At 73.5% G+C, this 56499-nt stretch carries 53 protein-coding genes and 2 pseudogenes (1 of these 55 only partly in view); 22 read left to right on the forward strand and 33 right to left on the reverse strand.

Annotation, left to right across the window (positions count from 1 at the left end; genetic code table 11):
• Positions 1-176, reverse strand: a pseudogene (locus ESG85_RS36045) (prepilin peptidase); the annotation flags it as partial.
• Positions 177-359: 183 nt separating this feature from the next.
• Between ESG85_RS36045 and ESG85_RS20115 the strand changes: the two are divergent.
• Positions 360-683 carry a DUF192 domain-containing protein gene (locus tag ESG85_RS20115; RefSeq protein ID WP_246095177.1) on the forward strand — a complete coding sequence of 108 codons (324 nt, stop codon included), beginning with the start codon at positions 360-362 and terminating at the stop codon, positions 681-683.
• A 134-nt stretch (positions 684-817) separates the two neighbouring features.
• On the opposite strand, the gene ESG85_RS20120 is transcribed toward ESG85_RS20115, so the two are convergent.
• Complete coding sequence (locus tag ESG85_RS20120; RefSeq protein WP_246095178.1) at positions 818-2143, reverse strand: hypothetical protein; 1326 nt, start codon at positions 2141-2143, stop codon at positions 818-820.
• A 34-nt stretch (positions 2144-2177) separates the two neighbouring features.
• A complete protein-coding gene (locus ESG85_RS20125; protein ID WP_246095179.1) occupies positions 2178-2609 on the reverse strand; it encodes a hypothetical protein in 432 nt (143 codons plus the stop codon).
• 306 nt (positions 2610-2915) lie between these two features.
• Here ESG85_RS20125 and ESG85_RS20135 point away from each other — a divergent pair, with 306 nt between their 5' ends.
• Entirely contained in the window at positions 2916-3878 is a 963-nt protein-coding gene (locus ESG85_RS20135; protein WP_128981207.1) for a hypothetical protein, read from the forward strand.
• Between the two features lie 116 nt (positions 3879-3994).
• Here the strand turns inward: ESG85_RS20135 and ESG85_RS20140 are convergent, their stop codons facing one another.
• The 13 genes from ESG85_RS20140 to ESG85_RS20200 all read right to left on the reverse strand — a co-directional run bounded on the left by ESG85_RS20140 (position 3995) and on the right by ESG85_RS20200 (position 15081).
• Positions 3995-5437 carry a hypothetical protein gene (locus ESG85_RS20140; RefSeq protein ID WP_128981209.1) on the reverse strand — a complete coding sequence of 481 codons (1443 nt, stop codon included), beginning with the start codon at positions 5435-5437 and terminating at the stop codon, positions 3995-3997.
• 7 nt (positions 5438-5444) lie between these two features.
• On the reverse strand, positions 5445-6068 hold the full coding sequence (locus tag ESG85_RS20145) for an OmpA family protein (RefSeq protein ID WP_128981211.1): 624 nt from the start codon (positions 6066-6068) through the stop codon (positions 5445-5447).
• A 9-nt stretch (positions 6069-6077) separates the two neighbouring features.
• The gene (locus ESG85_RS20150) at positions 6078-6656 is read right to left on the reverse strand and encodes a hypothetical protein (RefSeq protein ID WP_128981213.1); all 579 of its coding nucleotides are present in this window, start codon (positions 6654-6656) and stop codon (positions 6078-6080) included.
• A gap of 22 nt (positions 6657-6678) precedes the next feature.
• A complete protein-coding gene (locus tag ESG85_RS20155) occupies positions 6679-7305 on the reverse strand; it encodes a hypothetical protein (protein ID WP_246095180.1) in 627 nt (208 codons plus the stop codon).
• A 53-nt stretch (positions 7306-7358) separates the two neighbouring features.
• On the reverse strand, positions 7359-7628 hold the full coding sequence (locus ESG85_RS20160) for a Flp family type IVb pilin (RefSeq protein WP_128981314.1): 270 nt from the start codon (positions 7626-7628) through the stop codon (positions 7359-7361).
• Between the two features lie 349 nt (positions 7629-7977).
• Positions 7978-8865, reverse strand: coding sequence for a DUF5936 domain-containing protein (locus ESG85_RS20165; protein WP_128981316.1), 888 nt, complete (start codon positions 8863-8865; stop codon positions 7978-7980).
• 14 nt (positions 8866-8879) lie between these two features.
• Positions 8880-9824 carry a type II secretion system F family protein gene (locus tag ESG85_RS20170; RefSeq protein WP_128981215.1) on the reverse strand — a complete coding sequence of 315 codons (945 nt, stop codon included), beginning with the start codon at positions 9822-9824 and terminating at the stop codon, positions 8880-8882.
• A 16-nt stretch (positions 9825-9840) separates the two neighbouring features.
• A complete protein-coding gene (locus ESG85_RS20175) occupies positions 9841-11184 on the reverse strand; it encodes a TadA family conjugal transfer-associated ATPase (protein ID WP_128981217.1) in 1344 nt (447 codons plus the stop codon).
• A complete protein-coding gene (locus tag ESG85_RS36050) occupies positions 11181-11519 on the reverse strand; it encodes a TadE/TadG family type IV pilus assembly protein (protein ID WP_246095186.1) in 339 nt (112 codons plus the stop codon). Before ESG85_RS36050 ends, ESG85_RS20175 begins: the two co-directional genes overlap by 4 nt.
• 215 nt (positions 11520-11734) lie before the next feature.
• The gene (locus ESG85_RS36670; protein WP_281288062.1) at positions 11735-12073 is read right to left on the reverse strand and encodes a TadE/TadG family type IV pilus assembly protein; all 339 of its coding nucleotides are present in this window, start codon (positions 12071-12073) and stop codon (positions 11735-11737) included.
• 68 nt (positions 12074-12141) lie between these two features.
• Positions 12142-13413, reverse strand: coding sequence for a CpaE/TadZ family protein (locus ESG85_RS20190; protein ID WP_128981221.1), 1272 nt, complete (start codon positions 13411-13413; stop codon positions 12142-12144).
• A gap of 6 nt (positions 13414-13419) precedes the next feature.
• A complete protein-coding gene (gene cpaB, locus ESG85_RS20195) occupies positions 13420-14124 on the reverse strand; it encodes a Flp pilus assembly protein CpaB (protein WP_128981223.1) in 705 nt (234 codons plus the stop codon).
• Between the two features lie 93 nt (positions 14125-14217).
• Positions 14218-15081 (reverse strand): hypothetical protein, encoded by an 864-nt coding sequence (locus ESG85_RS20200; protein ID WP_128981225.1) that lies wholly within the window; start codon positions 15079-15081, stop codon positions 14218-14220.
• A 441-nt stretch (positions 15082-15522) separates the two neighbouring features.
• Here ESG85_RS20200 and ESG85_RS20205 point away from each other — a divergent pair, with 441 nt between their 5' ends.
• Both ESG85_RS20205 and ESG85_RS20210 read left to right on the forward strand, forming a co-directional pair.
• Positions 15523-17169 (forward strand): chitinase, encoded by a 1647-nt coding sequence (locus tag ESG85_RS20205; protein WP_246095187.1) that lies wholly within the window; start codon positions 15523-15525, stop codon positions 17167-17169.
• 429 nt (positions 17170-17598) lie between these two features.
• Complete coding sequence (locus ESG85_RS20210; RefSeq protein ID WP_128981229.1) at positions 17599-18945, forward strand: M14 family metallopeptidase; 1347 nt, start codon at positions 17599-17601, stop codon at positions 18943-18945.
• 108 nt (positions 18946-19053) lie between these two features.
• Here ESG85_RS20210 and ESG85_RS20215 read toward each other — a convergent pair whose 3' ends face one another.
• From ESG85_RS20215 to ESG85_RS20230, 4 genes are all read right to left on the reverse strand, one after another.
• Entirely contained in the window at positions 19054-19683 is a 630-nt protein-coding gene (locus ESG85_RS20215) for a hypothetical protein (protein ID WP_128981231.1), read from the reverse strand.
• A gap of 168 nt (positions 19684-19851) precedes the next feature.
• The gene (locus ESG85_RS20220) at positions 19852-20259 is read right to left on the reverse strand and encodes a RidA family protein (protein ID WP_128981233.1); all 408 of its coding nucleotides are present in this window, start codon (positions 20257-20259) and stop codon (positions 19852-19854) included.
• Positions 20256-21041 (reverse strand): IclR family transcriptional regulator, encoded by a 786-nt coding sequence (locus ESG85_RS20225; RefSeq protein ID WP_128981234.1) that lies wholly within the window; start codon positions 21039-21041, stop codon positions 20256-20258. The genes ESG85_RS20220 and ESG85_RS20225 overlap by 4 nt, the downstream gene beginning before the upstream one ends.
• Positions 21038-22057, reverse strand: a complete 1020-nt coding sequence (locus tag ESG85_RS20230; RefSeq protein WP_246095188.1) for a sugar kinase — start codon at positions 22055-22057, stop codon at positions 21038-21040. The genes ESG85_RS20225 and ESG85_RS20230 overlap by 4 nt, the downstream gene beginning before the upstream one ends.
• Positions 22058-22203: 146 nt before the next feature.
• On the opposite strand from ESG85_RS20230, the gene ESG85_RS20235 reads away from it, so the two are divergent.
• Positions 22204-23511 carry an alanine racemase gene (locus ESG85_RS20235; RefSeq protein ID WP_425471257.1) on the forward strand — a complete coding sequence of 436 codons (1308 nt, stop codon included), beginning with the start codon at positions 22204-22206 and terminating at the stop codon, positions 23509-23511.
• Positions 23512-23623: 112 nt separating this feature from the next.
• Positions 23624-25222: an N-acyl-D-amino-acid deacylase family protein gene (locus ESG85_RS20240; RefSeq protein ID WP_128981322.1), complete on the forward strand. Its 1599-nt coding sequence runs from the start codon at positions 23624-23626 to the stop codon at positions 25220-25222.
• 81 nt (positions 25223-25303) lie between these two features.
• Here ESG85_RS20240 and mptB read toward each other — a convergent pair whose 3' ends face one another.
• Together mptB and ESG85_RS35055 are read right to left on the reverse strand one after the other, a co-directional pair.
• Positions 25304-26926, reverse strand: coding sequence for a polyprenol phosphomannose-dependent alpha 1,6 mannosyltransferase MptB (gene mptB / locus ESG85_RS20245; protein WP_128981238.1), 1623 nt, complete (start codon positions 26924-26926; stop codon positions 25304-25306).
• A gap of 101 nt (positions 26927-27027) precedes the next feature.
• Positions 27028-27504 (reverse strand): hypothetical protein, encoded by a 477-nt coding sequence (locus tag ESG85_RS35055; RefSeq protein WP_164986282.1) that lies wholly within the window; start codon positions 27502-27504, stop codon positions 27028-27030.
• Positions 27505-27735: 231 nt separating this feature from the next.
• On the opposite strand from ESG85_RS35055, the gene ESG85_RS20255 reads away from it, so the two are divergent.
• Both ESG85_RS20255 and ESG85_RS20260 read left to right on the forward strand, forming a co-directional pair.
• Entirely contained in the window at positions 27736-28947 is a 1212-nt protein-coding gene (locus ESG85_RS20255) for a pyridoxal phosphate-dependent aminotransferase (protein WP_128981240.1), read from the forward strand.
• Between the two features lie 125 nt (positions 28948-29072).
• Entirely contained in the window at positions 29073-29465 is a 393-nt protein-coding gene (locus tag ESG85_RS20260; protein ID WP_128981242.1) for an SCO4983 family protein, read from the forward strand.
• 367 nt (positions 29466-29832) lie between these two features.
• On the opposite strand, the gene ESG85_RS20265 is transcribed toward ESG85_RS20260, so the two are convergent.
• On the reverse strand, positions 29833-31656 hold the full coding sequence (locus ESG85_RS20265; RefSeq protein ID WP_128981244.1) for a phosphoenolpyruvate carboxykinase (GTP): 1824 nt from the start codon (positions 31654-31656) through the stop codon (positions 29833-29835).
• Positions 31657-31852: 196 nt separating this feature from the next.
• On the opposite strand from ESG85_RS20265, the gene trhA reads away from it, so the two are divergent.
• Positions 31853-32545, forward strand: a complete 693-nt coding sequence (gene trhA, locus ESG85_RS20270; RefSeq protein WP_128981246.1) for a PAQR family membrane homeostasis protein TrhA — start codon at positions 31853-31855, stop codon at positions 32543-32545.
• 95 nt (positions 32546-32640) lie between these two features.
• Positions 32641-33264 carry an acyl-CoA-like ligand-binding transcription factor gene (locus tag ESG85_RS20275; RefSeq protein WP_128981248.1) on the forward strand — a complete coding sequence of 208 codons (624 nt, stop codon included), beginning with the start codon at positions 32641-32643 and terminating at the stop codon, positions 33262-33264.
• Here ESG85_RS20275 and ESG85_RS20280 read toward each other — a convergent pair.
• The 3 genes from ESG85_RS20280 to ESG85_RS20290 are packed head-to-tail and all read right to left on the reverse strand — an operon-like array spanning position 33218 to position 35457.
• Positions 33218-34225 carry a glycoside hydrolase family 26 protein gene (locus ESG85_RS20280; protein ID WP_342781368.1) on the reverse strand — a complete coding sequence of 336 codons (1008 nt, stop codon included), beginning with the start codon at positions 34223-34225 and terminating at the stop codon, positions 33218-33220. The two genes, ESG85_RS20275 and ESG85_RS20280, sit on opposite strands and share 47 nt — an antisense overlap.
• Before the next feature lie 37 nt (positions 34226-34262).
• The gene (locus tag ESG85_RS20285) at positions 34263-34934 is read right to left on the reverse strand and encodes a vitamin K epoxide reductase family protein (RefSeq protein ID WP_128981253.1); all 672 of its coding nucleotides are present in this window, start codon (positions 34932-34934) and stop codon (positions 34263-34265) included.
• A 19-nt stretch (positions 34935-34953) separates the two neighbouring features.
• Positions 34954-35457, reverse strand: coding sequence for a DUF5949 family protein (locus ESG85_RS20290; protein WP_181019075.1), 504 nt, complete (start codon positions 35455-35457; stop codon positions 34954-34956).
• A 150-nt stretch (positions 35458-35607) separates the two neighbouring features.
• Here ESG85_RS20290 and ESG85_RS20295 point away from each other — a divergent pair, with 150 nt between their 5' ends.
• A complete protein-coding gene (locus ESG85_RS20295; protein WP_128981255.1) occupies positions 35608-36027 on the forward strand; it encodes a tyrosinase family oxidase copper chaperone in 420 nt (139 codons plus the stop codon).
• On the forward strand, positions 36011-36877 hold the full coding sequence (locus ESG85_RS20300) for a tyrosinase family protein (protein ID WP_128981257.1): 867 nt from the start codon (positions 36011-36013) through the stop codon (positions 36875-36877). The genes ESG85_RS20295 and ESG85_RS20300 overlap by 17 nt, the downstream gene beginning before the upstream one ends.
• Positions 36878-37048: 171 nt before the next feature.
• Here ESG85_RS20300 and ESG85_RS20305 read toward each other — a convergent pair whose 3' ends face one another.
• From ESG85_RS20305 to ESG85_RS20330, 6 genes are all read right to left on the reverse strand, one after another.
• Positions 37049-37336 (reverse strand): chaplin, encoded by a 288-nt coding sequence (locus ESG85_RS20305; protein WP_128981259.1) that lies wholly within the window; start codon positions 37334-37336, stop codon positions 37049-37051.
• Positions 37337-37799: 463 nt separating this feature from the next.
• Positions 37800-38297, reverse strand: a complete 498-nt coding sequence (locus tag ESG85_RS20310) for a hypothetical protein (protein ID WP_128981260.1) — start codon at positions 38295-38297, stop codon at positions 37800-37802.
• A 143-nt stretch (positions 38298-38440) separates the two neighbouring features.
• Complete coding sequence (locus ESG85_RS20315; RefSeq protein ID WP_128981262.1) at positions 38441-39349, reverse strand: LPXTG cell wall anchor domain-containing protein; 909 nt, start codon at positions 39347-39349, stop codon at positions 38441-38443.
• A 239-nt stretch (positions 39350-39588) separates the two neighbouring features.
• Positions 39589-39870 carry a hypothetical protein gene (locus tag ESG85_RS20320; RefSeq protein ID WP_128981264.1) on the reverse strand — a complete coding sequence of 94 codons (282 nt, stop codon included), beginning with the start codon at positions 39868-39870 and terminating at the stop codon, positions 39589-39591.
• Between the two features lie 276 nt (positions 39871-40146).
• Entirely contained in the window at positions 40147-40887 is a 741-nt protein-coding gene (locus ESG85_RS20325; protein WP_128981266.1) for a hypothetical protein, read from the reverse strand.
• A 278-nt stretch (positions 40888-41165) separates the two neighbouring features.
• Positions 41166-41405 carry a chaplin gene (locus ESG85_RS20330; RefSeq protein ID WP_128981268.1) on the reverse strand — a complete coding sequence of 80 codons (240 nt, stop codon included), beginning with the start codon at positions 41403-41405 and terminating at the stop codon, positions 41166-41168.
• Between the two features lie 382 nt (positions 41406-41787).
• Here ESG85_RS20330 and ESG85_RS20335 point away from each other — a divergent pair, with 382 nt between their 5' ends.
• The 9 genes from ESG85_RS20335 to ESG85_RS20375 all read left to right on the forward strand — a co-directional run bounded on the left by ESG85_RS20335 (position 41788) and on the right by ESG85_RS20375 (position 53364).
• On the forward strand, positions 41788-42927 hold the full coding sequence (locus tag ESG85_RS20335; protein ID WP_246095181.1) for a DUF3344 domain-containing protein: 1140 nt from the start codon (positions 41788-41790) through the stop codon (positions 42925-42927).
• Positions 42928-42973: 46 nt separating this feature from the next.
• The gene (locus ESG85_RS20340) at positions 42974-44071 is read left to right on the forward strand and encodes a glycosyltransferase (protein ID WP_374050279.1); all 1098 of its coding nucleotides are present in this window, start codon (positions 42974-42976) and stop codon (positions 44069-44071) included.
• Positions 44068-45519 (forward strand): exopolysaccharide biosynthesis polyprenyl glycosylphosphotransferase, encoded by a 1452-nt coding sequence (locus tag ESG85_RS20345; protein ID WP_128981272.1) that lies wholly within the window; start codon positions 44068-44070, stop codon positions 45517-45519. Before ESG85_RS20340 ends, ESG85_RS20345 begins: the two co-directional genes overlap by 4 nt.
• 2 nt (positions 45520-45521) lie before the next feature.
• Positions 45522-46889: an O-antigen ligase family protein gene (locus ESG85_RS20350; RefSeq protein ID WP_128981274.1), complete on the forward strand. Its 1368-nt coding sequence runs from the start codon at positions 45522-45524 to the stop codon at positions 46887-46889.
• A gap of 514 nt (positions 46890-47403) precedes the next feature.
• Positions 47404-49542: a lipid II flippase MurJ gene (locus ESG85_RS20355; RefSeq protein WP_246095183.1), complete on the forward strand. Its 2139-nt coding sequence runs from the start codon at positions 47404-47406 to the stop codon at positions 49540-49542.
• The gene (locus ESG85_RS20360; RefSeq protein WP_128981276.1) at positions 49454-50239 is read left to right on the forward strand and encodes a polysaccharide deacetylase family protein; all 786 of its coding nucleotides are present in this window, start codon (positions 49454-49456) and stop codon (positions 50237-50239) included. Before ESG85_RS20355 ends, ESG85_RS20360 begins: the two co-directional genes overlap by 89 nt.
• A gap of 98 nt (positions 50240-50337) precedes the next feature.
• Positions 50338-51513 (forward strand): glycosyltransferase, encoded by a 1176-nt coding sequence (locus ESG85_RS20365; protein WP_128981328.1) that lies wholly within the window; start codon positions 50338-50340, stop codon positions 51511-51513.
• A gap of 10 nt (positions 51514-51523) precedes the next feature.
• Positions 51524-52204, forward strand: coding sequence for a YveK family protein (locus ESG85_RS20370; protein ID WP_128981278.1), 681 nt, complete (start codon positions 51524-51526; stop codon positions 52202-52204).
• Positions 52201-53364 carry a GNAT family N-acetyltransferase gene (locus ESG85_RS20375; protein ID WP_128981280.1) on the forward strand — a complete coding sequence of 388 codons (1164 nt, stop codon included), beginning with the start codon at positions 52201-52203 and terminating at the stop codon, positions 53362-53364. Before ESG85_RS20370 ends, ESG85_RS20375 begins: the two co-directional genes overlap by 4 nt.
• A 708-nt stretch (positions 53365-54072) precedes the next feature.
• Here the strand turns inward: ESG85_RS20375 and ESG85_RS20380 are convergent.
• A pseudogene (locus ESG85_RS20380) lies at positions 54073-55242 on the reverse strand (glycoside hydrolase family 26 protein); the annotation flags it as partial.
• A gap of 160 nt (positions 55243-55402) precedes the next feature.
• On the opposite strand from ESG85_RS20380, the gene ESG85_RS36060 reads away from it, so the two are divergent.
• Positions 55403-56499 carry the 5' portion of a carboxylate--amine ligase gene (locus ESG85_RS36060; RefSeq protein WP_246095184.1) on the forward strand. Its footprint extends 466 nt past the window's final position, so 1097 of the gene's 1563 nt are visible here — the first part of the coding sequence; the start codon lies at positions 55403-55405; its stop codon lies beyond the right edge, outside the window.

Genomic DNA, 56499 nt, shown 5'->3' on the forward strand with positions numbered 1-56499 from the left:
CCCGGGCCGCCCAGCCAGCCGGCGGGCCCCGCGAACCGATGGCCCGCCGGGCACGCGTCCCGCCAGGGCTCGTCGGGCGCGACCGCCAGACGGTAGGCGGCGCGCGGCACGAGCAGCCCGGCCGCCCCGCCCCACAGGGCGGCGGCCACGACGAGGGCGAGCGAGAGGGCGTCCACGGGGGCGACCCTAGGGCTAGGGTCGCCCTCATGGGGAGGACTTCACAGGGGACTTCGGGACGGTGGGCTTCGGGGTGCTGGACTCCGGGGCAATGGGCTCCGGGGCGTTGGACTCCGGGGCGGTGGGCTTCGCGGCGGACCTGGCGGGACGGCCGGGGAACCCTGCGCACACCGGCCGGAGCGGTGCCGCTGGAGATCGCGGCCTCCTACGGTGCCCGGCGGCGGGGCCTGCTGGGCCGCGACGGCATCGAGGGCGCCCTGCTCATCACGCCCACGAACAGCATCCACACCTTCGGGATGCGCCTCACGATCGACGTGGCCTACCTCGACCGCTCGTGGACCGTCCTCGACGTCGTCACCATGCGCCCGGGCCGCCTCGGCATGATCCGCCTCCGCGGCCGCCACGTCCTGGAGGCGGAGGGCGGCACGATGGCGGGATGGGGCCTGCGGCGGGGGGTGAGGGTCACGGCGGAGACGGGGGAAGCGCGGGAGACAGGGGAAGCGTGACGGCGGTGGCGACGGCTGCGGTTAGGGCTACGGATACGACTACGGCTACGGCTACGGCTACGGCTACGGCGGTGACCGTCACTGCGAAGGCGCGGGCCCGCGTCGAGGCGGACGGACCGGCAGGCGGGTGACCGTCACGGCGGGCCGGAGCCGAGGAGGGTGAAGGCCCCGTAGACCGCCGAGGCGAGCGCCAGGGCGCCGAGCACCGGGGCCGCCGTACGCGTGCGGAGCCGGGCCAGTGCCACGGCGGGCGGCAGCAGCAGCCCGAAGGCCGGCATCATCAGCCGCGGCCGGGACCCGAAGTACGCGGCGCCGACCAGCGAGACGACCACGACGGCGACCGTGTACACGAGCAGCGGAAGCGGCTGCCTCTGCCGCACGCACAGCACGACGAGCCCTCCGAGAAGGACGAGCGCGGCGCACAGGCCGAGCGCCGCGGGCCACGGCAGCCCCGCGATGAAGCGGGCGAGCGCGACGCCGCCGTCGATCGAGTTGCCCCACGCCGCCTGGACGTCGAAGTAGGCGGTGGCACTGCCCTGGCGGACCCCGACGTACACGACGTACGCGAGCCAGCCCAGCGGCGCCAGCAGCACCCCGGCCACCAGCGGCGCCCGGAACCGCCGTTCGCGTACGACGGTGACGAGCGCGGTGATCCCGATCGCCGCGATCAGTGCCGCCGCCGTGGGCCGGGTCAGTCCCGCGCACACGGAAAGGACCCCGGCCAGGATCCAGCGCCCGCGCAGCACCCCCAGGAGCGACCAGGCGGCGAGGGCCGTGAACAGGGTCTCCGTGTAAGCCATCGACTGGACGAACGCCGTCGGGTACACGCCCCACAGGACCGCGAGCACCACCCCGGCGCGCCGCCCCGCCACGTGCGCGCCGACCGCGTAGATCCCCCAGGCCGCGGCGAGCGAGGCGGCCCAGGAGACGAGCAGTCCGGCGGTGGCCACGTCGACCGGGAGGAGGACGGAGACGGCCCGCTCCAGAGCCGGGAAGAGCGGAAAGAAGGCCAGGTCGGAGTGGACGTCGCCGTTCGGCAGCGTCACCTCGTGGCCGTAGCCGTGCTCGGCGATCCGCGCGTACCAGACCGCGTCCCAGCGCCCCTTGAGCCGGTGCAGCCCGTCCTTGTCCACGACCGCCGCGACGACTGCGAGCGCGACGAGCCCGAGGAGGCGGGTGGCGGCATAGCCGCCGAGGGCCGCCCAGGGCGGGGCGAATGCCTTACGGGGCGGGGCGGGAGGCGTAGGGGCAGGGCCGGAAGGCGTACGGGCAGGACCGGACGTCGGGGTGGCTACGGGCGTCGGCGGTTCCGGGCTCGGGTGCTGGATCGGGTGCTGGATCGGGTTCGGGTTCGATGCCGGATTCGGGTTCGGGTTCGATGCCGGATTCGGGTTCGGGTTCGATGCCGGATTCGGGTTCGGGTTCGGGGTGGAGGTCGGGCCGGGGGCGGGGCGGGGCATGCGTTCGATTATGGAGGCCCTCGGAGGCGCGACGTCAGCCGCCCGGGCGGAGCCGCCGGAACCTGGCCGTCATGACCGGCCCCAGTTGCCGCACGATCTCGTACCCCGGCTCGTGGGGATGCGGGAGATCACCGAGGAAGGACGTCACGATCACCTCGTCGACTCCCACCTCGCCGCGGCGGCACTGCTCCTCCAGAAAGTCGAGCGTCCGCCGCCAGTCGACGGCGCAGCCCTCCTCGCCGAGGAACGCGCGCACGGTGTCCTGCACGACGTCCCAGAAGAAGACGTGCGGCTGGACGTCGCCTTGCCGGAAGACGTGCGCGTCGAACGCGGGCCGGAACCCGGGGACCCGGGCGACGAGGTCGCGTACCCGCTGAACACGGGGAGCGTGGGCGGCGGACACGTCGGCGGTGGAGGTGGCGGAGGCGGGAGTGGCGGAGGCGGTGGAGGCGGGAGCGGCAGGCACAGGGGGGACGGGGACAGGGGCAACGAGGGCGGGGGCGACGGGGACGGGGGCGACGGGGACGGGAGTGGGGTTCGTGGAGAGGGGAGTTGGGGTCGTCATGGCTGCCCATTCCGGAAACGGTGAGGGGCCGGTCGAGGAAACCGGCGAAGGGACCGGCCAGGAGAACCGGCGAAGGAGAGCTCCACGCACCAGAGTGCTCCCGTCGAAGTGCCCTGACCCGTCGCTTTTGCGCTTTCCTGACGACGTCTTTCGACGGGTTTTCCACAGGGGGTGCGAAGTGTCGCCCTTCCGTGGATCGTTGCTCGTATGTACGAGTTGATGAACCTCGCCAGGGGCGGGGTGCTGCTCACGGTGTGGGCGCTCGCCGCGGGCCGGCCGCGGGGGCGGCTCGACCGGAGGCTGCGCACGGAGGGCTGGCAGCGGATCTGGCGGGGCGCGTGGGCGCTCCCGGGAAAGGAGGTGGACTGGCGGACGCGGGCCAGGGCGGTCCAACTGATCGGGCCGGAGCTGGTGTGCAGCCACCGCACGGCCGCGGCGGCGCATCGCATCGAACTCCTCACGGGCGGACCGACAGGCGGGCCGACGGGCGGGGCCGAGACCGAGGTCCTCGAATTCAGCGCCCGGTACGGCCGAGTCGTTCATGGCCGGATACGCGTGCACGGCACGACCCGACTCGGCGAGCGCGACTGCGCGGTCCGGCGCGGGCTGCGGGTGACGACCGCGGCGCGCACGGTCGGCGACCTGATACGGGCTGCCGACAGCCGGGAGGCGGCCGTGGTCGTCGCGGACTCGGCACTGTCCCACCGCTTCGTCACCGGTCTCCACCGCGCGCCCCTGGTCCGCGCGGAGGAACTGGCCGCCGAACTGGCCGCGCCCCGCCACCCGGGAGCCCCCGCGGCGCGCCGCTGGCTGTCACTGGCGGTGGCCGGCTCGGGCTCACCGGCGGAGACGGTCGCCCGGCTCCGGATACGCGACGCGGGACTGCGCCCCGAGACCCAGCCGGCCCTGCACACCGCCACGGGCCGTCCGCTGCACCCGGACTTCTACTTCCGCGCCGCCGGGCTCGTCGTCGAGATCGAGGGCTTCACGTTCCACGGCACCCGCAAGGCCCACGAGCGCGACGTCCGCCGCTTCAACGAACTGCAGAACTGCCCGGGCGTCCGCCGCGTCCTGCGCTTCACGGCCCGCGAGGTCTTCGACCACCCGCACCGCATGACGACGACGATCCGGGAGGCCTTGGCGTCCTTGACGGCGACCCCGGACACGTGAAGCGCCGGCGCCTGCCGGGTCCCGTGACCAGGCAAGGCGGCTGAGGGCGGACGCGCGGGAGCCGGGCCGGTGGGCAACCGGGCGGGTGGGCAACCGGGCAGCGGGGCAACGGGGCGTCACGCCCCGCGGGCGTGGCGCCCGCGGGGACGGGACCGGAGACGGGGCCGGAACCGGGAACGGGGGTGGGGGTGGGGATGGGGGCGGGGGCGGGGGGATCGGGAAGGGAAGAGGGGCCAGGCGGCGAGGAAGGCGACGAGGGCGGTGCCGGTGGAGAGCCCGGCAATGCCCACGGCGCGCAGGACCGGATCGGGGCCGGCGCCGGGGCCGGGGCCGGAACCGAAGTCGGAGTCGAGATCGGGGTCGGGGTCGGGGGCAGAGGCTGGGTCGGAGTCGGGACCTGAGGCACGGCCGCGGGTCGCGTCGGGCGCCAGGCCGGAGTGCGCGTCGGTGGCCGGGCTGCCGGTGGTCTGGCCGGGTGCCGGCTTGGCGACGTGTGCCCCGGACGGGGTGGCGAGTGCCAGGTCGAGGGCCAGCGGGACGGACGCCGGGGCACGCCGGTCCAGGGTGAGCTGAAGGTAGTAGTCACCGGCGAAGCGCATCGCGGCGACGGCCTCGGTGGCGCCCTTGGTGCGGTTGGCGTAGGCGGCGGGCGCGGTGCCGAGCAGGAGGGTGGCGGGCTCGCCGGTGTACAGGCCCTTGCGCTCGTCGACGGCCCCGCGCGCCGGGTTGTACAGCGCGAGCCGCAGCCCGTCCGGCAGGGCGGAGCCGGGCGGCGGCTCCGCGTTGCCGAACCGCGCCCGCGCGAAGAGCTGTTCCCGCCAGCGGACCGGCACCCGGTAGAACCGGCTTTCCCCCGGCCGCAGTTCGTCCCGCCAGCTGCCGGTACCGGGGAGCTGCGCGGCGTCGCCGAACCCGGTGCCGCCCCGCACCCGGCGCGCCTCGCCGTCGCGGAACGCCCCGGCGGGCGGTTCGGCGGACCACGCCGTGGGCGGAAACGGGGCCGGGGGCGGAGGCGCGGACCCGCTTCCGGGTGCCGCCTCCTCCACGTAACCGATCTCCACCGGCCAGCGCCACGGTTTCCCGTGGCCGACGGTGTCCCGCCCGACGCCCTGGACGTCGAGGACGTACTCCCCCGGCTCCTGGCAGTCCCGGCCCGGTTCGACGCGCCGGCTGACGTAGTCGGCGACGGGGCGCGCGGTGTCGCCGTAGAAGCGGACGTCGGCGCGCGGGCCGCAGGCGAGCCCGGTGGGCGTGCGTAAGGACAGCGAGATGCCGTCCACGACGTCGACGGCGGTGCCCGGTGGGGGTGCGAGGACGGCGGAGAGGTAGACGTTCGTGGTGCCGTCGAGACGGACGCGGTACGAGCGGGTCTCTCCCTCGGCGATGTCGTCGGCGTACGTGCCGGGCCCGGGGAGCAGGGCGCCGGTGCGGGTGCGCTGGACGTCGGGGTCGGTCCGGAGACCGGACGTGAGCAGAGAAGGGGGCGGAGACGGAGGGGCGGGAGCGGTGGTGGCGAGGGCTCCGAGGACGACGAGCGCGGTGGCCGCGACCCTGCGCATCGCCCCGCTACCCGCCGGAGGTGCGCGGGAAGGACACCTCGACGCGTCGGTTCTTCTTCCGTCCCTCCTCGGTGGAGTTGTCGGCGATGGGATAGTCCTCGCTGTAGCCGCGGATGTCGAAGGTCGTTCCCGGGTCGAGGTTCTTGGCGAGCTCCTGCTGGACGGCGTCGGCGCGTTCCTTGGAGAGCCTCAGGCCGTGCTCGTACGTGCCGAGGTCGTCGGTGAACCCGAAGACGCGGACGCGCCGCGAGGCCTGTTTGTTGATCTCCGCGGCGATGGCGGCGATGCGGGCGGTGGCGGCGGGGCTGAGCTTGGCGCTGTCCTTGGGGAAGAGGACCTCGGCCTGGAGGGCGAAGGTCACGTCGACGTTGGTGTCCTCACGCCGCTGTTCGCCGCCTTCCTCCTCGACGATCTGCTTGATGTCGAGGACCTTGGCGGGCGCGAGGGTGGCGCCGTCGGGCAGCATCAGCGCGGGTGAGTGCGCGTCGATGACGGGCGGCGGCCCGCCGTTGGACGTGGCCCCGGGCGGATCGTCGGCGCGGGCGGTACCGCCGACGCCACCCGCGCCCACGGCGAGGAGAAGCACGGTGACGGAGAGGGCGGCGAGGCGGCGCGGAGTGGTCGTCGTCATGACTGCGCCTCAGGAGAGTGTGATGGTGGCGGGGGTGAAGGTGGGGAGCTGGAGCGAGACCTCGGTGGTGGTGGCGGGCGGGGCGGGGAACTGCATGAAGACGCTGGTCCAGGCGCCGGAGGCCAGGCTGGAGAGATCCGTAGTCGTCAGCGGTCTGCCGTCCGTGTCGCGCAGGACGTAGTAGCGCTTCTTGCCGATCGCGTCGACGAGGGTGGCGCCCCCGAGCGAGTTGCCGTGCTTGATGATTTCGGTCTCGTTCCCGCCGAGTTGGGCGGGGATGATGGCCACTGCGCCAGAGGTGTTGGTCAGCTTGCCGCTCACGGTGACGAAGCCTCCCTGGTCGCGCGTGGCCGAGAGCACCGCGAGTTCGAGTCCACCCTGCCCGCTGAGTACGGCGATGGGTTCGGCAGGGGCCTCTGACTGCGGCTGGGGGTTCACACCGGTCTTCTTGGGCACCGTGGTGGTGGCTGCCGCCTTGTCCTGTGGCGGCTTCTCCTCGCCGCCGCAGCCGGCCAGTCCCAGCAGCAGCCCGGCCGCCAAGGTCGTGGCGACTCCTCTGCCGACCTTCTTCGCGTACCACTCACTCATGGGAAACAGGGTCCTTCGCTCGTCAGTCGACCAGTCGCACGGTAAAGAGATCGGCCGCGTCCGGCAGCCGTGGGTCCCCGGGGTCGATCGTCCACGTGTCGCCGTTGCAGACGAGGCCGGTGATCGGCTCCGGTTCCGGGCTCGGCGTGGGGGTCGGATCGGGTGTGCCCGAGGCTGTGGGCGCCGGAGTCGTCGGGGTCGGTGGCGGAGGTGTGGGCTCGGGAGCATCGAAGGAGCAAAGGGGCTCCAGGACGGCTGTGGCCGTCGCCTCCGCGTGCCGGTCCTCCGTACCCGGGACGAGCGAACTCCCCACGGTGCCGATGGTGCTGACGCGCACGCGGAACTCGATGTCACCGCCGACCAACCGGTCCTCGCAGTCACGGGGTGCCGGAATCCTGGCTCCGTTGTCCGCGGCAAGCGACTCCGCCCGTTCACAGGCGAGATCGATGTCGTAACCATCGCCGCGCAGGAAGTCGCCCCATGCGTCCGGATCGAGGATCACGTCACGCCAGCCGTCGCGGAGTTGCCTGCGTGCGTCCTGTGCCGCGGCGAGCGCCGCCGCGTCGGCCGCCGTCTGTCCGCCGCTTCGGGTGACGGCAGCCTGGGCGACCGCGAAGTAGACCAACGCGAGGAACAGCAGGCCTGCCACGACGGTGATGTAGACGGGGAAGGCCTGCCCCGAGTCACCGGCCCGGAGGCTGCTCAGTTTCCCCCGCGCTGACCGGAGCCACCGCCCGTGAGGCTGGCGATCTTGGTGGAGATGGCGTTCTTGATGTCCTGCCCGATGCTCGTCCCCGAGATCGCCACCACGATCGCCACCACCACCACGATGATCCCCAGGTACTCCACCGCCGTCTGCCCCCGGTCGCCGCGGCGTGCGGCTCGGGTTCGGGCGCGGGCGGCGCCCTTGGCGGACCAAGTACTCGCGTGCGCCTGGGCCTTGGTCAGGGCCTTCAGCATCGCGTCGTTCATGGTGTTCCCCTCCGTGTCCGGCGACGGGGGCAGAGTACGCCGTATGGGTGGGGCGTTCACAGTGCTCAGCGGGTCCGTCACCGTACGTAGTCGGGTTCATGCGGCGGTCTCGCCTCCCTCACGCTCGGTCCTGACCGGCACCCATCTGATTGCACTCGCGAAGCTGAATTGCCGAAGGGCAGTATATTGGCGACAGTTGGGATGGCGCCAGCATGTGCAGTCGCAGGGACGTTGGCTGTGTCGGGCGGCTGCGCGGTCGCAGTCGAAGGTCGGTCCACGGGTGCGCGGCTCCCGTCGGATTCGGATGCGGATGCGGATGCGGCGGTCCTCACGTCCGTCACCACGTCCGTCACTCGCCCGTGATCGAGCCGAGGTCCGTGCCCGTGCCCAGGAAGAGGCCGGCGCCCAGCAGGATCATCGTGGCCGGGACCATCAGCGTGGTGATGACCATCGTGGCCTTCGGGACGGCCTTCGCGGCCTTGCGGCGGGCGTTCTGGGCGTCGGTGCGGCGCATGTCGTTGGCGATCTGGATCAGGGTGTCGACGATCGGGGCGCCCAGCTCCTCGCCCTGCTGGAGGGCCGTGACGAACTGGGCGACCTGCTCGGAGTCGTTGCGGCGGCGGAGTTCGTCGAAGGCCTCGCGGCGGCTGACGCCCATGTCCATCTGGCGCAGGGTGATGCGGAGTTCGTCGGCCCACGGGCCCTCGTACTTGTCGGCGACGCGTTCCAGGGCCTGGCGGAAGCCGAGACCGGCCGAGACGACGACGGCGAGGACGTCGAGGAAGTCGGGCAGGGTGCGTTCGATCTGGTCCTTGCGGATGCGGACCGCGGACCAGATGCCGACTTCCGTCCAGAACGCGCCGAAGGCGAACAGGAGCAGCGCGACCAGGATCGAGCCCCTGCTCAGCATGAGCAGGCCGCCCAGGCCGCCCAGGAAGCCGTAGACGGCGCGCCGGGCGCCGTAGCGGTCGATGGTGAGGCCGCCGGGGTTGCCGGCGAGGTCGATGCGGCGGCGTACGGAGTTGACGCGCTGGGGGCCCATCAGGCGGAGGACCGCGGGTGACCAGCGCATGCCGAGGCGGTCGACGACGGAGTCGACGGCGCCGGTGCGGGTGGCGCCGACCTCCAGGGCGAGCTGGAGGTCGGTGGGGAGCTTGGCGTCGGCGCGGTAGAGGCGGATGCCGTAGGCGATGCCGGCGACGGAGAGGCCGGCGAGGAGGGCGAGGAGGAGGTCCATGGTCGTCGCCGCCCTCACACGTCGATCTTCGCGAGGCGGCGGATGACGACGAAGCCGACGGCGTACAGGGCGAGGGCCGCGACGACGGCGAACTGTCCGAGCCCGGAGCCCGTCATCCGGTCCAGCGCGCCCGGCTGCATGTTGTCGATCAGCAGCAGCGAGCCGACGCCGATGACCGGGACAGCGTACGCGGTCATGCTCACCTGTGACAGCTGGGTGCGGACCTCGCGCCGGGTCTCCTTGCGTTCCTCGAGGGTCTCGGTGAGGTTGCGCAGGCTGGAGACGACGGTGCCGCCGGCCCGGTTGGCGAGGACCAGGGTGGTGACGAGGACGACGAGTTCGCGGGACGGGAGGCGTTCGGCGAGTTCGCCGAGGGCGTCGTCGACGGAGGTGCCGACGGCGAGTTGCTGGGCGACCTTCTCCAGCTCGTCCCCGGCCGGCGCCTCCAGTTCGTCGGCGGCGAGCGAGAGCGCCATGCGCAGGGCGAGTCCGGCCTGGGTGGCATTGGCGAGGATGCGGGAGAGTTCGGGAAGCTGGTTGATGAACTTCTCGATGCGTTTCTGCCGCTGCCAGTTGAGGAATCCCACGGCCACCCACACGCCGAGGAAGCCGGTGATCGGCCCGAAGAACGGCGAGAGGAAGGCCTGTCCTGCGGCCCACAGGACGGCGACGGTGATCGTCATGTAGACGACGAACTCGCCGGGTGTGACGTCGAGTCCGGTGGCGGAGATGCGGAGTTCCAGCCTGCGGCCGAGGCGGGTGCGCCGGACCCGGCGGTCGACGCCGCGGAACGGCCGCCGGCGCCGGCCGGTGCCTTCGTCCGTCTCGCCGGCGGTCTGCGAGAGGCGGGCGATCAGCGCGGACCGCTGGGCGGCGCCGCTCGCGTACAGCTGGATGCCGGCCACCGCGAGGACGCAGCCGACGAGCGCGGCTCCCACGGTGAGCAGTGTCGGGTTCACGGTCGCTCTTCTCCCCCTACTTCGCTTCCCGAGTGGCGAGTTGGGCGTCGCTCGCGGCCACGCCGAAGGCCTGTGGGATGGGCTGGCCCGCCATGTGGAGCCGTTCGGCGACGCGGCGCGGCAGCGGGTGGTACGTGAACGTGCCGTGCACGCGTCCGTCGGCGGAGACGGGGCGCGCGTCGAAGCGGCAGACGGTGGCGAGGAGGTAGCTGTCGCGGCCGTGGGAGGCGAGGATCGCGATCTCGGTGACGCGGCGGGTGCCGTCGGGGTGGCGGGTGAGCTGGACGAGGACGTCGACGGCGCTGTTGATCTGGTCGCGCAGCGCCTCGAAGGGGACCTTGACCTCCGACATGGAGGCGAGGGTCTGGAGGCGCATGAGGGCGTCCTCGGCCGAGTTGGCGTGGACGGTGGCGAGCGAGCCGTCGTGGCCGGTGGACATGGCCTGGAGCATGTCGAGGGTCTCGCCGCCGCGGACCTCGCCGACGACGATGCGGTCGGGGCGCATGCGCAGCGAGTTGCGGACGAGGTCGCGGATGGTGACCTGGCCGCGGCCCTCGATGTTCGGCGGGCGCGCTTCGAGGCGGATGACGTGGGACTGCTGGAGCTGGAGTTCGGCGGAGTCCTCGATGGTGATGACCCGCTCGCCGTCCGGGATGAGCCCGGACAGGGCGTTGAGCAGGGTGGTCTTCCCGGTGCCGGTGGCGCCGGACACGATGATGTTGAACTTGGCCTGGACGAGCCCGGAGAGCAGGAGCAGCATCTGCTCGTCGAGGGCGCCGAGGCCGGTCATCTCGTGCAGGGTGTACGCGCGGGGGAAGCGGCGGATGGTGAGCGTGGCGCCGGTGAGCGAGAGCGGCGGGATGATGACGTTGACGCGCTCGCCGGACGGCAGCCGGGCGTCGACCATCGGGTTCGACTCGTCCACGCGGCGGTTGACGGTGGACACGATGCGTTCGATGGTCTGCATGAGCTGCTCGTGGGAGGCGAACCGCAGGGGCAGCAGTTCGACCCGGCCGGCCCGTTCGACGTAGATCTGGTCGGGGCCGTTGACCATGATCTCGGTGATGGAGGCGTCTTCGAGGAGGGGTTCGAGGACGCCGAGTCCGAGGGCTTCGTCGACGACGCGGCGGATCAGCTGGGCGCGTTCGGCGGTGGAGAGGACGGGGCCCTCGCGGCTGATGATGTGGCCGAGGACGCGTTCGAGGCGGGCCCGGCGCTCGGCGGCGGCGAGCGCGGACATCTCGGTGAGGTCGATCTCCTCCAGGAGTTTGGCGCGGAACGCGGCGACGAGGTGGCCGTCCTCCCGGCCGCCGCCCGCCCGGTTCTCCTCGGGGCTGTGGATGCGGGCCCGCAGGCTCATGGCTGGTCCTCCTCGGGCACGGGCATGGTGGCGGTCCTGGTCACGGTCGGCCCTTCCATGAAGGGGATGAGGGAGGGCACCTCGACGGTCACTGTCCAGGTTCCGGTCCCGGGGGAGGTGATCGTGCTGTGGTCGGACACCCAGCCGCTCATCGCCGCCCTGCCGGCCGTGCCCGGGCGCGGTACGGAGTCCTCGTCGTCCACGCCGGCCGCCCGTGCTGCGGCCCGCGCGGCGGTTCCGGCCTGCTGGGCCGCGTACGCGACGAGGCCGAGCTGGATGCCGGCGAGGCCGACGATCAGCAGGATGGGCAGGAATCCCAGGTACTCGATGGCCACCTGCCCGCGGTCCCGCCCGCGGCGGCGCCGGCCGTGCTCCTGGCCCGGCCCGCACCGGTGCCGGCCGTGCTCCTGGCCCGGCCCGCACCGGTGCCGGCTGTGCTCCTGGCCCGGCCCGCACCGGCCCCGCCCGCACGGCCGCCCGCCGTGCTCCTGGCCCCGGTCGCTTCGCCGCGCGCGCTTCCGAGGAAGGCTCACGCACCGGTGGACGCGTCTCATCGTCTCTCCCCCTCCCGTACGGCCCCGGCCTCGCCCGTCACGTCGAACGGGAAGCTCGCGGCCCCCGGGAACAGCACCGGCACGTGCAGGGTCACCTTCGCCCGCACCATCCCGTCCGCGCCCGGGTCGCACTGCGCGTCCGCGCTCGCCGCCCATGCCCCCTCCAGGTGCCGCAGGGCCGCGGCGTGGCAGTCGTCCCCGACCGCTCCGGCCCGCGCCGCCTGGTCCGCCGCGTTGCCGGCCAGCGTGAAGGTGTAGCCGATCAGGACGCACTGCCACAGCAGCACCAGGGTGAGCAGGATCAGCGGCAGCATGCCGACGAACTCGACGGCCACCTGCCCGCGGTCGCCCGCCCGTGCGCCCGGTCCTGGCCTGCGCGCGTCCCCCCACGGCGCCCGCACCGCTATCGCCCTCCGCCGCGTCGCCGCAGCCCCAGCGCGCCCCGGTCCTTCGCGCCACGGTCCTTCGCGCCCGCCGGTACGAGGGCGCCGCCTCCGCCGGCCGCCGGCTTCACGATGCCGAGCTCCCCGGCCAGCGACCACAGCGCCTGCTTGACGCTGGACCGTGTGTCCAGGTCGTGCAGCCGGCCCGCGTCGACGACCGCGGCGAGTTCCTTGTACGCGGCTGGCACGGCGACGCCCGCCATGCGCGTGCCGGTGATCTTCTGGACGAGCGGCGGCTGGATCTCGGTGGACCGCTGGTGGCGGTTGACCAGGACGGTGCTCTCCTCGGGCTTGCGGATCTGGAGCCGGTCCCACATCCGTACGACGCGCTTGGCGGCCCGTACCGCGACCACGTCCGGGGTGGTGACGAGCAGGGCGGTGTCGGCGGTCTCCACGGCCGCCGCGCCGGCGGCGTCGAGGTGGGTGCCGCAGTCGACGACGACGACCTCGTGGCGGCTGCGCAGGGCGCTGATGATCTGGCGGGCTGCGCGGTCGGTGACGTCCTCGCCGCGCTCGCCCTCGCCGGGGGCGAGGAGCAGCGACAGGCCCGTCTCGTGGACGTAGACGGCGTCCTGGAGGACGCGGGGCGTGATGTCGCTGATGGTGGCGAGGTCGGCGAGGGAGCGCCGGAACTGCACGTCGAGGTACGAGGCGATGTCGCCGCCCTGGAGGTCCAGGTCGACGAGGGCGACGGTGTGTCCGGACGCGCGGGCGGCGAGGGCGAGGTGGACGGCGGTGACGGTGGTGCCGACGCCGCCCTTGGCGCCGCTGACGGTGACGACGGTGCCGCCGGGTCCGGTGGGGGTGTCGGCTGCGGCGCCGAGGTGGCGGCGGACGCCGGTGGACCACTGGGCGGCGGCCTGGACGCGGCTGGCGAGCTCCTCGTAGCCGAGCGGGAGGGTGACGAGGCCGCGGGCGCCGGAGTCCATGGCGGCGGAGAACAGGACGGGGCTGGCGTCGGCGGTGATGAGGACGACGCCGACGGCGGGGAAGCGGAGGGCGACCTCGCGGACGAGTTCGAGCGCGGGGACGGGGCCGATGCGTTCGTGGACGAGGACGACCTCGGGCAGCTCGTCGAGGGACTCGGCGGCGAGCCGGGCCAGGGTGTCGAGGAGCTGGGTGGAGTCGGCGGCGGGACCGGCGGGTTCGGCGTCGGGCAGCCGGCCGATGAGGGCGGCGACGGCGCGGGCCGCGTCGGGGTCGCCGACCGCCGGCAGGATCCTCGTGGTCATGCGGCCTCACTTGTCCTTGTCGAGCGTGTAGGTGCGCTCGCGCGGGTCGGGCGGGGTGGTGGTGCCGGGGGCGACGAGGGCGAGGCGGACGTGCTCGGCGAAGGACTCGGCGTAGGCGACGCGTTGGGTGTCGGCGGTGGAGAGGGCGAAGGTGACGGGGACGGCGGAGACGGCTCGGCCGCCGCGGTCGTCGGTGTCCTCGACGGGCGTGAGCCTGCCGATGGCGAGGACCCGGGCGCCGGCGACGATGAGCCGCGACTCGGCGGGGCGGCCGCCGCGTTCGCCGGCGAAGGTGGCGTAGATGTTGACGGCCGCGCCGGGTGTGATCTTGCCGGCGACGCCGGTCGCGGCGTCTATCATGATGGCGATCTCCTGCTGGCCGGGGGTGAGCGCGGGCCGGTCGACGATCATGTCGCTCTGCAGCAGGGAGCCGGCCTTGAGGGTGGTGACGGCGATCTTGCCGCGGGTGCGGGCGAGGTCGGTGACGGCGGTCGCGGGAAGCCAGCGCTCGGGCATGCTGATCTTCTCGAAGTCGCCGGGGCCGAGCGGCTCGTAGGGCGCGATGTCGTCCTTGATCCGGTACGCGGTCACTTCGGGTCCGACCTTGGAGTTCACGTCGCTGATCACCGAGAGGACGCCGGCGAAGACGCCGAGCGCGCACAGGACGGACAGCAGCAGCAGGATCACGCCGCGGCGCTGGCGGGAGTTCATGGGCCGTACTACCTCGATCGTGGACGGGTGGGGCGGCGGACGGGGAGGGCGAAGGGGGGCTGGACCCGGGCGGGCGCGCGGCGGCGGGGCGGGCTATCCGGGTGCCGAGGCGGCGGCCGGTTCGGCGGGCGCGGCGCCGGGCAGCGGCGCGCCGCAGAAGCCGCAGCGGTCGCCGATGAGTTCCATGCGGCACCAGTGGCAGGTCTCGCGCCGTACGGAGGCGACGAGTTGGTACAGGACGGGCAGGTCGGGCAGGTAGGCGGCGAACTCGACGAGCTTGCCCGTGCCCCACCAGCCGGGTGAGGAGTCGGGCAGGCCGGCTTCCTGGACGGCGCGGACCCGCCAGCGGGGGGCGAGGGCGGTCGTCGGCCACTCGGTCTGGAGCTGGCCGCGGGCGAGGACGAGGTCGGTGGCGAACTCGGGTCCGGTCAGTTCGTCGCCGTCGCCCGATCCGAGGCGTACGAGCTGGGGTTCGGGGCCGGCGAGCACGGCGAACTGGGCGCCGGGGAGCCAGCCCTTGACGTGGGAGGTGAGTCCGACGGGTACGTGGTCGAGCCGGGCCACGGAGCCGAGGACGGCGCCGGCGTACACGTAGTGGGCGAGGAGCCGGGCGGCGGAGGCGAGGACGCCGGGGCTGAAGTCGCAGACGGACAGCTGGCGGAGCTGGCGGACGAGGACGGCGGCGCCGAGCGGTGGCAGGGCTGTCCTGACGATCGCGATCCGGTCGGATTCGAGCAGGGACCGTACGGAGTGGAGCCGTCGGGCGGTCGCCGGCGGGACGTGGCCGGGGCAGACGACGACGAGGTGGCCGTACCGGTCGAGCAGCAGCTGGACGTCGGCGAGGGAGGCGTCGAGCGGCCGGAGCCCGGGGTCGGGCAGGACGGCGGCGGGAGGGGTCTGCGGGTCGGTCGGGGGCAGCACCAGGTCGGCACTGGTGACCGCAATCGCTGTCGGCACGTCGGGCTCCCCCGATCCCTCACTGACCACTCGTCTGATCACACGCGTTGATCACGTGCTGCGTTCGCAGCGTTACCCGCCGCCCTGCACTTTATCCACGTCGGCCGGGGTGGTGAACAGACAATCCTTCAAGCTCCGTCATATTCCCGGTCGCGGCACCGGGGTCTGAACTGCGCTTCCTTCCCGAGGTCTTGACAAGTGAATTGGTCTGGACCAACTTGTCTGGCGACGGTGACCACCGCCCAGCACCTCCCCTCCCTCCCCTCTCCCCTTCTCCCGTTCCCCCCTCCCCTCTCCCCTTCTCCCGTTCCCCCCCTCCCCTTCCCCCCTCGTCCCTCATCCCTCCCCCCTCTTCCGCTCCCGCCCCTCTCCCCTCCCCATCCCCCACCCCTCCGGAGGCAGCAAGTGGACCGCACCACCAGAGCCGCGTTCGGGCTTGCCCTGAGCGCCGGCCTCGTCCTCGTCGGCGCCGCGGGCACCGCCCAGGCCGCCGACGTCAACGTCGCCAAGAACGCCGGCTTCGAGAACGGCCTCGCCAACTGGTCCTGTTCGGCGGGCAGCGGCGCCGCCGTCTCCTCGCCGGTACGCACCGGCGCGGGCGCCCTGCGCGCCACCCCGGCCGGCCTCGACAACGCCAAGTGCACCCAGACGGTGGCCGTGAAGCCCGGCTCCACGTACACCCTGAGCGCCTGGGTCCAGGGCGGTTACGCGTACCTCGGCGCGAGCGGCACCGGCACCACCGACGTCTCCACCTGGACGCCCGACTCCACCGGCTGGAAGCAGCTGACGACCACCTTCACCACCGGCTCCACCACCACCTCGGTGCAGATCTACACCCACGGCTGGTACGGCACGTCCGCGTACTCCGTCGACGACGTGAGCGTCCACGGCCCCGACGGAGGCGGCGGCACCGACCCGGAGCCCACCGTCCCCGCCACCCCGGCCGGCCTCGCCACCGGCACCGTCACGAGCTCCTCCGTCGGCCTCGGCTGGGGCGCGGTGACCGGCGCGACGGCCTACAAGGTCTACAAGGACGGCGCCCTCGCGACGACGGTGAACACCCCCTCGGCGACCGTCACCGGCCTGGCCGCCGACACCGCCTACCAGTTCCAGGTCTCGGCCACCAACGCCGCCGGCGAGTCGGCCAAGTCCGCCGCCGTCACCGCGCGCACCGCCAAGCCCACCGACCCGGGCCCCGGCCCGGCCGTGCCCAAGCACGCGCTGACCGGCTACTGGCAGAACTTCGACAACGGTGCCACCGTCCAGAAGCTGCGTGACGTCCCGTCGCAGTACGACATCATCGCCGTCTCCTTCGCGGACTCGACGGCCACGCCCGGCCAGATCACGTTCAACCTGGACCCGGCCGTGCGCTACGCCTCCGTCGCCGACTTCAAGGCCGACATCGCCGCCAAGAAGGCGGCCGGCAAGTCCGTGATCATCTCGGTCGGCGGCGAGAAGGGCAACGTCACCATCAACAGTGACGCCTCCGCGACCGCCTTCGCGAACAGCGCCTACGCGCTGATGCAGGAGTACGGGTTCAACGGGGTCGACATCGACCTGGAGCACGGCATCAACTCCACGTACCTGACGAAGGCGCTGCGCCAGCTGTCCGCCAAGGCCGGCTCGTCGCTGGTCCTGACGATGGCCCCGCAGACCATCGACATGCAGAACACCGGCACCGAGTACTTCAAGACCGCGCTCGCCGTGAAGGACATCCTCACGGTGGTCAACATGCAGTACTACAACAGCGGTTCGATGCTCGGCTGCGACGGCAAGGTCTACAGCCAGGGTTCGGTGGACTTCCTCACCGCGCTCGCCTGCATCCAGCTGCAGGGCGGCCTCGACGCCTCGCAGGTCGGTCTCGGCGTGCCCGCCTCGACGCGGGGCGCGGGCAGCGGCTACGTGGACCCGCAGATCGTGAAGAACGCGCTCGACTGCCTCGCGAAGGGCACCGGCTGCGGCACGTTCAAGCCGTCGAAGACGTACCCGGGCATCCGGGGCGCGATGACCTGGTCGACCAACTGGGACGCCACGGCGGGCAACGCGTGGTCGAACGCGGTCGGCCCGCACGTCCACGGCCTGCCGTAGCGGAACCCGCACGCCGCGGCGACGGCGGCGGCACACCGGAAGAAGCACCCCGCAGAGGAACAGCGGCGCGCTTCGACACCAGGCAGCAGCACACCGAGACGCAGCCGCACACCACCCCTGGAGGGCCCGCACCGGAATCCCCTCCGCCGGCTGCTCCCTCCAGGGGAATCCGACCGCAGCGCCGCCGTTCACCCGGCGGCGCTGCGCCGTTTCCGCTCACCGGACACGGGAGAATATGGCCGAACTTGCCTGCTTGACCGGTTCATGTCACACCCCCACCATGTCAGCACCGTACGACGCCCGAAGTCTGATGTCCGACGTCCGATGTCCGACGCCCGACGAACGACGAACGACGAACGACGAACGACGAACGACGTCCGACGAACGACCGTCTGTCGCACTCCCCACACTCCCCACCCAGGAGACAGCATGCGACTTCGTACCCGCGGACGGAGGTCCGCCGCCCTGGCGGCCCTCCTGGCGCTCGCCCTCGCGGCGCCCGTCACCGCGCTCGCGACTCCCGCCGGGGCCGACCCGGCGCCGACCGCCGCCGCCAAGGACGGCGAGGAGGTGATCCGGCAGTACGAGATCGCCGGACCCGCCACCGCCGCCGAACGCTCCGCCCTCACCGCCACCGGCGTCTCCGTCGACGAGGTCGACGCCCGCTCGGTGGTCGTCAGCGCCGACGCCCGTCAGCTCGCCCACCTCAAGAGCCTCGGCTACCGGCCGGTCGCGCTGCCCGCCCCGCCCGAGCGCGGCAAGGCCGCCGCCTCGGCCGTCGGACCGCTCGACTTCCCCTCCGCCGACGCCAAGTACCACAACTACGCGGAGATGAACGCCGAGATCAACACGCGGCTGGCCGCCTACCCGAACATCATGAGCAAGCGGGTGATCGGCAAGAGCTACCAGGGCCGCGACATCATCGCCATCAAGATCAGCGACAACGTCGGCACCGACGAGGCCGAGCCCGAGGTCCTCTTCACCCACCACCAGCACGCCCGCGAGCACCTCACCGTCGAGATGGCGCTCTACCTGCTGCGCGAACTCGGCGCCGGCTACGGCACGGACAGCCGCATCACCGGCATGGTGAACAGCCGCGAGATCTGGATCGTCCCGGACCTCAACCCGGACGGCGGCGAGTACGACATCGCCGGCGGCTCCTACCGCAGCTGGCGCAAGAACCGCCAGCCCAACTCCGGCTCCTCGTACGTCGGTACGGACCTGAACCGCAACTGGGACTACAAGTGGGGCTGCTGCGGCGGCTCCTCCGGATCGAAGAGCTCCGAGACCTACCGGGGCTCCGCGCCCGAGTCCGCGCCCGAGGTGAAGGTCGTCTCCGACTTCGTCCGCTCGCGCGTGGTCGGCGGCAAGCAGCAGATCACCGCCGGCATCGACTTCCACACGTACAGCGAACTCGTCCTGTGGCCCTTCGGCTACACGTACTCCGACACCACCACCGGCATGACGCGGGACGACCGCGACGCCTTCGCCACGATCGGCAAGAAGATGGCGGCGAGCAACGGCTACACGCCCGAGCAGTCCAGCGACCTGTACATCACCGACGGGTCGATCGACGACTACCTCTGGGGCGCGCACAAGATCTTCGCGTACACCTTCGAGATGTACCCGACCTCGTCCTGGAACGGCGGCTTCTACCCGCCCGACGAGGTGATCGAGCGCGAGACCTCCCGCAACCGGGACGCCGTCCTCCAGCTCCTGGAGAACGCGGACTGCATGTACCGCTCGATCGGCAAGGCGGCGCAGTACTGCCCGTAGGCGGCGACCGGCTTACGGGGGACGGGCGTTCCCGCCGGTGATCCGGCGGGAACGCCCGCGCGCCCGTTCCGGCACCCGTTCCCGGACGCCCGGGGCCGGTGGCCGGTCCTAAGCGTTCTCGTCGAAGTAGGCGTCGAGCACCGCGTCCAGCTCGGACTCCCACACGTCCATGCGCGGCCGGGCCGGCGCCGCGATGTCGATCGGGTACCAGCGACGGTCGGGCGTGTGCACGATGACCGTGAACCGCTTCCCGAAGCGGGAGCGCGCGGTCTCGACCGCGCCGATCTCGTCCCAGCGGAACTCGCAGCTCTCCTCGTCGAGGGCGAGCCGCACGCCGGAGGCGTCGGCGACGATCCGGGCGCGCCGGTCGGCGGCCTCGAAGACGGGCCCGTCGGAGGCGGACCCGGCGCCGGCCTTCGCCGCATCCCCGGACTCGCCCTCCGGCTCGCTCTCCGACTCGCCCTCGGAGACGGCCACTTCGGCGTCCGCGGCGTCCGATGCCCCGCCCGACGCCACGCCCGACGGCGCGTCCGACGGCGCGTCCGACGGCGCTTCCGCGTCCGCCGGGACGGCGTCCCGGGGCTCGGCGTCGACCGGCCCCGTCGAGTCCTCCGGCTCCGCCGGGGCCACCGGTCCGAGGCCCGCGAGTCCCGCGACTCCCGTGATGCCCGGGACGAACGCCGGGTCCGCCGCGGCGCCGTGCACGGTCTGAATGCTGGGTCCTGTGCGCTGCTCCACGGCGGAAGTATGGCCGATGTTCCTGTGAGCGTTCGAGCCGCCCCGCCTCCGCCCTGCTTCCGCCCTCGCTTCCGCCCCCGCCCTCGCTTCCGCCCCCTGGTTCCACCCCGCTTCCACCCCGCTTCCGATCCGTCGGCCGATCCGTCGGCCGATCCGTCGGCCGGCCGGTCAGCCGAGGACCGCCAGCGCGTCGATCTCGATCAACAGGCCCGCGGGCAGGCCGACGTAGACGGTGGTGCGGGCGGCCGGAGCCTCCTTGAGGTCCGCGAAGTAGTCGTCGTAGATCTCGTTCATCTCGGCGAAGTGGTCGACGTCCGTCAGGTAGACCCGGATCATCATCACGTCGTCCCAGCTCGCGCCGCCCTCCTCCAGGATCGCCCGGACGTTGGCGAGGGTCTGGAGCGTCTGCTCGCGCAGGGTGGGGCCGGCCACGGTCGGTGCCCGGCCCTCGACGGCGGGCAGGAAGCCGACCTGGCCGGCGACCTGGAGGATGTTGCCCTTCCTGACGCCGTGGGAGAACCGGGCCGGCGGGGCGGTGTGGGTGGGCGGGGTGAGGGCGGTCTTCTTCTCGCTCATGCGCGGTCCTTGGGGTCGGGGCCGTCGTCGGGGTCGGGCCCGGAGGTTCCGGAGTACTCGCGGCTGATGTCGTCGGCGGTGCGGCGCACCAGCGGGAGCAGGGCGAGGAGTTCGTCGGCGGTGACGACGACGTTGGGCGCGGACACCGACATGGCGGCGACGACCCGGCCGTCAGCGCCGCGCACGGGTGCGGCGACGCAGTTGATGGACTCCTCGTGGCCGCCGAGGTCGGTGGCCCAGCCCTGTTCGCGTACGGCCGCCAGCTCCTTGAGGAAGGCGACGGCGTTCGGGGTCGAACGGGCCGTGTACAGGGGGTAGTCGAGCCGGGCGGCGACGGCGCGGCGTTCGGTTTCGGGCAGGTCGGCGAGGAGCAGCTTGGCGACGGCGGCGACGGTGATCGCGACGGGTTTGCCGATCCGCGAGTACATGCGGACGGGGTAGCGGCTCTCGACCTTGTCGATGTAGAGGACCTCGCCCTCCTCGTGGACGGCGAGGTGGACGGTGTGCCCGGTGCGCTCGTTGAGGGCGACGAGGTGGGGGTGGGCGATCTCGCGGACGTCGAGGTTCTCGACGGCCTCCTGGGCGAGGGCGAAGAGGCGGGCGCCGAGGCGGTAGCGCTGGTCCTGCTGGCGGTAGACGAGACCGTGGTCGTGGAGGGTGCGCAGCAGGCGCAGGGCGGTGGACTTGTGCACGCCGAGCCGCTCGGCGACCTGACCGAGGTCGGCGGGACCCCGTGCGAGGAGCGGCAGGATGCTGAGCGCGCGGTCGACGGTCTGGCTCATGGCGTACGTACCTCCTGGTCCTCCCCCGTCCAGCCGGGGCCGAGACGCAGTGTCGCCCAGGCCGGGCCGTCGAGTGCGGCCAGCCGGTCGGCGTGGGCGCGGCGGGGCGGGCGGGCGAGGTCGCCGGGGGCGGTGAGGGCGGCGGCGGCCGTGAGGTGTCCGTGCCGGAGCCGTACGGGCATGGGGAGGCCGCGGAGGGTGGCGGAGAGGAAGCCGGCGGCGAAGGCGTCGCCGGCGCCGACGGCGGAGACGACGTCGACCCGCGGCGGGCGTTCCAGGTACGCGACGCCGTCGGCGTCCTCGATGTGCGCGTGCGAGGCGGGGTGGCGGTCGACGACGGTGGCGCCGCCCCTGCCGAGCTTGACGACGAGCGTCTCGGGCCGGTCGAGGAGGTTGGCGACGGCCCGGGCGCCGTGCGTTCCCCACAGCGCCTTCGCCTCGTCGGCGCCGACGAAGACGAGGTCGGCGCGGTTGGCGAGGTCGAGGAGGACGTCGGCGGGGGTGTCGGGGACGACGGGGCCGTCGCGCCAGAGGCCGGGGCGGTGGTTGACGTCGAAGGAGACCAGCGGACGGTGGGGGCGCGGCGCGGTGAGCTCGTACAGGAGGTCCCGGCAGTCGGCGGAGAGGGCGGCGGTGATGCCGGTGAGGTGGAGGATCCGGCCGTCGGCGACGGTCTCGTACGGGACGGTGTCCGGCGACATGGCGGAGGCGGCGGAGCCGGTCCGGTAGTAGACGACCTCGTGGGCGTCGGTGGCCCGGTCGGCGTCGGTGCGGAAGTAGACGCCGGTGGGCCGGTGCGGGTCGCGGCGGACGGCGCCGGTGTCGACTCCGTACGCTGCGACGGCGGCGAGCAGGTGGTCACCGAAGCCGTCGGCGCCGACCCGGCCGACCCAGCGGACGCGGTGGCCGGCGGCGGCGAGGGTGCAGGCGACGTTGGACTCGGCGCCGCCGACGGCGCGGGTGAAGGCGGGGACGTCGGCGAGGCGGCCCGGCCGGGAGGGCAGGAAGGTCACCATGGACTCGCCGAGGCAGACCACCTCGGGGGGCTGGCCGGCCAGGGTCACGGTCTCGGCCACGGTCACGCTCCTGCGGGTCCCTCGGGTGCCGGGTCCATTGACCCGGCCTCGGCCCGGATGTTAGACAGCCAAGAGCGCCCTACGCAATGGGCGTTGCACATCCTGCAACACCTGGAGGAGGGGCCATGCCGACCGACCTGTCCGAGGAGCGCGTCGACCACCGCTTCAAGGGGCTGCCGCCGGACGCCGAGGGTCTGACCGTCGGCGAGCTGGCCGCGCAGCGCCGCGACCTCTTCACCGGCGGCTTCACCACGCCCGTGCTCGCGCTCTCCGCCGAGTCCGTCGAGCACAACCTCCGCCTCCTGGAGACGTACGCCGAGCGCCACGGCCTCGCGTTCGCGCCGCACGGCAAGACCTCGATGGCCCCTCAGCTGTTCGACCGTCAGCTCGCGCACGGCGCCTGGGGCATCACCGCCGCCGTGCCGCACCAGGTCCGGGTCTACCGCGCCCACGGCGTCGACCGGATCTTCCTCGCGAACGAGGTCGTCGACGCCGTCGCCCTGCGCTGGCTCGCCGCCGAACTGGACGCGAACCCGGCCTTCCACCTGATCTGCTACGTCGACTCCGTGCGCGGCGTCGAGCTGATGGACGAGGCCCTGCGGGAGGCGGGCGCCCGGCGCCCGCTGGACGTCGTCGTCGAGCTGGGCGCGGGCGAGGCCGGGCGCACCGGCGTGCGGACCGAGGCCGAGTGCGAGGCGGTCGCCGACGCGGTGGCGGCCACGGACCGGCTGCGGCTGGTGGGCGTGGCGGGGTACGAGGCCACGATGCCGCAGGCGGACGCCGCCCGGGTGCGCGAGTGGCTGCACCGGCTGGTGGGGCTGGCGGTGGCGTTCGACAAGGCGGGCCGGTTCGCGCCGGACCTGCCGGAGGTCGTCGTGAGCGCCGGCGGCAGCGAGTGGTTCGACACGGTCGCCGAGGTCTTCGCCGACGTCCCGGAGCTCTCCCGTCCGGTCCTGAAGCTGCTGCGCTCGGGCGCGTACGTGTCCCACGACGACGGCCAGTACCGCGAGCGGACGCCCTTCAACCGCGTCCCCGAGGAGGGCGCGCTGCAGCCGGCGTTCCGGCTCTGGTCCCAGGTCGTCTCGCGCCCCACGCCCGCGCAGGCCTTCACCAACGCGGGCAAGCGCGACGCCGCCCACGACCTGCACCTGCCGGAGGCGCAGGTGGTCCGCGACGGCCGCACGGGCGAGATCCGCGCGGCGGAGGGGATCACCGTCACCGCCCTGTCCGACCAGCACATCTGGCTGGCGACGGAGCCGGGGGCGGACGTGGAGGTCGGCGACTGGGTGGGCATGGGCCTGTCCCACCCGTGCACGTCCTTCGACAAGTGGCAGCTGATCCCGCTGGTGACGGCCGACGGCACGGTGGTCGACTACGTCCGCACGTTCTTCTGACGGAAAGCGGCAGTCTGACGGAAAGCGGCCGTCTGACGGGAAGCGGCCGTCTGACGGGAAGCGGCCGTCTGGCGGGAAGCGGCAGCGGAGAGACAGGAGGAAGGCCCTGATGATGGATCTCGTCTTCCGGGACGCCGAGGTCGTGGACGGCACCGGCGCACCGTCCTACCGCGCCGACGTCGCGATCGCCGACGGCCGGATCGCCTCGATCGTCAAGGAGGCCGCGGCGGCCGGCTGCCAGCGCCCGACGGCCCGCCGGATCATCGACGTCGAGGGCCTCGCCCTGTCCCCCGGCTTCATCGACATGCACGCCCACAGCGACCTCGCGCTGCTGCGGGACCCGGACCACAGCGCGAAGGCCGCGCAGGGCGTGACGCTCGAGGTCCTCGGCCAGGACGGCCTGTCGTACGCGCCGGCCGACGACCGCACGCTCGACGCGGTGCGGAAGGCGATCACCGGCTGGAACGGCGACGGCTCGGACGTCGACATCGACTGGCGCACCGTGGGCGCGTACCTGGACCGCCTGGACACGGCGCACGGCGGCCGGGGCATCGCGGTGAACGCGGCCTACCTCGTCCCGCAGGGCACGGTCCGGATGCACGCGATGGGCTGGGAGGACCGCCCGGCGACCGAGCGCGAGCTGAACCGCATGCGGCAGCTGGTCGCGGAGGGCCTGGAGCAGGGCGCGGTCGGCATGTCCTCCGGCCTCACCTACACGCCGGGGATGTACGCCCCGGACGCCGAGCTCACCGAGCTGTGCCGGGTGGTGGCGGAGTACGGCGGCTACTACTGCCCGCACCACCGCTCGTACGGAGCGGGGGCACTACGGGCGTACGAGGAGATGGTGCGGCTCACCCGGGAGGCGGGCTGCGCGCTCCACCTCGCGCACGCCACCATGAACTTCGACGTGAACGAGGGCCGCGCGCCGGAGCTCCTGTCCCTCCTGGACGAGGCCCTGGCGGCGGGCTCCGACATCACCCTGGACACCTACCCGTACACCGCGGGCTGCACCACCCTCGCCGCGCTCCTGCCCGGCTGGGCGCACGAGGGCGGCCCGGAGTCCCTGCTCGCCCGTCTGCGCGACGACACGGCGGCGGAACGGATCCGCCGCGACCTGGAGGAGACGGGCTCGGACGGCTGTCACGGAGTCCCGGTCGACTGGCCCACCGTGGAGATCGCCGGCGTCACGGCCCCGCCGCTGTCCTCCTGGGTCGGCCGCCGTCTCGCCGACTGGCCGACGGCCCGCCGCCTCCTCCTGGAGGACCGCCTGGGCACCACCATCCTCCAGCACGTGGGCCACGAGGAGAACGTCCGGGCGATCATGCGCCACCGGGTCCACACGGGCGGCTCGGACGGCATCCTCCACGGCGCCAAGCCGCACCCGCGGGCGTACGGCACGTTCCCGGAGTACCTCGGCCGGTACGTCCGCGACGAAGGCGTCCTCACCCTGGAGGAGTGCGTCGCCCACCTCACGTCCCGTCCGGCCGCCCGCCTCCGGCTCCCCGACCGCGGCCTGGTGAAGGAGGGCTACGCGGCCGACCTGGTCCTCTTCGACCCGGCGACGGTCGCCTCCGGCGCCACCTACGCCGCCCCCCGCACCCTCCCGACGGGCATCCCCCACGTCCTGGTCAACGGCCGCTTCGTCATCGAGGACGGCACCCGCACGGACACCGTGCCAGGCCGCGCGATCCGCCGCACGCCGGTGGACTGACGCGCCACCGCGCCCGCAGGCCACCACCATGGCCGCCTTCCCTCCCCGTGTGCCCCGGCGGGCCCACGGGGCGGCCGCGCCCTAACGCCCCCGCGCCCGCGCCCGCGGCGACACCGCCCCGCCCGGGACCGGCCGCGGTCCGGGGACCGGCGCCCCGCCCGGTGCGGCGGCCGGCTCGCCCCACGACTCGCGCCGCGCCCAGAACACCCCCGCCGCCAGCACCACGCCCGCCAGGGCGAAGCCGTACGCCGGGGTGTGGCCCGACGGTGCCGTCTCGTACGTCAGGGCCGCGCACAGCACGGCCAGCAGCTGACCGCCCCGCCCGTCCCACGCGCCCGCCGCCGCGACCACCACCGTGCCCCACAGCGCGTACCAGGGCTGGACCATCGGCGAGAGCGCCACCAGCGCCAGGAGGGCGACGCCGAGACCGAGGACCGGATCGAGGCGCCCCTTCGCCACGCGCCAGGCGATCGTCGCGACGATGGCGCCGGCGGCCAGCAGGCCGAGCTTCTGGACCACGCCCTTGACCGGATCCGGATCGTCCGCGACCAGGAGCCCGAGCCCCAGCCCGAGGTCACTGGTGACGGACAGCGCGGTGTGGATGTTCGCCGCCACGCCCTGGGTGCGGAGCCAGCCGAAACCGGTGTCGGCCGCCACGCTCGCGAGCGCCGCGACGGCCACGGCCACCGCACCCGGCAGCAGTCCCTTCGCGAGGCCCGCCACCCCGCCGCGCCGCCGCGCCACCACGATCCCGACGAACAGCAGCCCCAGCGCCGCCGGCGACTTGACCATCATCGCGAGCCCGATGACCGCGCCGCCGGCCACCGGCCACCAGCGCCCGCGCCGCCCGGCGAGCAGCACGCCCGCGAGCAGCAGTCCGGCCATCAGACCGTCGTTGTGCATGCCGCCGACGACATGGACGATCACCAGGGGGTTGAGCGCCGCGAGCCACAGCGCCCCGTCCCGCCGCCCCTCGGGCGCGAGCCCGCGCACCGCCCACGCGATCAGCGCCAGCGCGAGCAGCGCGACGAGCCGCATGCCGAGCACGGCCGGGACGACGGCGCCGCCGGTGACCGCGACGACGGCCTGGGCGAGGAGGAGGAAGACGGGGCCGTACGGGGCGGGGGTGTCGGTCCAGTGGCCGCCGACGCTCGCCGCCGCGTCGTGGCCGAGCTCGCCGGGAGCCAGGACGGCGGGCCCGGCGCCGTAGACGTCGTGCCCTTCGAGGACCATCGCGCCCTGGGCGATGTAGCTGTAGACGTCGGCGCTGTAGAGCGGCGGGGCGAGGAGGAGCGGCGCGATCCACCACCCGAGGGTGACCAGCGGCCCGCGGCCGCCCACACCGGGCCCCGCACCTTCTCCGCCGCCCCGGCCTCCACGGCTCCCGCCCCCGGTCGCACCGCCCCGGCCTCCACGGCTCCCGCCCCCGGTCACACCGCCCCGGCCTCCACGGCTCCCGCCGCCGGTCGCGCCCGCGCGCTCGGCGCGGAGCACCCGCCCGTACTGCCACCACGCCACGATCAGCAGGGTCAGCCCGAGGGAGGCGACGACGGAGCCCGCCACCGTCACGCCGGTGCCGTGCGGCTGCCACAGGCCCGCACCGCCGCGTACGGGGAGCGTCCCGGCGGCCCAGCCGCCGGCGGTGACGGCGAGCGAGCCGGCCGCGCCGAGCCACCGGCATCCGGCGGTGCTGAAAACCCACATGGGGGGCAAACCTACCCTGCGCCGAGACGCGCCCGCGGGCTCGCCCGGGTCGTCCCTTCCGGACCCTGGCCGGGTCCGAGCCGGATCGGGGAGAAGCGCGCTCAGCGCTGCTTCCTCTGGATGCCGGGCGCCTGGCCCGAGTTGCCCGGGCGGCCGGACGGGGACGCCGTCGCGCTGCCGGAGGCGGCCGGCCCGGGACGGTTCGCGCCGTCGGACGGCGTCGGGCCCGCGGACGGTGCGGTGGAGCCGCCGGCCGTGGCGGACGGCGACGCGGAGCCGTCCGAGGCGCTCGGACCGGTGGCCGGGCCCCCGTCGCCGGCGCCGTCGTCCTCGCCCGGGCTTCCGGCGTCCCGCTGGATCAGCGCGGGCATGCCGGGGCGGCCGCCCTCGTCGGGAGCCGGACCGCCTGCCCCGCCGGACGCGGGCCCGCCGTCGAGCGCGGCGAAGGCGGCGAGGATGCCGCACACGACGACGGCCCCGCTCCCGGCGATCCACAGGGGGCCGGGGCCGCGGCGCTTCGACGCGTGACGGCGGCGACGTCTCGAGGGCTCCGCGCCCTCCGTCTCGTTCGGACTCACGAGCCGTGATTGTAGGGAGCACGACACGGCCGGAGCGACGTGGGTCACAGCGCGGCCGGCGCACCCCGTGACGGCGCCGCGGAGGCACCGCCGACGGGTCCGCGCACCCCGTGACGGCGCCGCCGTCACGCGTCGAAGCGCCGCCGCCGAGGCCCCCGACCGCGCCGTACGCCTCCCCCACGTGTCCCAAAACACGAGGCGCCCCGCGCCGGCCCGCCGTAAGCTCTCGTCATGCAGGTGATCCAGTCCACGAAGCTCGCCAACGTCTGTTACGAAATCCGGGGCCCGGTGCTCGAAGAGGCGATGCGGCTGGAGGCTGCGGGTCATCGCATCCTCAAGCTCAACACCGGCAACCCGGCCGCCTTCGGCTTCGAGTGTCCGCCGGCCATCCTCGAGGACATGCTGCGCAACCTCGCCGACGCCCACGGCTACGGCGACGCGAAGGGGCTGCTCTCGGCCCGGCGCGCGGTGATGAGTCACTACGAGACCAAGGGCGTCCCCCTCTCCGTCGAGGACATCTACCTCGGCAACGGCGTCTCCGAGCTCATCCAGATGGCGATGCAGGCGCTGCTCGACGACGGCGACGAGGTGCTGGTCCCGGCGCCCGACTACCCGCTGTGGACCGCCGCGGTCTCGCTGGCGGGCGGCACGGCCGTGCACTACCGCTGCGACGAGCAGGCCGACTGGATGCCGGACCTGGCCGACATCGAGCGGAAGATCACCGATCGGACCAAGGCGATCGTGATCATCAACCCGAACAACCCGACGGGCGCCGTCTACGACGACGAGATGCTGCGGAGCCTGACCGAGATCGCCCGCCGCCACAGCCTGGTCGTCTGCTCGGACGAGATCTACGACAAGATCCTCTACGACGGCGCCACCCACACGCCGACCGCCGCCATCGCCCCCGACCTGCTCGTCCTCACCTTCAACGGGATGAGCAAGAACTACCGGGTGGCCGGTTTCCGCTCCGGCTGGCTCGCCGTCTGCGGCCCCAAGTCGCACGCCTCCTCGTACATCGAGGGCCTGACGATCCTCGCCAACATGCGACTGTGCGCCAACATGCCGGCGCAGCACGCGGTGGCCGCCGCCCTGCAGGGCCGGCAGTCGATCGAGGACCTGGTGCTGCCGGGCGGACGGCTCCTGGAGCAGCGGGACACGGCGTACGAGCTCCTGACCCGGATCCCGGGCGTGACCTGCGTGAAGCCGAAGGGCGCGCTGTACCTGTTCCCGCGCCTGGACCCGGCCGTCTACAAGATCAAGGACGACCGGCAGATGGTCCTCGACCTGCTGCGCGCCGAGAAGATCATGGTGGTGCACGGGACGGGCTTCAACTGGCACGAGCCGGACCACTTCCGGATCGTCACGCTGCCGGCCGCCGCGGACCTCGCGGACGCGGTGACCCGGATCGGGAACTTCCTGGACGGCTACAGCCAGTACTGACGCGGGGCCCGTTCCCGCCGCCGTCCGTACGGACTTCCGTAAGTCGTCCCGAGTTCCGGACCCCGCTCAACTTTAGATTGATTCCAAGCTAGGATGTCTCCATTGCTACCGCAGGAGGCCATCCCATGTACGAACCGATCCGCACCAAGTCGGTCCACCGGATGGCCGACGACGACCAGCACGGCTACCCGCACCGCTCCCGCGAGGAGGAGCTGGACATCCAGCTCGCCGGACACCTCTCCGCCCTGCTCGCCGTCACCGACGAGCTCGGCGACACCGAGGCGGGCGAGCTCATCGCCCGCCAGGTGGCCCGGCTGCGCGGCGCGCCGCCGGCCCGGCACGCGGGCCTGAGCGGCGCTCCCGCCGCGTCGCTGCACCGCAAGGCGCACGCCCTGGCGGGCCGCGCCCTGGTCGTCGCCGCCTCCCGGGCCGACACGGCCGCCGCGATCCTCGCCGCCGAGCGCATGGACGCGCACACCGCGGCGCTCGCCAGGGAATCCCTGGTCGGCGCCCCCTGACGGCCCCGGTCCGCGCGGCACGATCCCGCGCGGACCGGGCGCCACCCATCCCGGCGGCCCTCCGCCGCCCTCCCACCCACCCGGGCGGCCCTCCGCCCTCTCGGCGGCCCTCCGCCCTCCCGGCGGCACGCGGAGAAAACCACCCCGCTCCTCGCGACATCCGGACCGGACAGCCACCCCTGCCGCTCTCCCGGGACCCGCGCCCGAACGTGCGCCGGCCCCCGGAGCCTGAGGGGGCTCCGGGGGCCGGATGCGTCGTGACGGGCCGTCGTGACCCCTTTTTGCTGGTCAGGGCGGAAATCGGGGCAACCCGTCACGAGTTCGGGGTGCCGCCGGCGGTCGCCGCCGGCGGTCGGCTGTCAGGGAGTCAGCCCAGGCGCTCCACCAGCGCGCGGTACTCGTCCCACAGCTCCTTCGGGGTGTGCTCGCCGAAGGTCTCCAGGTGCGCGGGGACCAGGGCGGCCTCCTCGCGCCAGACGTCCTTGTCGACGGCGAGCAGGAAGTCCAGGTCCTCGTCGGCCAGGTCCAGGCCGTCGGTGTCCAGGGCGTCCTTCGTCGGCAGGATGCCGATGGGCGTCTCGACGCCCTCGGCCTTGCCGTCGAGGCGCTCGACGATCCACTTCAGGACGCGGCTGTTCTCGCCGAAGCCGGGCCAGACGAACGCGCCCGCGTCGTTCTTGCGGAACCAGTTCACGTAGTAGATCTTCGGGAGCTTCGCGGCGTCCGCGGAGGCGCCGACCTTGACCCAGTGGGCCATGTAGTCGCCCATGTTGTAGCCGCAGAACGGCAGCATGGCGAACGGGTCGCGGCGCAGCTCGCCGACCTTGCCCTCGGCGGCGGCGGTCTTCTCGGAGGCCACGTTGGCGCCGAGGAAGACGCCGTGGTTCCAGTCGAAGGACTCGGTGACCAGCGGCACGGCGGAGGCGCGGCGGCCGCCGAAGAGGATCGCCGAGATCGGGACGCCCTTGGGGTCCTCCCACTCCGGGGCGATGATCGGGCACTGGCCGGCCGGGACGGTGAAGCGGGCGTTCGGGTGGGCGGCCGGGGTCTCGGACTCCGGCGTCCAGTCGTTGCCCTTCCAGTCGGTGAGGTGCTCGGGCAGCTCCTCGGTCATGCCCTCCCACCACACGTCGCCGTCGTCGGTGAGCGCGACGTTGGTGAAGACGGAGTTGCCCCACATGGTCTTCATGGCGTTGGCGTTGGTGTGCTCGCCGGTGCCGGGAGCGACGCCGAAGAAGCCGGCCTCGGGGTTGATCGCGTAGAGGCGGCCGTCCTCGCCGAAGCGCATCCAGGCGATGTCGTCGCCGATGGTCTCGACCGTCCAGCCGGGGATCGTGGGCTCCAGCATGGCGAGGTTGGTCTTGCCGCAGGCGGACGGGAAGGCCGCGGCGACGTACTTCGCCTCGCCCTGCGGCGGGGTCAGCTTGAGGATGAGCATGTGCTCGGCCAGCCAGCCCTCGTCCCGGGCCATGACGGACGCGATGCGCAGCGCGTAGCACTTCTTGCCGAGCAGGGCGTTGCCGCCGTAGCCGGAGCCGAACGACCAGATCTCACGGGTCTCGGGGAAGTGCGAGATGTACTTGGTGGAGTTGCAGGGCCACGGCACGTCCTCCTGGCCCTCCTCCAGGGGGGCGCCGAGGGTGTGGACGGCCTTGACGAAGAAGCCGTCGGTGCCGAGCTCGTCGAGGACGGCCTGGCCCATGCGGGTCATGGTGCGCATGGAGACGGCGACGTACGCGGAGTCGGTGATCTCGACGCCGATGGCGGAGAGCGGGGAGCCGACCGGGCCCATGCAGAAGGGCACGACGTACATGGTGCGGCCCTTCATGGAGCCGCGGAAGATGCCCTTCTCGCCCGCGAAGATCTCCTTCATCTCCGCCGGGGCCTTCCAGTGGTTCGTCGGGCCCGCGTCCTCCTCCTTCTCGGAGCAGATGAAGGTGCGGTCCTCGACGCGTGCGACATCGGTCGGGTCGGACGCCGCGTAGTACGAGTTCGGGCGCTTCACCGGGTCGAGCTTCGTGAAGGTCCCCTTGGCGACGAGCTCCTCGCAGAGTCGCTCGTACTCGGCCTCGGACCCGTCGCACCACACGACGCGGTCGGGCTGGGTGATCTCGGCGATCGAGTCGACCCAGGAGACGAGCTCCTGGTGCTGGGTGGGGACGGTGGAGGGAGCCGCGTTGTCGCGCGCCACGATTGCTCCTTGAAGAGGGGTTTTCAGATGTATGCCCCTTGGGGGCTGCGACCCGGATGCGTCGTAGGCGCTCATCCGGTGCCGACCGCACTCATTTGATCATCCGATGCTTCTGCGCATCTGTCCAGAGGGCCGCACACGTGAGCATCGCCACTCGTATCCGCTCCTTACGATCACGTAGGTACGATGCGGATCCATGACTGCCGTGTCGACGGACCTCGCCACCACGGAGCAGCGCCCGGTGCTGCCGCTCCCGCTCAAGCCCAGGCTCAGGGGCTGGCTGCACGCCGGCATGTTCCCCGCCGTGATCGTCGCGGGACTCGTCCTGGTCGCCCTCGCCGACTCGCCGCGGGCCCGGATCGCCTGCGGGATCTACGTGCTCACCGCCTGTCTGCTCTTCGGCATCAGCGCGCTGTACCACCGGGGCAACTGGGGGCCGCGCGGCGAGGCGGTGCTGCGGCGCCTCGACCACGCCAACATCTTCCTCATCATCGCGGGCACCTATACCCCGCTGACGCTGCTGCTCCTCCCGGACTCCACCGGACGGCCCCTCATGTGGGCGGTGTGGGCGGCGGCCGTCGCCGGCATCGCCTTCCGGGTCTTCTGGGTCGGCGCGCCCCGCTGGCTGTACACGCCCTGCTACATCGCCATGGGCTGGGCCGCCGTCTTCTTCCTGCCCGACTTCATGCGGACCGGCGGCATCGCCGTCCTCGTCCTGGTGATCGTCGGCGGCGTGCTCTACAGCGCGGGCGGCGTCATCTACGGCATGAAGCGCCCGAACCCGTCACCCCGCTGGTTCGGCTTCCACGAGGTCTTCCACTCCTTCACCCTCGCCGCCTTCATCGTCCACTACGTGGGCATCTCGCTGGTCGCGTACAGCCACGCCTGACGGACGGTCCCGGCGGCCCGGCCGGCCACGCCTGACCGGGCGGACCTGCCCGACGACCGCCCGACCGGATGCCCTGACCAGGCACAATGGCGGGCATGGCCGGCACATCCGCGCGCCCCGCCCTGCGGGAGCGCAAGAAGCTCAAGACCCGCGCCGCGATCCGGAAGGCCACCTACCGGCTCGCGGCCGAGCAGGGCTGGGAGGCGGCCACCATCGAGCAGATCGCCGCGGCCGCCGAGGTCTCGCCCTCGACCGTCATCCGCTACTTCCCGGCCAAGGAGGACATCCTCCTCACCGACGACCAGGACGAGCTCCTGCTCGCCCGGCTGCGGGCCCGCCCCGCCGACGAGGACCCGCTCGACTCGCTGCGCGCCGTCGTCCTCGACGCCGTCACCGCCTCGCTGGCCGCCGAGCCCGAGGAGACCCGGCTGCGGACCCGGCTCATCGTGGAGATCCCCGCCGTCCGCGCCCGGCTCACCGAGACCACCGCCCGCACCGGCCGGCTGCTCGGCTCCGGCGTCGCCGAGCGCACCGGCCGCTCGCCCGACGACCTGGAGGTACGGGTCTTCACCGCCGCCGTCCTCGGCGCGCTGCGCGAGGCCACCGTCCACTGGGCCGAGCACGGGCAGGGCGACGACCTCGTCCCGCTGCTCGACCGGACCGTCGACGTCCTCAAGGCCGGGCTGACCCTCCGCTCCCCCGGCCCAGCGCGCCCCTGACCACCGCGCCGGAGAGCGGGTTCGCGGCGCACGACCACACCCCGTGCGGGCAGTAGTCGGTGAAGGTCTGGTACACCGGCCGGTGTCGCGCGAACCACTCCAGCATCCCCCGCACGTACGCCGGGTTGTCGCCGTTGCGGAACAGCCCCCACTCCGGGAACGACACCGGCTTGCCGTGCTCCGCCGCGAACCGGGCGTGGAAGTCCAGCCCGTACGGCTCCCTGACCTGCTCCTCGAAGGACAGCCCGGCCGGCTGGTCGTAGGCGTCCATGCCGACGATGTCCACCACGTCGTCCCCCGGGTAGCAGAGCGGCCAGGCGATGGCGTCCAGGCCGCGGCTCGGCGTGAAGTCGAACCGGAAGCGCTGCCCCGGCACCTCCCGCAGCACCCCGGCCACCCGCCTCCAGTACGCCTTCCAGGTCTCCGGGTCCGGCCCGCAGCGATGGCCGTACGTCGTGCCGTTCATCTCCCAGCCGAGCACCAGGACCGCATCCGCGAGCCGGTGCTCCACCAACCGCTCCCCCAGCGCGCGGAAGTGCCGGTCGAACGCGCCGGCCGCGCCGCGCCGCAGCCCGGCCCGCACCTCCGCGTCGCTCAGCCCCTCCTCGTTGCGGTCGAGCAGCGGCACGTTGAGCACGAACAGCCGGTCCGGCCGCTCCTCCTTCCACCGCGCCCACGGCTCGAACAGTGCCGGATGGCCCTCGATGTTCGACCAGCGGTCGCCCGGGAGGTAGGTGTGGCCGACGGTCAGCGGCGCACCGCCCAGCCACTGCTCCACCTCGGCGATCCGCCGCACGCCGGCCTCGTCGGAACCCGTGAAGAAGCCCGACGGCACACCGGGCGACGGCACCGGCTCGGCCTCCGGCGCGGCCCGTTCCCCCCGGTGCCGGCCGTCCGGCGCGAGCCGGTCGTACGGCAGCAGGAACACCAGAGCGGCCGCGAGCAGCACGGTCAGTGCCACTCGCGGCCGGCTCGTCCAGGAGCGGAGGGGGCTCACGTCAGCTGGTCCAGAACTCCCACCAGCGGGTCAGGATCAGCATCCCGATGATCCCGATGTGCACCACCGGCAGCGCGAAGGTGAAGTCCGAAAGGAAGCCCTTCACGGCGGCCGGCGCGGGCAGCAGCCCGTGCCGCACGTTGTGCGCGGTGGTGTACCAGAACATGGTGATCGTCGCGCACCAGGCCAGACAGCACCACAGGCACAGCGAGTTGATCTCGTACAGCGACTGCTGCATCAGCCAGGTGCAGAAGCCGACGCCGAACAGCATCCCGGCGTTCAGCCCGAGCCAGAACCAGCCCCGGTAGCGGGCGCCGGCCAGGATCCCGGCGCCCACGGCGACGACGACGGCGTACGTGACGAGCCCGAGCATCGGGTTCGGGAAGCCGAACACGCCGGCCTGCTCGCTCAGCATGACGTTGCCGCAGGAGACCACCGGGTTCAGGCTGCACCCCGGCCGGAAGCCCGGGTCCTCGGCCAGCTTGATCTTGTCGATGGTGATGACCCAGCCGGACAGCACACCGGCCGCGCCCGTCACCATCAGCATCCAGGCGAAGGCCCGGCTCGCGCCGGTCCCCGCTCCGCCCGCCCGCCCGGACTCCCGGTCCTGGTCAAGGTCCTGGTCCTGCTGCCGCTGGACCGGCACACCACCCCGTGTGTTCACCGTCGCCATCAGGCCGCCCCCTGTCCGCTCAGCCCTGGATCCGGCTCACCGGCACCGCGATGTGGGCCGAGGTCCGCACCACGTTCTCGCTGGTGACGAAGGCCTTGAGCTCCTCCTCGGTCACCGGCTGCCCCGGCTGCGCGGCCGGCCACGGGAGGAGCGGGATCATCAGGATGACGTGACCGTTCTCGTACGCCGCCTCCTGCCAGTCCGGCGTCACCGGGCACTGCGCGTTCATGAACGGCAGGGTGAGCACGGCCCGCTGCGCCTCGACGAGCAGATGGGCGCCGATCCCGCGGTCCTGGCCGGCGTCGACGACGTCGCCGCCGATCGGCACGCCCATGCCCTCCAGGGTCGACCGAAGCTCCTGCGCGCCGGCCTCGGGTCCGTGCTCGCCGTCCCCGGTCGAATACACCATCAGGAACGGGGTGGCGGGCATGTCGTCGGTGGGCCCGAGGGCCCAGGAGATGACGGTGAGCGTTCCCATGGAATGGGCGCTGTGCGCCGAGGACACGACATTGGAAGTGGTCATGGGTCGGGACTCTAGGGGACGAACACCGCCCACCTGCCGCCGAATTCACTCGTTCGGCCGACAATCCCTCCGCTGCCATTTCCGGCGCAACGAACCGGGGTTTTCATCGTTGTGCCCATAGGGCATCAAGCCGACCGAAGGAGATCATTCATGATCGTCCCGCGCCGCGTGGCCTTGCGGTCCCTTTTCGCACTGGCCGTGACCGCCTTCACGGGCGGCGCACTGGCCCGCATCGGCGCCGCGCCGCCGTCCGCCGGGGACCCGCTCGCGGGGGGCGAGCGGTCCGCGGACGGGCCGGTGGCCTTCGACGAGATGTACGGCGGCCGGCACATCCGCGGCATGCGCGGCCCCTCGGGCGAGCCGGTGGTCCTCGTCGACGGCCGCCCGCTGCACCTGATGCGCTGCGCCGACGGCGGCTGGGTGACGCCGGTCGACCACTACGAGTCCTGTCCCACGCCGCTGGCGGCCACCCGCGCGGCCGTGGACGAGCTGGGGCCCGCCCCGCTCAGCCGCTACGCCGCCGGTCACGGCGGCCATCCGGGAGGGAGCCCGCGTGGCGTACACACGTAAGAACCAGCGCGATCTGACCAGCGCCGAGCGGAAGCGCTTCGTCTCCGCCGTCCTCGAACTCAAGCGGACCGGGCAGTACGACGACTTCGTCCGCATCCACATCGACCACTACGTCGCCGACGGCGAGGGCAAGCTGCGCGTGGCCCACATGTGCCCCAGCTTCCTGCCGTGGCACCGCAGGTTCCTGCTCGAGTTCGAGCGGGCGCTGCGCCGGATCGACCCGTCGGTGACCGTGCCGTACTGGGACTGGACCCGGGACAACACCCCGGCGGCCTCGCTGTGGAGCGAGGACTTCATGGGCGGCAACGGGCGCCGCGGCGACTTCCAGGTGATGACCGGCCCCTTCGCGTACGCCGGCGGCCGCTGGACCGTACGCCACGGCATGACCGAACAGGCCTTCCTGAGCCGGGACTTCGGCCGCCCGCGCGATCCGATCACGCTGCCGACCGCCGCGGACGTCGACGAGGCGATGACCGAACGGACGTACGACACGGCGCCGTGGAACTCCACCAGCCGGTCCGGATTCCGCAACCGCCTGGAGGGCTGGGCGCAGGGCCAGGGCAACGAGCGCTTCCGGCTGCACAACCGGGTGCACCGCTGGGTCGGCGGGATGATGCTGGGCGGCGGCTCGGTGAACGACCCGGTCTTCTGGCTGCACCACGCCTACGTCGACCTCCTCTGGTCGCGCTGGCAGGCCCGCAACCCGTCCGCCGGCTACCTCCCGAAGGACCCGCCGCCGCTGGGCGACCCGCAGTACCGCAAGGTCGCCGCGCTGCACGAGCGGATGAGCCCGTGGAACGTCACACCGGCGGAGCTGATGGACCACAGCGCCGTCTACCGCTACGCCTGACCCGCGGATGCCTCCGGGGGGGGCGCCTCGAACGACGGCGCCCCCCGTACGACGGCGTCCCCCGTACGACGGCGTCCCCCGTACGACGGCGTCCCCCGTACGACGGCGTCCCCCCGGCCCGAGGTGCGGGCCGGAGGGACGCCGGAGTGTCGTGCTGCGGGAGGGCGGAGGTCAGCCGCCGTAGCCGCCGTCGTCGTGGCCGCCGTCGTCGTGGCCGCCGTCGACGTTCGCGCACTGGTTGCCGAAGGCCGGGTTGATCAGGCCGATGACGTTGACGGTGTTGCCGCAGAGGTTGATCGGCACGTGGACCGGGACCTGCACGACGTTGCCGGAGCCGACACCGGGCGAGTGGGCGGCGACGGCCTCGGCGCCCGAGTCGGCGACGGCCATGCCGGCCCCGCTGAGGGCAACGGCACCGGTGCCGGCGAGAACGGCGGCAGCCTTCGCGATGCGAGACATCAGGAACTCCTTGAACGGGGAAAGCGACCGCGAGTATCACGGCCACACGTGTCCTTCAACGGCGCAGGCGCGCACGGGTCACGGGCTTTGCGCCGAATGAGGCGGGGAAGAACGAGGAAAAACGCAGAATCGGAAGAGTCCGCGAGGGAACAGCCGGACGTTTCGAAAAGAGGTATCGGAGGAGATGGCCCGCGGATCATCCGTCCACCCGCCGTCGGATACGACGGAGCGGACCGTGAACCGCGGGCCGCGGCCATGCGACAAGCCTTCTGTTGCAACGAGCGGAACCCCGTCGGGTGGCGGGAAGAATCGTGTCTTCACCCCGCCGGACCGAAGCTCGCGCACCAGAACCACCGGAGGGCGGGAGCCGGAGGCCGGAGGACCGGTCGCCCGGGGAACCGGTGAACCCGGTGAACCCGGTGACCCGATGGCCGGCGTGTCGCAGGCCGTGCGGTCGGGAGGGTCAGGGGGCGAGGCCGAGCTGCGGGTCCAGGGCGCCGTTGAGCGCCGGAGTGAGGACACCGACCTCCGGGACACCGACCCCCGGCAGGCCGAGCCCGTTCCCGTTCGGCGCGTGCAGCAGGGTCCCGACGGTGGCGCCGGGAGTGACGGCCTTCATGTCGGAACGCGGGCTGGTGACTTCGGCCGTGCCGGGCTCGCTGCCCCGCAGCACCTCCGGCAGCGGGGCCGCGATGTCGGTCTCGCTGAGGGTGCTCTCGAGCGGGATGCGGGGCAGGGTGAGGTCCGGCAGCGCGCCGACGCCCTCGTGGAAACCGGTGGGCGCGCCGGGGATCGGCGTGGGGACGCCGGAGGCGACCGTCGGGGCGTCCATCGGGAGCACGGGGTCGAGGCCCTGCAGCGGAACCACCACGGGGGCGTCGGCAGCGGCCGGGGAGGCCAGGGCCGCCGAGGCGATGGCGGCGGCGAGGAGTCCCAGACCGGCGTGAGATCGCAGATTCATGTCCTGCAAACGAGTTGCGGGGCGGTTACGTGACGGGATTCCCCTGAGTGCAGCAACACGAGGCCCCCACCGGTGAGGGTGGGGGCCTCGGTTGACGCGCCGACGGCGCTGGGGCGACGGGCTCGCGTGCGGCGGCGCTGCCGTCAGTGGCGGCCGCGCACCAGTCGCCCGCCGCGCAGGTACATCAGCGTGCCGCCGATCAGGAGCGCGGCGCTGATGCCGGCGGCGCCCATGACGGTGGCGGAGTCACTGCCGGTGTCGGGCAGCTGCGGGTGCTCACCGCAGTCGGGACCGTTCTCGCCTTCCTCGCACTCACCGGGCGGGGTGGTCGGCGGCGTGCAGTCGGGACCGTTCTCACCCTCTTCGCACTCACCGGGCGGAGTGGTCGGCGGCGTGCAGTCGGGACCGTTCTCGCCTTCCTCACATTCACCGGGCGGGGTGGTGGGAGGGTGCGTGGGCGGGTTGGTCGGGGGGTGCGTAGGCGGATGCGTCGGCGGGTTGGTCGGCGGATGCGTCGGCGGGGTGGTCGGCGGGTTCGTGGGCGGATGCGTCGGCGGATGCGTCGGCGGGGTGGTCGGCGGGTGCGTCGGCGGGTTGGTCGGCGGATGCGTCGGCGGGTTGGTCGGCGGGTGCGTCGGCGGGTTCGTGGGCGGGTGCGTCGGCGGATGCGTCGGCGGGTTGGTCGGCGGATGCGTCGGCGGATGCGTCGGCGGGTGCGTGGGCGGGTGCGTCGGCGGGTTGCCGCCCTCGTCGTCGCCGTAACCGTCGGGGTCTCCGTAGCCGTCGGGCCCGTCGTCGCCTCCGCCGACGCCGGCGGACTTCACCGCCTCGTGGCAGATGTCGGCGACGGCCGCGGCGAACTCGCCCAGTGCCGCGTGGCCCCCGCAGACCTTGCCGGGCCCGGGGAGCCGCAAGTGCTGCCCGGTTTCCTTCCCGGGCGCGTCCCCCGTGGCTGCCATGGAGTTCGCGCTCAAGGCGAATCCGCCGGTGAGCGACAGGATGCCCGTCGCCGCGGCGGTGGTGAGGATTTTCCTACTGATGATGGATCGCATACCGCTCTTCCTCTGGGACAGGAGAACCGGCGAGGATCCCCCCTCGCTCCGTCCGGCCCGTGTTCCACGCCGTCCGAGTGCGTGGGAATGGCGCGAGCGTAGGGACGTGGACCGGGTGGAGAGTCACGGCGACACGGCACACAATCCGAAAATCATTCAATCGGACGTCATGGGGAGGCAAAGGTGTGGCCCTGGCGGGGTCGCCAGGGCCGTTCACCACGAGCGGGATTGATGAACCGTCAGCCGCCCAGCCCGTTCGCACCCAGCGGCAGACCGCCGAGCAGCTTGGAGCCGCCCTGGCTCGCCTGGTTCAGCTGGCTCGCGGTCTCCGTGACGGTCTGCACGGGCGAACCGTCCGTGGTGCTGCTGAGGGCGTCCGTCGTCAGCCCGCCGCTCGTGAGCGAACCGAGTCCACCGTCCAGGCTGGTGGGCACCATCGACCCTGCGGCCATCGCGGGCGCGGCGACGCCCAGGGCCATCACAGAACCGGCGACGGCCGCGGCAACCTTGGTGGGCTTCATGAAGAGAGTCCTTCCATCTGTTTCAAGTCGCTTGCCGTACAGGTCTCTTGAGCGATTCCCGTACGTCGTTCCACCGTGGGTAACGAGACGTCCGCCGCCCGGAAACTCCGGGACCCGGCTTTTCTCGACACTGCACCCGAAGGAATGGACCCGGTGCGATTTCCCGATCGAATGCGCGGGGAGGCGCACCACGGCGCACGGGAACGCGCCCGCGCCCGCCCGGGGAGTCCCTGGGCGGGCGCGGGGTGAGGGCGGACGTTCCCTCCCGGTGACCGGCTAGCGCACCGGCAGCGACGGCGGCTTCACCGGCAGGACGTCCGTCGAGACCGGAGGCTTCACCGGCAGACCGTCCGTGGACACCGGAGGCTTCACCGGCAGGACGTCCGTGGACACCGGAGGCTTCACCGGCAGACCGTCCGTGGACACCGGAGGCTTCACCGGCAGACCGTCCGTGGACACCGGAGGCTTCACCGGCAGACCGTCCGTGGACACCGGCAGCGTGTCCGTCGAGACCGGCGGCTCGACCGGCAGGCCGTCGGCCGGGAGGCCGGGCAGGTCGGGCAGGGTCGGCACGGTGCCGGTCGGGAGGCCCGGCAGGCCGGGGAGGGTGCCCGTCGGGAGGCCGGGCAGGGCCGGAAGGGCCGGCAGGCTCGGGGTCGGCAGACCGGTGCCGAGCACACTTGCCAGGGCCAGGTTGACCAGCGACGTCACGGTCGTGGTGACCTGCGGGAGGACACCGCCGACATTGCCGGCGGTGAGGCCGGCGAGCAGGTCGGCGACCGCCTTCTCGATCGACGCGAGTGCGTCGGAGACCCCGTCGGCGGGCGCCGCCGCCTTCGCCCGCTCCAGGAGGGCGGCGGCGTCGGGGACGGCCGCCCTGCCGTCCGCCAGGTCGCCGGCCGGGGCCGCCGGGCGGGAGGGACGGACTTCGTCGGCGAAGGCGGGTGCCGCCGTACCGAGGGCGATGGCGGCGGATATCGCCAGGGCGGTGAAGCGGCGTGAAGCGAGGGGACGCATGTGTGTTCCTTTTTCCTATGCGTCGGACAACAGCTCTGCCACCGTGCCTGCGGGTATAGCGCTGCGCAATCGCAGAACTACGCAGCGCCATGCCTCCGTTCGGGTGAATCCACCCCTCTGACCTGCTCCTCCGAGAGGCGTACGCCGTTGCACCGGGCGGCGCACGGGGGTGCGCCCGAACGAGTCATCACTCGGTGAGCAGACGGCGAAGGCCGGCGCGCCGACCCCGGAAGGGGCGGCGCGCCGGCCTCGGAAGGACCACGATCCGGCGTGCGAGATCAGGCGTTGACGCAGGTGTTGCCGAAGGCCGGGTTCAGCGCGCCGATGACGCTGACGGTGTTGCCGCAGACGTTGACCGGGACGTGGACCGGGACCTGCACGACGTTGCCGGACAGCACGCCGGGGGAGTGGACGGCCGCGCCGTGGGCGCCGGCGTCGGCGGCGGCGACACCGGCGGCACCGGCGACGGACGCGGCAGCACCGACGGACAGAGCGACAGCCTTGGCGATACGGGACATGGAGAACGGCTCCTCGATCGATTTTCAACTCGGACGGCGCGGACGTTTTTGCCCGGCTGCTTCAACAACGCCGCTGGATTTCATCGGTTGCTCTCCCGAACGGGTGACGTTCAACCGATCTTTGGGCCATAGGAGCGTCATTCGAGTGACGGAACCCAGAAAGGCGCAACACGCTCAACGAGGAACGTGCCGTTTGGATACGGAAGTTAGCGTTTGTGAGCATCTCATGCTTACTATCGCCCGTCGCGGGGGTTATAACGTTCCCGAACGTTGCTTCCGGCCCCGTCGCGCGTTCATCCATTTCGCGCGGCCGACATCTCCCTCCCCTCCCCCGGTCTTCACGGGTCTTCCCTTCCTTCTCTCATCAAAGCGGAGAACCTGTATGCGGAATTCAGCGGTTCACGCCGTCCGTCGGGGTCTGGTGTGTGCCATGTCGTGCGCGGCGCTTTCCGCCGCGCTCCCGGCCGCTTCCGCCGTCGCGCCCGCGACCGCGCCACGGCCCGTCGCGCCCCAGCCAAAGGAAGCCGCCCGACTCCCCTTCGCACCCCGGTACGAGGCGACCCTGCACGGTGGGGTCGTGCGGGCCGCCAACACCTCGGCGACCGGCGCCAAGGGCGCCGGGAACACCAAGGGCGCCAACGACGGCGCCACCATCGCGTACGTCGACGTCGACAGCGATGCCAACACCTACAACTCCAGCCGCGCCGAACTGCGCGTGCCCGCCGGGGCCCGGGTCGCCTGGGCCCGTCTGTACTGGGGCGGGAACCTGCGCGTGGGCGAGCAGAAGCCGCCCGAGGACAACGGGCGGGTGCTGATCGCCGAGCCCGGCGGCCAGTACAAGGCGGTCCTCGCCGACACCACGATCGGCCACCGCACCGCCGACGGCGCCGACGCCTTCCAGGCCTCCGCGGACGTCACCGAGCTGGTCCGTTCGGCCCGGCCGGGCCTGTGGACGGTCGCCCAGGTGAACGTCGCCATGGGCCGTTCCGCTGTCGGCGGCTGGGGCGGCTGGACGCTGGTCGCGGCGTACGAGAAGGCCGACGAGCCGCTGCGCAGGGTCACCGTGTGGGACGGCTTCGAGGCGCTCGGTCCGAAGAACCGGGAGCTCTCGGTCCGGCTCTCGCTGGGCAAGGACCGCGTTCCGCGCGGCGCCGGCGGCCGGCTCGGCATCGTCGGCTACGACGGCGACCGGGGGACGTCCGGGGACCGGCTGACGGTGGAGACCGGCCTGGCCAGGGACGTCAGGCGCAGCGTGCTCTCCGATGCCGCGAATTCCGCGGACGACGTGATGAACTCCAGCATCACGGAACCGGGAACAAGTCGGATGGAACGACTGCCCGCTCATCAGAACACCCTGGGGTACGACTCCGACGTCTTCGATCTGCGGGGGGCGCTGCGCCATGGGGCCGATCGTTTCCACATCCGCCTCGGGAGCCCGGAGGACGCCGTCTGGCTCGGCGCGCTCTTCCTCCAGGCCGACCTCGAACCGAGCCGCCGCGTCCTCGCGGACGACCGGGACTGAACCGCGGCCGGACGTGCTGCACGCCGTGCAGCCCGGTGACGGAGGGGTGGCCAGGGTCGTCACCGACCTGGTCCGCGGCCAGCTCGCCGCGGGCCTGCGGGTGGCCGTGGCCTGCCCGCCCGGCACCGAACTCGCCGCCGCCGTACGGGCGGAGGGCGCCGACGCGTACGACTGGCGGGCCGGACGCGAGCTCGGCCCGCGGCTGGCCGGGGAGACCCGCGAGCTGGCCCGGCTGCTCCGTACCGTGCGGCCCGCCCTGGTCCACGCGCACAGCGCCAAGGCGGGCCTGTGCGCCCGACTCGCCCTGCGCGGCCGGCTTCCGACGGTGTATCAGCCACACGCGTGGTCCTTCGAGGCCGTCGAGGGCACGACCGCGGCGCTCGCCCGGCGCTGGGAGCGCTGGGCGGCCCGCTGGACCGACCGGGTGCTGTGCGTCAGCGACGCCGAGCGCCGTACCGGCGAGAACGCCGGGGTGCGCGCCGCCTGGTCGGTGATCCACAACGGTGTGGACGCCACCCGTTTCACGCCCGAGGGCGGTTCGGCCGCTCCCGGCCCGGGGCCCGCCGGCGCGACCGGCGGGCCGCTCGTCGTGTGCGTGGGCAGGCTGTGCCGGCAGAAGGGCCAGGACGTGCTGCTCGACGCCTGGCCCGCGGTGCTCGCCGAGGTGCCGGACGCCCGTCTCGTGCTCGTCGGCGACGGCCCGGACGCGGAGCGGCTGCGGGCCGCCGCCGGGCCGTGGCCCTCGGTGCGGTTCGCCGGGGCCGTCGCCGATCCCGCGCCCTGGTACCGGGCCGCCGACCTGGTCGTCCTGCCGTCCCGCTGGGAGGGCATGGCGCTCGCGCCGCTGGAGGCCATGGCCTGCGGCCGGCCGGTGGTCGTCGGCGACGTGGACGGGGCGCGGGAGAGCCTGCCGCCCGGTCACGAGGCGCTGTGCCTGGTCCCGCCCGGGGACCCGGCGGCGCTCGCCGCCGCGCTCGGCCGCCTTCTGGGCGCGCCCGGGCTGCGGCACTCGCTGGGCCGGGAGGCCCGCGAGCACGTACTCAGCAGATTCGATGTGCGGCGCACCGGCGCGGCCGTCGCGGAGCTCTACCGCGAACTGGCCGGAGTGCGGTGCACGGAGCACAGAGAGCCGATCGCACAGTGACTACCGAAAGCACCAGCATTCCTCCTTCGTCCGGTCCCTGGCCCTCGGCCGGCCAGTTCGCCGGCCTCACCTCCCTCGCGTCGCCGCGCGCGGGTTCGGGACGGCTCGCGCTGCCGGCCCGCCGACCGGCCAGGACCCGGTTCGCCGCCGTGCCGCTGGTCACGGCCGACGTGTTCGCCGTCCTGCTCGCGACCGCCGTGCAGACCGCGGCGCACCGGCGCTGGGAGTTCGCGCTGCTGGTCGCCGGTCTCGTCGTGCTGCTCGACGGCCGGGCCGGGCTGCACCGGCCGTCGGCCGTGCCCGTCGGGGTCCTGGACGAGGTGCCGGCGCTCGCCGCCCGCGCCGGTGTGGCCTGGAGCGTGACGGCCGCGCTGGTCGCCGCGTCCGCCCCGGAGCTCGCGATCGGACCGCTGCGGCTGGCCGCCGGGTACGCGACGCACGTCGTGGCCGTGGTCGTGCTGCGCGGTTTCGTGCACGGGCGCCGGCGGCGTGCGGCCCGGGCGCATCCGCGGTCGGCGCTGGTGGTGGGCGCGCCGGGCCCGGCGCGGCGGTTCGCCGCGGCGCTCGGCCAGCACCCGGAGTACGGCATCCGCCCGGTCGGGATCGTCGGGCCGCGGCCGGACGGCGATCGGGGCCGGGACGGCGAGCGCGGGCTGCCGGTGCTGACGACCGCCGAGGAGATCCATCGGGCGGTCATCCAGAACACGGTCCGCGACGCGGTCCTGCTCACCGAGGACGAGGGCCTGGTGACGCTGTTCCAGCAGTACGGCTGCACCACCTGGCGGGTCGGCGGCGAGCCGTCCGGCGAGCCGATGGCCGACCACCTGTGGGGTTACGGCTGCCGCCGGCTGGTCCCGGCCGGCGCGCGGCGCGGGCTCACCGCGAAGCGGGTCCTCGACGTGGCGCTCGCCGCACCGGCGCTCGCGCTGACGCTGCCGGTGCTGCTGCTGTGCGCGCTGGCGGTGCGGATCGCGGACGGGCCCGGGGTGCTGTTCCGCCAGGAGCGGGTGGGCCAGCACGGCCGCCTGTTCACGCTGCTGAAGTTCCGTACGCTCAAGCCGGCCGACGAGACGGAGTCGGCGACCCGGTGGAGCGTCGCCGACGACCACCGGATGAGCGCGGCCGGGCACTTCCTGCGGAAGACCTCGCTCGACGAGCTGCCGCAGCTGTGGAACGTCCTGCGCGGCGACATGAGCCTGGTCGGGCCGCGGCCGGAACGTCCCTACTTCGTCGCCCAGTTCAGCCGGGTCCACGCCGGTTACGCGGCGCGGCACCGGATGCCGGTGGGCCTCACCGGACTCGCCCAGGTGCACGGGCTGCGCGGCGACACCTCGATCGAGGACCGCTGCCGCTTCGACAACCACTACATCGACCACTGGTCGCTCTGGCAGGACGTGTGCATCCTGCTGCGCACGGCGGCCGGGCTCGTGCGACCGACGGGAAGCTGACGATGACCACGGCGACGGGAACGGTCGTGCCGGGGCCGGCGACCGGCGACGGCACCGGGTGGAGCACCGGTGGGGACGTACGGGAGCGTCGGGACGTCCGGGAGTGGGCGCGCCGCGCCGGGGCGCTGTCCCCGGTGCTCGCGGTGATCGCCCTGCTGCTCGTGCCGGGCGGCGGTGGCGGCTCGCAGGGCGGGACCGGCGGCTCGGGCACGATCGCCGACGCCGCGTCGGGTCTGCTGGTGCTGGTCTGCCTGGTGCGGGTGATGCGGAGCGGGGCCAGGCCGCTGAGCCGGCTGGCGGCCGTGGTGTTCGGCCTGCCCGTGTTCGGGGTCTGCCTGGCCGCGATCACCTCGCACGACCCGGGCGCCAGCCTGCCGGGCGTCGCCCGCTACCTGCAGATCTTCGTGCTCGTCCCGGCGGCCGTCCTCCTGATGATCCGCGACCGGCGCGACTTCGCCGTCGTCGCCTGGGCGCTGGTGGGCCTCGCGCTGATCGAGGGCGGAGTGGGCGTGGTGCAGTACCTGACCGGCACCGGCGCCTCGTACCAGGGCGAGGACATCCGGGCGGTCGGCACCTTCGGCGCCACCGACGTCATGGGCATGGCCACCGTCGTCTCGTACGGCGTGGTCGTCGCGACCGGCCTGGCGCTGGGCGGCCGCGCGGGCCGGGCCCGCACGGCGGCGCTGGTCTGCGCGGGCCTGCTCTTCCTCCCCCTGGTGCTGTCCTTCAGCCGCGGCGCGTGGATCGCGACCGTCCTGGCCTGCGGCATCCAGCTGGTGCTCGCGGGTCTGCGGCGTGCGGCCCGGGTCACGCTGGCCGCGGCGGCGCTCGGGGTGGTCCTGGTGGGCGGGTTCGGCGTCGGCGGCGACATGGTGAAGGAGCGGGTCGGCAGCATCACCCAGGTCACGGCCGCGCCCGACCAGTCGGTCACGGACCGGTACACGATGTGGGCGGCGGCCGGCCGGATGTGGAGCGGCGAGCCGCTGACGGGCGTGGGCCTCAAGGGCTTCCCCGCGTACCGCGACTCGAACGCCTCGCTGGCGCTGTCCTCCGGCAGCGACACGGCGGGCGCGGGCGCGGCCTTCGCGCGGCAGCCGCTGCTGTCCCCGCACAACATGTACCTGCTGATCCTCAGCGAGCAGGGCCTCATCGGCCTGCTGGCCCTCGCGGGCGGCTGGGTCGCCCTCCTGGTGGCGGCCCTGCGCCGCCGCCGTCTCGGCCCGGACTGCGCCCTGGTCGCGGTGGGCCTGCTGTCCTGGCAGCTCATCGACTTCTTCTACGCGGACATCGGCGGCCCCTCGACGGTCCTGATGTCCGTCGTCTTCGGCCTGGCGGCCTGGTGGTCCCTGACGGAGGTGTCCCGTGCGTGACCCCTGGGGCACACCCCAGGACCCCACGGACGCTTCGGCCCCGGCGCACGGCCGGGAGGCGCGGGGAGCGGCGGATGCCGCGAGGGCGGCGCGCGGACCGGTCGGCGGCACGTCGGCGGCGGGCGCGGAGCCCGGCGACGGGCCGGAGCGGCCCGGCTTCGCCGGGGACGCCGACGGGATGCGCGCGCCGGATGCGCGCGGCAGGGGCGAGGGGGGCGGAGCGGTGGGTGACGGACGGGGGCCCTGGGAGGCCGGGCCGACGGAGGGACCGGATCCGTGGGAGGAACGCGGTCCCGGTGATCCGCTGTGCGACCTGCCGTCGCGCGAGACGCCGGCAGGGGCGGGAGCCGGGGCCGGGGCCGGGGCCTCGGCCGGAGAGGCGAACGCCGGTGGGGTGACCGGCGACCCGTGGGACCCGTTCGGCGGACGGGACCCGCTCGGTGATCCGCCCTCGCGACAAGCGCCGCCCGCAGCCGGAGCCGGGGCCTCGGCCGGAGAGGCGAACGCCGGTGGCGTGACCGGCGACCCGTGGGACGAGTTCGGCGCCGGGGACCCGCTGTGCGACCTGCCGTCGCGTCAGGCGGCCTCCGTGGTGCGGGTCGGTGAGGTGCGGGGCGGTGATCCGTGGGCGGCGGGGAGTGTGGCCGACGCGTTGTGCGGGCTGCCCGTGTACGGGGTGGCCGCGGCCGGGGCGGCGCAGCCCGGGGACGTCGTCCGCGCACCCCGGGGCGTCGGCGGCGCGGATCCGTGGGGTGCGGCGGTGCCGACCGACGGGCGGTGCGAGTCGCCCGCGCACCCGGGTACCGGCCGGCGGTCCCCGGGGACCCGGGTCGTGCGGCACCGGCCGCCCGTCCTGCTCGGCGCCCGGCCCATCACCGGGCACTCCGTGCCGGACGAGGCCGCCCGCCCGCCGCTGCTCGGCGGCCGGCCCCTCGGCCACGGCGCGCAGCCGCTCGCACCCGGGCCGGCCCGGCACGCCCGCCGCGCCCGGCACGTCCGGCCCCGGCCGAAGTGGTCGCCGTCGGGCCGGTTCCTGCTGCGGGCCGCGGCCGTCACCGCCGCGCTGACCGCCGTCGGCGCGGTGCTGGGCCTGGTCAGGGACCAGATCCTGGCCGGGTACTTCGGCGCGGGCGCCGAGACCGACGCCTTCCTCGTGGCCTGGACCGTCCCGGAGTTCGCCTCGACGCTGCTCATCGAGGACGCGATGGCGCTGATCCTGGTGCCGGCGTTCTCGCGGGCGCTCGCCCGCCGCGCCGGCATGCTCTTCGGCGACCCGGTCCGCACCCTCGTACGCACCACCCTGCCCCGCATCGTCCTCGCCGTCGCCGCCGTCTCCGCCCTCCTCGTCGTCCTCGCCCCGCTCCTGGTCGCCACGCTCGCCCCGGGCCTGCCCGACCCGCAGCTCGCGGTGGACTGCACCCGGCTCACGGCCACCTGCGTGCTGTCCTTCGCCCTGGCCGGCTACTGCTCGGCGGCGCTGCGCGCCCACGGCTCGTTCCTGCCGCCGGCCGCGATCTACGTCGCGTACAACGTCGGCATCATCGGCACCACCCTGCTGCTGCGCGAGCCGCTCGGCGTCCGTTCGGCCGCCGCCGGGGTCGCGGTCGGCGGCGTCCTGATGGTGCTCGTCCAGGCGCCGTCGCTGCTGCGGGAGCTGCGGACCCGGCCCGTGCCCAAGGAGGAGCCGAAGCCGTTGCCGTCCGGTGACGGTCGGCTCCTCGTGCTCGGGATGATCGCCCCGGTCGTCGTCTTCGCGCTGACCCGCCAGTCGCAGATCCTGATCGAACGCTTCCTCGCCTCGCCGCTCCCGGCGGGCGCCATCTCGCATCTGAACTACGCGCAGAAGGTCGCGCAGATGCCGATGATCCTCTCGCTGATGCTGTGCACGGTCAGCTTCCCCGTCGTCGCCCGCGCGCTCGCCTCCGGCGACAAGGAGGCGGCCCGCCGACGGGTCGAGCGGGATCTGCTGCTCGCCGCCGTCGTCGTCCTCGTCGGCGCGTCGACGGTGATCGCCGCCGCCCCGCAGATCGTCGAACTCCTCTTCCAGCGCGGCGCGTTCGACGCCGGCGACACCGCGACGACGGCGGCCGTGATGCGGGTGTACGCGCTCGGGCTGCTCGGCCAGACGGTCGTGGGCGCCCTGGTCCGCTGCTACTTCTCCGCCGCCCGCCCTCTCTGGTACCCGGCCCTCGCGATGGCCGCCGGCCTCGCCGCGACGGCCGTGACCGGCGCGGCCGCCGCCCGGCTCTGGGGCGCGGCGGGCATCGCGGGCGCCAACGCCCTCGGCATCACCCTCACGGCCGTGATGCTGCTGCGCGGCGCCCACCGCCAGTCCGTGCCCGTCGACTTCCGCCGGCTCGGCGAGGGCCTGCTGCGGCTGGCGACGGCCGGCGCCTGGGCCACCGGCGCCGGCTGGCTGAGCTCGGTCCTGATCGGCCCGCCCGTGCTCTCCCTCACCGTCGCGGCCCTGGTCGTCGTCGGTGTCTTCCTGCTCTTCGTCGCGTGCGCCGCCAAGGCGCCCGAGATCCCGCCCCTGCCCCGCTCCCCCCGCCGAAGGACCCCCCATGCCCGCCCCCGCCGTGCTGCGTCGTCTGCTGCCGAAGCCTCCCCTGTGGGTGGCGATGTACCACTCGATCGCGGAGACCCCCGCTGACCCGTACCAGGTGACCGTCTCCCCCGTGCGCTTCGCCCGCCAGCTGCACTGGCTGGGCGACCGCGGCCTGCGCGGCGTGTCCGTGCGGGAGCTGCTCGCGGCGACCGCCGCGGGCCGGGAACGCGGCCTGGTCGGACTGACCTTCGACGACGGCTACGCGGACTTCCTGGAGTCGGCGGTGCCGCTGCTGCGCCGGCACGGCTTCACGGCGACCGTGTACGTGCTGGCCGGGCGGCTCGGCGGTGACAACGCCTGGGACGCGGAAGGCCCGCGCAGGCCGCTGCTCGACGAGGACGGCATCCGCCGGGCCGCCGCGGCGGGCATGGAGATCGGCTCGCACGGCCTGCACCACGTGTCGCTCGTGGACGCCGACGACGCCACCCTGACCGCCGAGACGCGGCACAGCCGCGAACTGATCGAGGAGATCACCGGCGACCCGGTGAACGGCTTCTGCTACCCGTACGGCACGGTCGACACCCGGGTCGTACGGGCGGTCCGCAAGGCGGGCTACGCGTACGGCTGCGCGATCGACCCGGGCCCGCTGTCCGGCACGTACGCCCTGCCCCGGATCCACATCGGCGAGGACGACACGTCCTGGCGGCTCACGGCGAAGCGGGTGCTGCACCCGCTGCGGCGGCGTCGCCCCGCCGACCTGATCCCGGCGCAGAGCGGCCCGGCGAGGTCGGTCCTGTCATGACGACGGAGTCTCCGCAGACGACGGAGCCGAGAGGGCCGAGGGAGCCGAGGGACGCGAGGGGTGCGGCGGGGCCGGCCGCGGCGCCCGAACCGGCCGGCATGAAGGTGCTGCACGTCATCACCGGCCTCGGCATCGGCGGCGCCGAGCAGCAGCTGCGCCTGCTGCTGCGCCATCTGCCGGTGCGGAGCACCGTGGTGACCCTGACGAACCCCGGCGCCGTCGCCGACGGCATCGAGGCGGACGGCACGCCGGTCATCCACCTCGGCATGACCGGCAACCGTGACGTCGGCGCGCTGCCCCGGCTCACCCGGCTGATCCGGCAGGGCGGTTACGACCTGGTCCACACCCACCTGTACCGGGCGTGCGTGTACGGCAGGCCGGCGGCCCGGCTCGCCGGGGTGCGGGCCGTCATCGCCACCGAGCACTCCCTCGGCGACACGCAGATCGAGGGCCGGCCGCTGTCGGCGGGCACCAGGGCGCTGTACCTGGCGACCGAACGCCTCGGCACGTCCACGGTCGCGGTCTCCCCGAGCGTGGCCCGCCGGCTCACCCGGTGGGGCGTGGCCCCGTCCCGCATCCGCGTGGTGCCGAACGGCATCGAGACGGAGCGCTTCGCCTTCGATCCGGGGGCGCGCGCCTCGGCGCGGTCGGCACTCGGGCTGCCGGCGGACGCGTTCGTGGTCGGCGGGGTCGGGCGGCTCGTGCCCGGCAAGCGCTTCGACCGCCTGGTACGGGCGGTGGCGGAGGTACCGGAGGCCCGGCTGCTGCTCGTCGGGGAGGGCGGGGAACGGGACCGGCTGCTGCGCCTCGCGGAGGAGTGCGGGGCGAAGGACCGCGTCCTGCTGCCCGGCGCGTGCCAGGACCCGCCGGCGGGTCCTGCGGCACGGCCGGTGCCCGGGTCGCGACCGCCCGGGCCGGCCTGCTCCCCCGGCCCCGGGCTGCCCGCGCTGCTCGCCGCCATGGACGTGTTCGTGTCCACCTCCCCGGACGAGACCTTCGGGCTCGCCGTCGTCGAGGCGCTGGCGGCCGGGCTGCCCTCGCTCTACGTGGCCTGCCCGGCGGTCGACGACCTGCCGGCCGAGGCCGCGCCCGGTGCGCGACGGATCGGCGAATCGGTGCCCGAGCTGGTCTCGGCGCTGCACGCGCTGCGGGACTCCGGTCACGGCCGGCCGGCGCCGCCGGAGGCCGTACGCCGCTACGACATCGCGCAGAGCGCCCGGAAGTTGATGTCCCTCTACCACCAGGCCGTCCACGGCCCCGTCTCCGTGAAGTGAGAGCCACGCCATGACCACGACCCGACCACGTCACACCCTGCTCACCCCCGCCCGCTGGATGGTGCTGCCCGCCGCCGTGCTCGCCGGCGCGGTCCTCGGCGGCGGCTACGGGGCCCTGAAGACCCCCGAGTACGCGGCGACCAGCTACGTCATCGTCGTCCCCGGCGAGAAGTCCGACCCGCAGGCCGCGCTCGGCTTCGCCCAGGCCTACGGGCGGGTCGCCACGGACATCGCGGTGACCGGCGACGCCCAGGTGTGGGCGGGCGTCTCGGCCGACACGCTGCGGTCGGGCGTGCAGGCCGCGACCTCGCCCGACGCGCCGATGATCTCGATCACCGCCCGCTCGGCGAAGCCGTCCACGGCGGTGTCGATGGCCGACGGCGTGGCCCGCTCGCTCGTCGTCAACAGCTCGCACGTGGCCGCGAACACGGGCGTGAAGGTGGTCCAGTTCTCGCGGGCGACCAAGCCGGTCAAGCCCGTCTCGCCGTCGGCCCCGCTGTCGGCGCTGGTCGGCGGCTGCGCGGGCGGACTGCTCGGCGGCCTGGTGCTGCTGGTCCGGCCCAAGCGGTCCGGCAGGACCGAGGCGGCCCGGCACTCGCGCCAGAACACGCACCCGGCCGAGGCCCGGACCGCGACCCCGGTCCCGGGTCCGGCGGGCGCCGCGCACCAGCCGGAACCGGAGGCGGTGTGAAGGGCGGATCCCTCCGCACGGAAGTCTGCCGGGACGCCGCCTCGTTCGGGCGGCTCGGCCCGGAGTGGACGGCGCTCTACGGGCGCTGCTCGACGGCCACGCCCTTCCAGTCCCACTCGTGGCTCCACTCCTGGTGGCTGTCGTACGGCCGGCCCGGCGCCCTGCGGATCGTCCTGGTCCGACGCGCGGACGGCACGCTCGTCGCCGCGGCGCCGCTGATGCGGGCCGCGGCCGGACCGCTGCCGGTGCTCACCCAGCTCGGCGGCGCCATCACTGACTTCACCGACGTCCTGCTCGACGACGACTGCCCGGAGGCCGCGCCCGCGCTCGCGGGCGCCCTGGCCCGGGCGGCGCGGGGCGCGGTGATCGATCTGCGCGAGGTACGGCCCGGAGCGGCGGCCGAGCGCGTGTACGAGGTCTGGGCCGGGCCCCGGCGGCGGCTCGCCGACTCGCTGTGCCTCGAGCTGCCCGCCGTACCGATGGAGGCCCTGCTCGAACGCATCCCCTCGGGGAAGGCACAGCGGGTCCGCGCCAAGCTGCGGAAGATGGACGCGCTGGGCATCGACGAGCGCATCGTGCCCCCGGCCGAGGTGCCCGGGGCCCTCGAACGGCTCCTGAGGCTCCATCATCTCCAGTGGCAGGGCCGGGGCGTGACCGCCGAGCACACCAGCGAGCGCTTCGCGCAGCACCTGGCGCGGGCGGTGCGGCCGATGGTCGAGTGCGGCGACGCGATGGTCACCGAGTTCCGGCTCGGCGGCGACGTCGTCTGCGCGGACCTGACGCTGATGTCGCCGCGGCTCGCGGGCGGCTACCTGTACGGGGCGGACCCGGAACTGCGCGCCCGGAAGGTCGACGTCGCGGCGATGCTGCTGCGGCACGGGGCCCGCCAGACCAGCGCGAGCGGCCGGGCCACGCTGAGCATGCTGCGCGGCACCGAGTCGTACAAGCACCACTGGCGGCCCGAGACGGTGCCCAACCAGCGGCTCCTGCTGGCGGGCCGGGGCACGGCCCCGCTGCTGTGGCTGCGCGCGGGCGCGGCGAACGGGCGGCGCTGGGCGGCCCGGCAGGCACGGGAGCGGGCGTGGGTCGGACGGACGGTCGAGCGGCTGCGCTCGCGGTTTCCGGAGCGGGCCGGAACGCCGAACGGCGGCGGAGGATGAGTTCCTCCGCCGCCGTGGGGGGCCGTCACCGACCGCGCGGACCGGTCAGAAGGGCCAGACTCCCTTCAGCGCGCCCTTCCAGTCGATCTTCAGACCGTCCTTCCATCCGACGACCGGCGCGGCGGGCTCGGCCGCCTCGACCTGCTTGGCGGGGACGGTGGGCTTGGCGGGGACGGTGGGCTTGGCAGCCTCGACCTGCTTGGCGGGGACGGTGGGGACAGCGGGGACGGCAGGGACGGGAGGCACCGGCGGTACGGCGGGGACTGGCGGTACTGGCGGTACCGCAGGGATCGCCGGGAGTGCGGGAACTGCCGGCACGGTCGGCACGGCCGGCACCGCGGGAACCGCGGGCTTCACCGGCTGCTTCCAGGCGTCCTTCCAGGAGTTCGTCGGTACGCAGATCGGCCCGCCGATCCAGCTCTCCACCCACGAACCGAGGTTCAGCTTCCAACAGTCGGGCTCGGGTTCCGGCTTCGGCTCCGGCTTGGGTTCGGGCTTCGGTTCCGGCTTCGGCTCGGGCTTCGGCTCCGGCTTGGGCTCGGGCTTCGGCTCCGGCTTGGGTTCGGGCTTGGGTTCCGGCTTCGGCTCGGGCTTGGGCTCGGGCTTCGGCTCCGGCTTGGGCTCGGGCTTCGGCTCCGGCTTCGGCTCGGGCTTCGGCACCGGCACCGTCGGGTCCACCGGATCGACCGGATCGACCGGGTCCACCGGGTCAGTGGGCTCCACCGGGTCCGTCGGGTCGGTGGGCTCCACCGGATCCGTCGGCTCCACCGGGTCCGTCGGATCCACCGGGTCGGTGGGCTCCACCGGATCCGTCGGCTCCACCGGGTCCGTCGGCTCCGTCGGCTCCACCGGGTCCGTCGGATCCACCCCGTACAGCATCTGGCGGAAGACGCGCGAGGACTCCGGGTTGGCCCCGCACTGCCAGACGCCGTGCGGGCAGTAATCGGTGATCGTGTGGTACAGCGGCTTGTGCAGCTTCATCCATTCCAGCATGCGCCGCATGTACTCGGGGTTGTCTCCGTTCCGGAACAGGCCCCATTCCGGATAGGAGATCTGCTTCCCGTGCTGGGCCGCGAAGTCGACCTGCGCCTGGAGCCCGTACGGCTCGCTGACGTGCCGGTCGAAATCGGATCCCGGCGGCTGGTCGTAGGAATCCATTCCGATGATGTCGACGACATCGTCCCCGGGATAGCACTGGGTCCACGGAACGGCGTCCAGGCCGCGGCTCGGGTTGAAGTCGAAGCGGAACTTCTGCCCCGGCACGGAACGCATCGCGGTCACGATGCGGGTCCAGTACTTCTTCCACGCCGTCGGGTCCGGCGCGCACCGGTGGGTGTACGTCGTGCCGTTCATCTCCCAGCCGAGGACCAGGACGGTGTCGGTGGCCCCGAGGGCGACGAGGCGCTGGGCGAGCGTGCGGAAGTGGTGGTCGTAGTAGCCGGCGGCGCCGAGCTGGAGCTCGCGGCGGACCTCGTAGTCGGAGACGCCCGCCTCGTTGCGTTCCAGCATGGGCACGTTGAGGACGAACAGGCGGTCGGTGCGCTCGTTGCGCCACCTCGCCCAGGCGTCGAGGAAGCCGGGGGCGCCCTCGATGTTCGACCAGCGGTCGCCCGGCAGGTAGGTGTGGCCGACGCGCAGCTCGCGGCCGCCGAGCCAGCGCTCCATCTGGGAGATCCGGGCCACCCCGAGCGGGCCCGACTCGAGGAACGCTCCCATGGCGCTGGACAGAGTCGGTCGGGGGTCCCGGGTCGTTACGGATTCGGATTCGGCGGCGTGAGCGTGTGCGGGTGACGACAGCACGACAGAACCAGATGCAAGGAGACCGGCGGTGAACACCCCCAGCCATGCTCTCGACGTTCTCTTCTTCCGGTCGGCCATGACAGCACTTCCTTTCACTCGCGCCGCTTGATGGTCCGTCAGTCTGATGTTCCGAAAGTATTCCTAATGCGCCGACCGAGAACTCCGGTTCGCTCCCATCAATAGTCCGTAAGAGGATTCCTACTCGCCCAATTGGGGCACCCGAGACGAAGGACATGCCGTGCCGAGTTTTGACACCCGCGTCCCCGCGGTCCTTGTGCGGCTCGACCCGAACCCCTTTCACCACGGCACGCTCGGCGCGGCGCGGTCCCTGGGGCGGGCCGGCATCGCGGTCCACGCGGTCGTCGAGTCGCCGGCCAGTCCGGTCGTCCGCTCCCGCTACCTCCGGCGCGCCCACCAGCGCCCCGCAGAGCCGTCACCCGCCGAACTGACCCGGCTGCTGCACCGGATCGCCGACGAGATCGACGCCGAGACCGACGACGCGTCCGGCCGGTCCGACGACGGGCCCGCCGAGCGGGAGGCGCGGGACGACGGCCGGCTCATCCCCCTGCCCGACCTCCGAACGGACCTCCGCACCGGCCTCCGCACCGATCACCGCACCGATCACCGCACCGATCTCCGTCCCGATCACCATCCCGATCACCATCCCGAACGCCCCGACCGCCCCGACCGCCCCCAACGCCCCGCGCGGCAGGCGCTGCTCGTGCCGCTCGACGACATCACCGCCCTTGCCCTCGCCGAGTGCCGGCCCGAGCTGGCGGACCGCTTCCTGCTGCCCGACCAGTCGCCCGAGCAGCTCACCCGCGTCGCCGACAAGGCCCAGCTCGCCGAGACCTGCCGGGCCCTCGCGCTCCCTCACCCGCGCACCGAACTCCCCGCCAGCGCCGACGAGGCCGCCGCCATGGCCTGGTCGCTCGGGCTCCCGGTGATCGCGAAGTGGAGCCGGCCCTGGCTGCTGCCGGTCGGCGGCGGGCTGCGCAGCACCACGATCGTCGGCTCGCTCGCCGAGGTCCGCGAGCTGTACGCGCGCGCCCCGCAGGCCGGCAGCCGGCTGCTGCTCCAGGAGCTGCTGCCCGCGGGGCGGGGCCTCGACTGGTTCTTCCACGGGTACGTGGACTCCGCCGGCGGCTGCTCGACCGGGGCCACCGGCATCAAGGAGCGCTCGTGGCCCGACGGCGCCGGGCTCACGGCGGTGGGCCGCTGGACGGCCAACCCCGTGGTCGACGCGACGGCCCGGGAGCTGCTGTCGGCGCTCGGCTACCGGGGCGTGTGCGACCTCGACTTCCGGCTCGACCGGACGACCGGCGCCTACCACCT

The sequence above is a fragment of the Streptomyces roseicoloratus genome, assembly GCF_004117935.1.
In the GTDB taxonomy this organism is placed as follows: domain Bacteria; phylum Actinomycetota; class Actinomycetes; order Streptomycetales; family Streptomycetaceae; genus Streptomyces; species Streptomyces roseicoloratus.

Excerpts from the sequence above, each read along its gene's own strand:
- ESG85_RS20325 (WP_128981266.1), bottom strand. The coding sequence starts at position 40,887 with ATGCGTCCCCTCGCTTCACGCCGCTTCACCGCCCTGGCGATATCCGCC.
- mptB (WP_128981238.1), bottom strand. The coding sequence starts at position 26,926 with ATGTGGGTTTTCAGCACCGCCGGATGCCGGTGGCTCGGCGCGGCCGGC.
- ESG85_RS20175 (WP_128981217.1), bottom strand. The coding sequence starts at position 11,184 with ATGAGCCTGCGGGCCCGCATCCACAGCCCCGAGGAGAACCGGGCGGGC.
- ESG85_RS20135 (WP_128981207.1), top strand. The coding sequence starts at position 2,916 with ATGTACGAGTTGATGAACCTCGCCAGGGGCGGGGTGCTGCTCACGGTG.
- ESG85_RS20285 (WP_128981253.1), bottom strand. The coding sequence starts at position 34,934 with ATGGCGACGGTGAACACACGGGGTGGTGTGCCGGTCCAGCGGCAGCAG.
- ESG85_RS20160 (WP_128981314.1), bottom strand. The coding sequence starts at position 7,628 with ATGAACGACGCGATGCTGAAGGCCCTGACCAAGGCCCAGGCGCACGCG.
- ESG85_RS20370 (WP_128981278.1), top strand. The coding sequence starts at position 51,524 with ATGACCACGACCCGACCACGTCACACCCTGCTCACCCCCGCCCGCTGG.
- ESG85_RS20365 (WP_128981328.1), top strand. The coding sequence starts at position 50,338 with ATGAAGGTGCTGCACGTCATCACCGGCCTCGGCATCGGCGGCGCCGAG.
- ESG85_RS20260 (WP_128981242.1), top strand. The coding sequence starts at position 29,073 with ATGTACGAACCGATCCGCACCAAGTCGGTCCACCGGATGGCCGACGAC.
- ESG85_RS20240 (WP_128981322.1), top strand. The coding sequence starts at position 23,624 with ATGGATCTCGTCTTCCGGGACGCCGAGGTCGTGGACGGCACCGGCGCA.
- ESG85_RS20360 (WP_128981276.1), top strand. The coding sequence starts at position 49,454 with ATGCCCGCCCCCGCCGTGCTGCGTCGTCTGCTGCCGAAGCCTCCCCTG.
- ESG85_RS20230 (WP_246095188.1), bottom strand. The coding sequence starts at position 22,057 with ATGGTGACCTTCCTGCCCTCCCGGCCGGGCCGCCTCGCCGACGTCCCC.
- ESG85_RS20120 (WP_246095178.1), bottom strand. The coding sequence starts at position 2,143 with ATGCCCCGCCCCGCCCCCGGCCCGACCTCCACCCCGAACCCGAACCCG.
- ESG85_RS20150 (WP_128981213.1), bottom strand. The coding sequence starts at position 6,656 with ATGAGTGAGTGGTACGCGAAGAAGGTCGGCAGAGGAGTCGCCACGACC.
- ESG85_RS20165 (WP_128981316.1), bottom strand. The coding sequence starts at position 8,865 with ATGGACCTCCTCCTCGCCCTCCTCGCCGGCCTCTCCGTCGCCGGCATC.
- ESG85_RS20295 (WP_128981255.1), top strand. The coding sequence starts at position 35,608 with ATGATCGTCCCGCGCCGCGTGGCCTTGCGGTCCCTTTTCGCACTGGCC.
- ESG85_RS20275 (WP_128981248.1), top strand. The coding sequence starts at position 32,641 with ATGGCCGGCACATCCGCGCGCCCCGCCCTGCGGGAGCGCAAGAAGCTC.
- ESG85_RS20225 (WP_128981234.1), bottom strand. The coding sequence starts at position 21,041 with ATGAGCCAGACCGTCGACCGCGCGCTCAGCATCCTGCCGCTCCTCGCA.
- ESG85_RS20305 (WP_128981259.1), bottom strand. The coding sequence starts at position 37,336 with ATGTCTCGCATCGCGAAGGCTGCCGCCGTTCTCGCCGGCACCGGTGCC.
- ESG85_RS20290 (WP_181019075.1), bottom strand. The coding sequence starts at position 35,457 with ATGACCACTTCCAATGTCGTGTCCTCGGCGCACAGCGCCCATTCCATG.
- ESG85_RS20330 (WP_128981268.1), bottom strand. The coding sequence starts at position 41,405 with ATGTCCCGTATCGCCAAGGCTGTCGCTCTGTCCGTCGGTGCTGCCGCG.
- ESG85_RS20310 (WP_128981260.1), bottom strand. The coding sequence starts at position 38,297 with ATGAATCTGCGATCTCACGCCGGTCTGGGACTCCTCGCCGCCGCCATC.
- ESG85_RS20140 (WP_128981209.1), bottom strand. The coding sequence starts at position 5,437 with ATGCGCAGGGTCGCGGCCACCGCGCTCGTCGTCCTCGGAGCCCTCGCC.
- ESG85_RS20350 (WP_128981274.1), top strand. The coding sequence starts at position 45,522 with ATGACCACGGCGACGGGAACGGTCGTGCCGGGGCCGGCGACCGGCGAC.
- ESG85_RS20320 (WP_128981264.1), bottom strand. The coding sequence starts at position 39,870 with ATGAAGCCCACCAAGGTTGCCGCGGCCGTCGCCGGTTCTGTGATGGCC.
- ESG85_RS20235 (WP_425471257.1), top strand. The coding sequence starts at position 22,204 with ATGGGCGTTGCACATCCTGCAACACCTGGAGGAGGGGCCATGCCGACC.
- trhA (WP_128981246.1), top strand. The coding sequence starts at position 31,853 with ATGACTGCCGTGTCGACGGACCTCGCCACCACGGAGCAGCGCCCGGTG.
- ESG85_RS20210 (WP_128981229.1), top strand. The coding sequence starts at position 17,599 with ATGCGACTTCGTACCCGCGGACGGAGGTCCGCCGCCCTGGCGGCCCTC.
- ESG85_RS20335 (WP_246095181.1), top strand. The coding sequence starts at position 41,788 with ATGCGGAATTCAGCGGTTCACGCCGTCCGTCGGGGTCTGGTGTGTGCC.
- ESG85_RS20315 (WP_128981262.1), bottom strand. The coding sequence starts at position 39,349 with ATGCGATCCATCATCAGTAGGAAAATCCTCACCACCGCCGCGGCGACG.
- ESG85_RS20255 (WP_128981240.1), top strand. The coding sequence starts at position 27,736 with ATGCAGGTGATCCAGTCCACGAAGCTCGCCAACGTCTGTTACGAAATC.
- cpaB (WP_128981223.1), bottom strand. The coding sequence starts at position 14,124 with ATGAACTCCCGCCAGCGCCGCGGCGTGATCCTGCTGCTGCTGTCCGTC.
- ESG85_RS20145 (WP_128981211.1), bottom strand. The coding sequence starts at position 6,068 with ATGACGACGACCACTCCGCGCCGCCTCGCCGCCCTCTCCGTCACCGTG.
- ESG85_RS20220 (WP_128981233.1), bottom strand. The coding sequence starts at position 20,259 with ATGAGCGAGAAGAAGACCGCCCTCACCCCGCCCACCCACACCGCCCCG.
- ESG85_RS20190 (WP_128981221.1), bottom strand. The coding sequence starts at position 13,413 with ATGACCACGAGGATCCTGCCGGCGGTCGGCGACCCCGACGCGGCCCGC.